Here is a 57671-nt window from a genome sequence, read left to right as displayed (position 1 = left end):
GTCGATTAAACGGTAATCAAACGCTTTAAGACGAATACGAATTTTTTGGTTTTGCATATTAATTCCAAAGAGCGGTGTGGTGCTGCCACGTTATACATCTAAAGAGCACGGTGACATCAGCAGCACTGATGTCACCGGTTAGCAAACCGCTAAATATTGTTACTAGTAATACCTACTTCTTAAGCCAAAATCTTTGCAACCACGCCGGCGCCAACAGTACGGCCACCTTCACGGATCGCAAAACGTAAACCTTCTTCCATCGCGATTGGGGCGATGAGTTTGACGGTAATGGTGACGTTATCACCAGGCATCACCATCTCTTTGTCTTTTGGCAACTCGATTGAACCTGTTACGTCCGTTGTACGGAAGTAGAACTGTGGACGATAGTTGTTAAAGAATGGAGTATGACGACCACCTTCATCTTTACCCAAGATGTAAACCTCAGCGGTAAAGTGAGTATGTGGAGTGATAGAACCTGGCTTAGCCAATACTTGGCCACGCTCAACTTCTTCACGTTTTGTGCCGCGCAACAAGATACCAACGTTGTCACCTGCTTGACCTTGGTCGAGCAATTTACGGAACATTTCAACACCAGTACAAGTGGTCTTGAGAGTTGGTTTGATACCAACGATTTCAATCTCTTCGCCAACCTTGATGATGCCGCGCTCAATACGACCGGTTACTACAGTACCGCGACCAGAGATTGAGAACACGTCTTCTACTGGCATCAAGAACGCACCGTCAACAGCACGCTCTGGAGTTGGGATGTATGTATCTAATGCTTCAGCCAATTTCATGATGGCTTCTTTACCCAATGGGCCTTCGTCGCCTTCTAATGCCAACTTAGCAGAACCACGGATGATTGGAGTGTCATCACCTGGGAAGTCATACTTAGACAGAAGTTCACGTACTTCCATTTCAACGAGCTCTAACAATTCAGCATCGTCAACCATGTCGCACTTGTTAAGGAACACCACGATGTATGGAACGCCAACCTGACGTGCCAAGAGGATGTGCTCACGAGTTTGTGGCATTGGGCCGTCTGCAGCAGAGCAAACCAAGATTGCGCCGTCCATCTGCGCAGCACCAGTAATCATGTTCTTAACGTAGTCAGCGTGTCCTGGGCAGTCAACGTGTGCATAGTGACGACCAGCAGTTTCATACTCAACGTGTGCTGTGTTAATCGTAATACCACGGGCTTTTTCTTCTGGAGCAGCATCGATCTGATCGTATGCTTTAGCTTCGCCACCGAATGCCTTTGAGAGCACGGTTGCGATTGCTGCTGTCAATGTGGTTTTACCGTGGTCAACGTGACCGATGGTGCCTACGTTTACGTGCGGTTTTGTCCGCTCGAACTTTTCTTTTGCCATTTTTGTCTGCCTTCTTAGCTAGTCAATATCAAAATTAATGTAAATAAATTACTTCGCTTTAGCAGCCATAACTGCTTCTGCTACGTTCTTAGGTGCTTCTGCGTAATGCTTAAATTCCATGGTGTAGGTTGCACGACCTTGCGTCAAAGAACGCAAGCCAGTGGAGTAACCAAACATCTCTGCGAGAGGAACTTCTGCACGAACAATCTTGCCGCCGCCAGGAATGTCATCCATACCTTGCATAATGCCGCGACGTGAAGAAAGGTCACCCATCACGTTACCCATGAAATCTTCTGGAGTTTCAACTTCAACTGCCATCATTGGCTCAAGCAATACTGGAGCTGCTTTACGCATACCATCCTTGAACGCCATAGAGCCCGCCATCTTAAATGCGTTTTCATTGGAGTCAACGTCATGGTATGAACCGAAGAACAGGGTTGCTTTGATGTCAACCACTGGATAGCCAGCCAATACACCAGAGTTCAATGTTTCAATAATGCCTTTTTCTACTGCAGGGATGTATTCACGAGGAACTACACCGCCCTTAATAGCGTCAACGAATTCGAAGCCTTTGCCTGGTTCTTGTGGCTCAAGCTTCAATACAACGTGACCGTACTGACCGCGACCACCAGACTGCTTAACGAACTTGCCTTCGATTTCGTCGCATGTCTTACGAATAGTTTCACGATATGCAACCTGTGGCTTACCAACAGTTGCCTCTACGCCGAACTCACGCTTCATACGATCTACCAAGATTTCCAAGTGGAGCTCGCCCATACCGGAAATAATTGTTTGACCTGATTCTTCGTCAGTCTTCACGCGGAATGAAGGATCTTCTTGAGCCAAGCGGTTCAATGCAAGACCCATTTTCTCTTGGTCTGCTTTTGTCTTAGGCTCAACTGCCTGAGAAATCACTGGCTCAGGGAACTCCATGCGCTCCAAGATCACGATGTTATCTGGGTCACACAATGTTTCGCCTGTTGTTGCATCTTTCAAACCAACCGCAGCGGCGATGTCACCTGCTCGAACTTCTTTAATCTCTTCACGCTGGTTAGCATGCATCTGCAACAAACGACCAATGCGTTCTTTCTTACCCTTAATTGGGTTATAGATTGTGTCGCCTGAATTGATCACACCTGAATACACGCGGAAGAAGATGAGCTGGCCAACGAATGGGTCAGTCATGATCTTGAATGCTAATGCTGAGAATTTCTCATTGTCATCAGCTTTACGCTCTGTCTCAGTGCCGTCTTCCAACTCGCCCTTAACTGGAGGAATATCTACTGGTGATGGCATGTAATCGATCACGGCATCCAACATCGCCTGAACACCTTTGTTCTTAAAGGCAGTTCCGCAAAGCATTGGCACGATTTCGCCAGCGATCGTACGAGTACGAAGCGCCTTCTTAATTTCTTCTTCGCTTAATTCTTCGCCACCGAGATACTTGTCCATCAGCTCTTCTGAACTTTCGGCAGCTGCTTCAACCATCTTCTCGCGCCATTCTTCAGCGCTGGCTTGCAATTCAGCAGGAATGTCTTCGTAAGTGAATTTAGTTCCTTGTGAAGCATCATCCCAAACGATTGCTTTCATCTTTACCAAATCTACAACGCCTTGGAAATTTTCTTCAGCACCAATTGGAATTTGGATCAAGATTGGATTCGCTTTCAAGCGAGCCTTCATCTGTTCATACACTTTGAAGAAGTTCGCGCCTGTACGGTCCATCTTGTTTACGAATGCTAAACGTGGAACACCATACTTATTTGCTTGACGCCAAACTGTTTCAGACTGTGGCTGAACTCCACCTACCGCGCAATACACCATGCAAGCGCCATCGAGAACACGCATGGAACGCTCAACCTCAATAGTGAAGTCTACGTGTCCTGGGGTATCAATAATGTTGATACGGTGCTCTTGATAATTACCTGCCATGCCTTTCCAGAAGGCTGTGGTTGCAGCAGAAGTAATCGTGATGCCACGCTCTTGCTCTTGCTCCATCCAGTCCATGGTAGCTGCGCCATCATGCACTTCACCAATCTTGTGATTAACACCGGTGTAGAACAGAACGCGTTCAGTAGTAGTTGTTTTACCTGCGTCAATGTGCGCAGAGATACCAATATTGCGATATCGATCAATGGGGGTTTTGCGTGCCACTGTTTATGCCTTTTCTTAACTATTCGATTAGAAGCGGAAATGTGAGAAAGCCTTGTTAGCTTCTGCCATACGGTGAACTTCTTCACGCTTCTTCATTGCGCCGCCACGACCTTCAGCAGCCTCTAATAATTCGTTGGCCAAACGTTGAGCCATCGATTTTTCGCCACGCTTCTTAGCGGCTTCACGCAACCAGCGCATTGCCAAAGCGGAACGACGTGATGGACGAACTTCAACAGGAACTTGATAGTTAGCACCACCAACGCGGCGGCTCTTCACCTCAACCATTGGCTTAACGTTGCCCATGGCTGTTGAAAAAATTTCGAGGGGTTCTTTGTTTGCTTTTTTCTCGATGTGATCAAAGGCACCGTAAACAATGCGCTCTGCAACCGATTTCTTGCCGTCCAACATGAGGACGTTCATGAATTTAGCTACTTCTACATTACCGAATTTTGGGTCCGGCAAAATTTCCCGTTTGGGAACTTCACGACGACGTGGCATAACTACTCCTTCAGTTCAGTTAGGGGCAGTTCACATGAACTACCCGCTCCGGCTGCTCTACTATTTAAGAAAATTCTTAAACGGAACAGCCACTTACTTGCCTTTTAAGTCTGACAAAAGTGACTTACTGCAACTACAACTGCTTAATTAAAAATTAAGCAGCTTTCTTAGCGCGCTTAGCACCGTATTTAGAACGTGCTTGCTTACGATCTTTAACACCTTGCAAGTCCAAAGAACCGCGAACGATGTGGTAACGCACACCTGGCAAGTCCTTTACACGACCACCACGGATCAACACTACAGAGTGTTCCTGGAGGTTGTGGCCTTCACCACCAATGTATGAAATCACTTCAAAACCATTGGTCAAGCGAACTTTGGCTACTTTACGAAGCGCAGAGTTAGGCTTTTTAGGAGTGGTTGTGTACACACGGGTACATACACCACGGCGCTGCGGGCTGTTTTGCAGCGCAGGGCTCTTGCTTTTAACGGTAAGCCTTGTTCTTGGCTTGCGTAATAGTTGATTAATTGTTGGCATAAAAATAGCTCGGTTAGTACTTCTTTGTTGCTTTCTTCAAGAAAATCAATGACTTAGAGAATTTCTAGGTCAAAAAGACCCTCTTCTGAATCAGTAGAACTCAGCATTCTAGCTTGGCCAGCCTTCCCCGTCAACCTAAATGGGGGAAAACTGGCCATTTGTGGCCAGAATTACCAAATTAGCTCGGATCAGCCTCCCCAGTAGGAGCGATGACTTCGGCCTCTATTTCCACAGGGGCGCTAGCCATTGCTTCTTCCTCGGCAGCAATCATTTGAGCGCGATCACGCTCGAATTGCTCTCTGACCTTGCGAGCGCGGCGATAAGACAAGCCGGTACCAGCAGGGATCAGACGACCAATAATGACGTTTTCCTTGAGGCCACGGAGTGTATCGGTCTTGCCCATAATTGCGGCTTCGGTCAATACGCGGGTGGTTTCTTGGAAAGAAGCCGCTGAAATGAAGCTGTCTGTCGACAACGATGCTTTAGTAATACCAAGCAATACGTTATCGAATGAAGCTGGGCGCTTACCTTCGGCGATGACGCGGTCATTCTCGTCATAGAGCTTAGAACGCTCTACTTGCTCACCTGGGATGAATGTGGTGTCGCCTGGATCAGTTACCTGAACACGACGCAACATCTGACGCACGATAACTTCAATGTGCTTGTCATTAATCTTCACGCCCTGGAGACGATAAACGTCCTGCACTTCATCAACGATGTAAATCGCCAACTCTTCAATACCTTTGAGAGTCAAGATGTCATGTGGATCGGCAGGGCCTTCCACAATCATCTCGCCCTTGTTCACCACTTGACCGTCGTGAACAAGAACTTGCTTCTCTTTTGGAATCAAGAATTCATTAGCTTCGCCATCCATATCGGTAATGACCAAACGTTGCTTACCTTTGGTTTCTTTACCGAAGGAAACAGTTCCAGTCACTTTTGCCAATACAGCAGCATCTTTTGGTGAACGCGCTTCAAAGAGTTCAGCAACGCGTGGCAAACCACCGGTAATGTCGCGAGTCTTCTGGGATTCGATTGGAATACGAGCCAATACTTCACCGACTTCAACCTTCTGACCATCTTTAACAGTAATCAAAGCGCCCACTTGGAGGCCAATGTTTACTGGGTGATCAGTACCAGCGATCATCACGTCATTGCCCTTGTCATCAACTAAGTTGATCACTGGGCGAACGCCTTTGCTTGCCGCAGAACGACGCTTACCGTCAATGACCACCAAAGTGGAAAGGCCAGTAACTTCGTCAACCTGCTTAGCAACAGTTACGCCTTCTTCAACGTTGTCAAAGCGTGCAATACCAGCATACTCAGAAATAATCGGACGTGTTAATGGATCCCAGGTCGCCAAGCTTGCGCCTGCCTTGACTGCTGCGCCTTCTTTTAACAAGAGAGTTGCACCGTAAGGCACTTTATGACGCTCGCGCTCACGACCGTTGTCATCAACGATCAAGGCTTCACCAGAACGTGAAATCACAATCTGCTCGCCCTTCGCATTCTTCACAACACGCATCGTGCCGGAGAACTTCAAGGAACCATTCGATTTAGCTTCAATATTGCTTGCAACTAAAGCACGTGATGCAGCACCACCGATGTGGAAGGTGCGCATGGTCAACTGTGTGCCTGGCTCTCCGATGGACTGAGCGGCAATCACACCAACTGCCTCGCCAACGTTGACCAAACCACCGCGACCTAAGTCACGTCCGTAGCACTTCGCGCACAAACCATAACGAGTTTGGCAAGAAAGAACTGTACGAACCTTAACTTCATCGATACCCAATGCAACGATTTGATCAACGTGATCTTCGTCAAGCAATGTGTCGTTAGGAACAATCACTTCTTGTGTATCAGGGTGAACGATGTCGCCAATGCATACGCGACCCAAAATACGATCACGCAATGCTTCAATGATTTCGCCGCCCTCAACAAGCGCCTTCATAGTTACACCAGTAGATGCGCCGCAATCTTCTTCGATTACCACGAGATCTTGGGTAACGTCACATAAACGACGTGTTAAGTAACCGGAGTTCGCTGTCTTCAACGCAGTATCAGCTAGACCTTTACGAGCACCGTGAGTTGAAATGAAGTACTGCAACACATTCAAACCTTCACGGAAGTTCGCAGTAATTGGGGTTTCAATAATGGAACCGTCTGGCTTAGCCATCAATCCACGCATACCAGCCAATTGACGAATCTGTGCAGCAGATCCACGCGCACCAGAGTCCGCCATCATGTAGATGGAGTTAAAGGATTCTTGGCGAGCAGTTTTACCGTTACGGTCGAGCACATCAACGTGTGAAAGCTCGTCCATCATGGCCTTACCAACTTGATCACCTGCAGCACCCCAAATATCAACCACGTTGTTATAACGCTCTTGATTGGTTACGAGGCCTGACATGAACTGCTTGTCGTATTCCTTAACCTTGGTAGACGCTTCAGTAATGATGCGCTCTTTAGAAGTTGGAATCAACATATCATCGATGGCAATCGAGATACCAGCTTTAGTAGCCAAGCGGAAACCGGACTGCAACAAACGGTCAGCAAAAATGACAGTCTCGCGCAGACCACACTTGCGGAATGAAGTGTTGATCAAGCGTGAGATTTCTTTTTTCTTCAAAGGCTTGTTGATTTCCTCAAAAGACATACCCTTAGGCAAAATCTCTGAGAGGATTGCACGGCCAACTGACGTTTGATAGATCTTGGTCTTCTCAGCAAAACGCGCATCGCCTTCTGCCTTCTTATCCACCACTTCATACTCAGTAATACGCACAGCAACACGAGAGGCCAATTCAACTTGACCTGCTTCGTATGCGCGTACTACTTCAGTAATGTTGGCAAAAACCATACCTTCGCCTTTGCCGTTGATCTTGTCTCGCGTAGCGTAGTACAGACCCAACACCACGTCCTGTGAAGGAACGATAGATGGCTCGCCGTTAGCTGGGAACAATACGTTGTTCGAAGCCAACATCAATGTACGTGCTTCCATTTGTGCTTCGAGCGACAAAGGAACGTGAACCGCCATTTGGTCACCGTCAAAGTCCGCGTTAAATGCCGCGCAGACTAATGGGTGCAATTGGATTGCCTTGCCTTCAATCAACATTGGCTCGAAAGCCTGAATGCCAAGACGGTGCAATGTAGGAGCACGGTTCAACATGATTGGATGTTCACGAATTACTTCTTCGAGAATGTCCCAAACGATTGGAGTTTGACTCTCAACTTCTTTCTTCGCAGCCTTAATCGTGGTTGCAATTCCCAAAGTCTCAAGCTTGTTGAAAATGAATGGCTTGAACAGCTCGAGCGCCATCAATTTTGGTAAGCCGCACTGATGCAATTTCAATGTAGGGCCAACCACGATCACTGAACGACCGGAGTAGTCAACACGTTTACCGAGCAAGTTTTGACGGAAACGACCGCTCTTACCTTTAATCATCTCAGCCAAGGACTTGAGAGGACGCTTGTTAGCGCCTGTCATAGCCTTACCGCGACGACCGTTGTCGAGCAATGAGTCAACGGCTTCTTGCAACATCCGTTTTTCGTTACGCACGATGATCTCTGGTGCGCGCAATTCCAACAAACGCTTCAAACGATTGTTACGGTTAATTACACGACGATAGAGGTCGTTCAAATCAGAAGTAGCAAAGCGACCGCCATCCAATGGCACCAATGGGCGCAATTCTGGCGGCAATACTGGCAATACTTCCATGATCATCCAGTCAGGCTTAATACCTGAGCTTTGGAACGCCTCAAGCACTTTTAAGCGCTTAGCGTATTTCTTGATCTTGGCATCGCTACCAGTTGCTTTTAATTCAGCACGAATCGTCTCTACTTCGCGATCGATATCAATCGAGCGCAAGAGTTCACGAATACCTTCCGCGCCCATGATGGCAGTAAACGCACCGTCACCATATTCTTCGGTCTTAGCAATGTACTCATCTTCAGACATGATCTGACCGCGCTTCATCGCGCCTTCAGGAGTCATGCCAGGATCTACCACTACATATGCTTCAAAGTAAAGAACACGCTCAATATCACGCAATGTCATATCGAGAACCATGCCCAAACGGGATGGCAGGGACTTTAAGAACCAAATATGCGCGACAGGGGCTGCCAACTCAATGTGGCCCATGCGCTCACGACGCACCTTAGCGAGAGTAACTTCAACACCACACTTCTCACAGATAACGCCACGGAACTTTAAGCGCTTGTACTTACCGCATAAGCACTCGTAGTCTTTAGTTGGTCCAAAAATCTTGGCGCAGAACAAACCATCACGCTCGGGCTTAAAAGTCCGGTAGTTGATGGTTTCTGGTTTGCGTACTTCACCAAAAGACCATGAGCGAATCTTCTCAGGGGATGCGAGGCCAATCTTGATGACATCAAACTGCTCATCACCCTGCGTTTGCTTAAATAAATCGAGCAATGCTTTCATATCAGTTGCGCTCCATGTCAATGTCAATACCTAACGAACGGATCTCTTTCACGAGAACGTTGAAGGATTCGGGCATGCCAGCATCAATCGTGTGCTCGCCCTTGACGATGTTTTCATAAACCTTGGTTCGGCCTGTGACGTCATCGGACTTCACTGTCAGCATTTCTTGCAAGACATATGAAGCACCGTATGCTTCGAGGGCCCAGACTTCCATCTCACCAAAGCGCTGACCACCAAACTGAGCTTTACCGCCCAATGGCTGCTGCGTTACTAAGGAGTAAGGTCCGGTTGAACGTGCATGCATCTTGTCATCTACCAAGTGGTGGAGTTTCAAGACGTGCATTACGCCAACAGTTACAGGACGCTCAAACTGATCACCAGTACGGCCATCAAACAGAACCATTTGCTGGCGTGATGGAGTCATCTGCAATGACTTAGCAACCTCTTCTGGGTATGCCAATTCAAGCATGCGACCAATTTCAGCCTCAGTAGCACCGTCAAACACTGGAGTTGCAAATGGCAAGCCTTGGCGTAAGTTCTCAGCCAATGCGTTGATTTGCTCATCAGTGAAATTGTCGATGTCTTCTTGACGACCAGTTTCGTTGTAAAGCTGCTTGAAGAACTTACGCAGTTCAGCTTGCTTAGCTTGTTGACGAACCATTTCATCGATACGTTTACCAATACCTTGGGCAGCCCAACCTAAGTGGGTTTCCAAAATCTGGCCAACGTTCATACGGGAAGGAACACCTAATGGGTTCAAGACGATATCAACAGGGCGTCCGTCGGCCATAAATGGCATGTCTTCCGCAGGGGCAATCTTAGAGACCACACCTTTGTTACCGTGACGACCGGCCATCTTGTCACCAGGCTGTAAGCGACGCTTAACGGCCAAGTAAACCTTAACCATCTTCGTTACGCCAGGCTGTAAATCATCGCCCTGGGTAAGCTTGGTGCGCTTCTCTTCGAACGCCTCATCAAACTGCTTACGTTTCGCTTCGATAGAAGACTTGATCGCTTCAACTTGTGAAGCAACTTCATCATCTGCTGGACGAATATCAAACCAATGGTATTTATCCAAATCAGCAAGGTAATCCTTGTCGATCTTGGTGCCTTTAGCTAATTTCTTAGGGCCGCCGTTAGCAACTTTGCCAACCAACAGCTTTTCTAGACGCATAAAGGCATCGCCTTCAACAATACGCAACTGGTCATTCAAGTCCAAACGATAACGTTGCAGTTCTTCTTGAATGATCGACTGCGCACGAGCATCGCGCTCAATACCTTCACGGGTGAAGACTTGAACATCGATAACGGTACCAACCATTCCGGAAGGAACGCGCAAAGAAGTATCTTTAACATCAGATGCTTTTTCGCCGAAGATCGCACGCAGTAACTTCTCTTCAGGAGTGAGAGTAGTCTCGCCCTTTGGAGTGACCTTACCAACAAGTACGTCACCAGCTTCTACTTCAGCACCGATGTACACAATACCGCTCTCATCCAAACGGGAGAGCTGTGACTCTGCCAAATTGGAGATATCGCGTGTAATTTCTTCTGAACCTAACTTGGTGTCACGAGCAACTACTGACAACTCTTCAATATGAATAGAGGTATAGCGATCATCAGCAACAACCTTCTCAGAGATCAAGATCGAATCTTCGAAGTTGTAACCATTCCATGGCATAAATGCCACAGTCATGTTTTGACCCAAAGCCAATTCGCCCAAATCGGTAGATGCACCGTCAGCAACCACGTCACCGCGGGCTACACGATCACCAACCTGAACGATTGGACGCTGGTTGATATTGGTATTTTGGTTTGAACGGGTGTACTTGATGAGGTTATAAATATCCACACCAACTTCACCAGCAGCGGTTTCATCATCGTTCACACGAATCACAACACGGTTCGCATCAACATAATCCACAATACCGCCACGCGCCGCCAACACAACCGTGCCGGAGTCAACCGCAACAATACGCTCCAAACCTGTACCAACCAATGGCTTATCTGGACGCAAGCAAGGAACCGCTTGACGTTGCATGTTCGCACCCATCAACGCACGGTTCGCATCATCGTGCTCTAAGAATGGAACAAGTGAAGCCGCAGCAGAAACGATCTGGCTAGGAGCAACGTCGATGAAATCGATGCGCTCTGGGCTAACCATCATGGTTTCACCAGCTTGACGAGCAGAAACTAATTCGTCAGCCAACTTACCGTTTTTGTCGATCGTCGCATTTGCCTGAGCAATCACATACTTTGCTTCTTCAATCGCAGAGAGGTAAACCACTTCATCGCTTACCTTGCTATTGGAAACCTTGCGGTATGGAGTCTCGAGGAAGCCATGCTCATTCAAACGCGCAAATAACGCGAGTGAGTTGATCAAACCAATGTTTGGTCCTTCTGGAGTTTCAATTGGGCAAACACGTCCGTAGTGGGTTGGATGCACGTCGCGCACTTCGAAACCAGCGCGCTCGCGTGTCAAACCACCAGGTCCCAATGCAGAAATACGACGCTTGTGCGTGATCTCTGAGAGTGGGTTGGTTTGGTCCATAAACTGGGACAACTGTGAAGAACCGAAGAATTCACGAATCGCGGAAGAGATTGGCTTGCTGTTAATCAAGTCATGCGGCATGAGGTTTTCTGTTTCGGCCTGACCGAGACGTTCTTTAACCGCACGCTCAACACGTGATAAACCAGCACGGAATTGGTTTTCAGCCAACTCGCCAACGCAACGTACACGACGATTACCTAAGTGATCGATATCGTCGACTTCGCCTTTACCGTTACGCAAATCTACGAGGGACTTAATGGTGTCGAGAATATCTTCATTCGACAAGACCATTGGGCCTTCCATCTCAGCACGGCCAAGACGGCTATTGACCTTCATGCGGCCAACACGAGATAAATCGTAAGTGTCTTCGCTGTAGAACAAGCGCTGGAACAAGGCTTCAACAGCATCTTCTGTTGGAGGCTCACCAGGACGCATCATGCGGTAGATAGCGATACGCGCTGCTGTTTGATCAGCAGTTTCATCAGTACGCAATGTCTGAGAAATGTACGCACCAGAATCCAAATCGTTGGTGTAGATGGTTTCCAATTGCTTGATGCCAGCATCGCGCAATGTTGCCAACAACTCTTCAGTGATTTCATCGTTAGCGTAAGCCAAGATTTCACCAGAATCTGGATCAACGATATTCCGCGCAACTACACGACCTACTAAGTAATCATCTGGAACCGCAATCGTTTTTGTCTTGGCAGCCTCGAGTTCACGTATGTGTTTTGCGTTGATACGCTTGTCTTTTTGAATGACTACAACGCCATTCTTATCAACCACATCAAAGCTAGCCAGCTGGCCACGCAAACGCTCTGGAACAAATTCCATTGATGCGCCATTGGCAGTCAATGAGAAATGATCGAAGTTGAAGAAGTTTGCAAGAATCTGCTCGTTGTTTAAGCCAATTGCCTTGAGCAAAATGGTGACAGGCATCTTACGACGACGGTCAACACGGAAATACAGAATATCTTTTGGATCAAACTCGAAATCGAGCCATGAACCACGGTAAGGAATGATACGTGCTGAGAACAGTAGCTTACCTGAGCTATGAGTTTTGCCCTTATCGTGCTCAAAGAACACGCCTGGGGAACGGTGCAACTGAGAAACGATTACGCGCTCAGTGCCGTTAATCACGAAAGAGCCGTTTTCTGTCATGAGTGGAATTTCACCCATGTAGACTTCACTCTCTTTTACTTCTTTCACCTTAGTAGGCGCTTCGCGATCATAAATAATCAAGCGAACTTTTGCGCGCAAGGCTGAGTGATATGTGTAACCACGTTGTTGGCATTCTTTAACGTCAAACGGTGGCTGTGACAACTGATATGACACGTATTCCATACGCGCATAACCGTTGTTGGACACAATTGGGAATGCTGATGTAAACGCAGCTTGTAATCCCTCGTTAATACGAGAAGTAGCCGGCTTATCAGCCTGTAAAAATTTAGCGTAGGACTCCAGCTGCGTTGCGATCAGGTAAGGAACCTGATGGTTATTTACTCGCTTAGCAAAGCTTTTACGGACTCGCTTGCGTTCGGTGAAGCTATAGTTCATTTCATCTCCGAATTCAGCGACTGTACAAAGATTTGGCGATTGGCCACTACCAATCACTGGCGGACAACACTACATCGCTTGGATCCAGTGTCCGACCAAACTTGCATTCTGCAGTCGTATCAGAAGGCAAACCCGATTTCAATCAGAAATGAAATCGGGTTTGACCTCTAAAGGTCAAACCCAACATGGCTAACGCCCCTTTGTGAGAGGCGCCAGCTGAGTTTGTATTACTTGAGTTCTGCCTTAGCGCCAGCTTCTTCAAGCTTCTTCTTGGCTTCTTCAGCAGTCTTCTTATCAACGCCTTCTTTGATTGGCTTAGGTGCACCGTCAACCAAATCTTTAGCTTCTTTCAAACCGAGACCAGTAATTTCGCGAACTGCTTTAATTACTGAAACTTTGTTTGCGCCAGCTTCAACGAGGTTTACTGTGAATTCAGTTTGCTCTGCACCACCAGCATCACCACCGCCAGCGCCTGCAGGACCAGCAACAGCCATCGCTGCAGCTGAAACACCAAATTTCTCTTCGAACGCCTTAACCAAGTCGTTCAAATCCATAACGGACATGCTACCTACTGCTTCAATGATTTCTTCTTTAGTAATCGCCATTTTTAGCTCCTAATACTTAAATAGTTAATTTGTCGCTTATTCAGCGGCAGGGGTTTCGTTTGTTGCTGTAGCTTCTGGGGCTGCTGGTTCAGCTGCAGGTTCTGCGGCTGGCGCAGCTTCTGCTACTGGGGCTACCTCTACAGGGGCTGCCGCTTCTGCTACTGGAGCAGGCGCTCCAGCTGCTTTTTGCGCAGCCACTGCGCCCAATACACGAGCCATCGCAGATACTGGGGCCAACATCACACCCAACAACGTTGATAACAACTCTTCACGGCTTGGAATTGTTGCGAGGGCTTTAACGCCTGCAACGTCCAACAACTTACCGTTGTATAGGCCAGCTTTAATCACTAGCAAATCTTGAGTCTTAGCAAAGTTCTGCAATACTTTTGCCGAAGCAATCGGATCAGCAGAAATGCCGTAGATCAAGGGGCCAACCATCGAATCAGCAAGAGGCTCAAACTGGGTGCCTTGCGCAGCACGACGTGCCAATGTGTTCTTCAAAACACGAAGATATACACCTTGGTCACGTGCGTTAGCACGTAGCTTTGTCAATTGCTCAACTGGAATACCACGGTATTCAGCGAGAACGACAGTTTGGGCTCCAGCCAATTGAGCGCCGACATCAGCAACAATCGCTTTTTTGTCTTGTACATTCAAAGGCACGGTTTAACTCCATAAAAACCAACTGTTTCCAGTTGGGGTTACACACCAGCGTCTGATCATTTGTTCACAAAGGTTCTTGTGAAAATCTTTTCAGGGTCGCCATCTGCGCTGGTCGCCACTTTCGTAACAATTAAGAATTAACTCTTTATTAGCAACTAATTCACCAACGGTCTTTGATGTTCGACTCTCACTTAAAAAGTGGGAGTCGACCCAAAGTTCTTTTTTGTTACAGGCTAATTAAGCTGCCGCCTGTAACGATGCTTGGTCTACACGCACGCCTGCACCCATGGTGCTGCTTACGGCAACCTTCTTTAAATAAATTCCCTTAGATGCAGGAGGTTTTGCTTTATTCAAAGCCTCAAGCAATGCGAGCAAGTTCGATTTCAATGCAGCTGGCTCGAATGAACGACGGCCAATGCTTGCATGCACGATACCGGCTTTGTCAACGCGGAACTGTACTTGACCAGCTTTTGCATTTTTCACTGCAGTTGCAACGTCAGGTGTAACTGTTCCAACTTTTGGATTTGGCATCAAACCACGTGGGCCCAATACTTGACCTAAAGTACCAACAATTTTCATTGTGTCTGGGGATGCGATCAACACATCAAAATCAATTTTGCCGCCTTTAATTTGTTCAGCCAAATCTTCCATGCCAACGATTTCTGCACCGGCAGCTTTAGCCTGTTCAGCCTTCTCGCCTTGTGCAAAAACAGCAACACGAACATGCTTACCTGTACCGGCTGGGAGCACAACCGCGCCACGCACAACTTGGTCAGATTTCTTGGCATCAATACCCAACTGAACAGCAACGTCGATAGACTCATCGAATTTAGCAGTTGCACACTCTTTAACGAGGTTCAACGCATCTTCTAATGGGTAAAACTTATTGCGATCTACTTTGGACTGAATTGCTTTTACGCGCTTAGATAATTTAGTCATGATTAGACTCCTTCCACAGTGATGCCCATGGAACGGGCGCTACCAGCGATTGTGCGAACTGCTGCATCCATATCAGCCGCTGTCAAATCTGGCATTTTTGCTTTAGCGATTTCTTCCGCTTGAGCACGAGTAATTTTTCCTACCTTATCGGTATGAGGACGTGGTGATCCTTTTTCGATCTTCGCAGCCTTCTTAATCATGATGGTTGCTGGAGGAGTCTTCATGATGAATGTGAAGCTCTTATCAGCGAACGCTGTAATCACAACTGGAATTGGCAGGCCAGGTTCCATGCTCTGAGTTTGAGCATTAAACGCCTTACAGAATTCCATAATGTTGAGGCCGCGTTGACCCAATGCTGGACCTACGGGTGGTGATGGGTTTGCTTTACCTGCAGGAATCTGCAGCTTAATAAAGCCAACAATCTTCTTTGCCATGTGTTGCTCCTTAAAGCGCGCCTATCCTCATTAGGAGAGACCGCTGTTGAGTTAACGCTTCGCTAGTTTTTGGCTTTCTAGCTCTGCTCCTCGGTTAATTACAAAATCTAAATAACCACTTAAAACGACTTGTACTACTTTTGCTGCACTGCAAAACAGGACTAAGTCCTTGTTTTTACATCTTTTCTACTTGGCCGAACTCCAGCTCAACTGGGGTACCGCGGCCAAAAATTGTAACAGAAACGCGCAATCTTGACTTCTCATAGTTCACTTCTTCAACGTTGCCATTAAAGTCTGTAAACGGACCTTCTTTAACGCGAACCATCTCACCCACCTCAAATAGAGTCTTAGGCTTAGGTTTATCCACCCCAGCCTGCATCTGATCCATGATTTTGGTGACTTCTGCGTTTGAAATCGGGCTTGGGCGGTTACGTACACCACCCACGAAACCGGTCACTTTTGGCGTGTTTTTCACCAAATGCCAGCTTTCGTCGGTCATTTCCATCTCAATTAAGACGTAGCCGGGGAAGAAGCGGCGCTCAGTAACAGACTTAGAGCCAGACTTCACCTCAACCACCTCTTCTGATGGGACCAAAATACGGCCAAATTTCTCAGGCATACCTGAACGAGCAATACGCTCCTCAAGGCCTTTTTTAACGCTTTTTTCCATGCCGGAATAGGCATGAATGACATACCAACGCTTATTACCAGCAGCTTGAGAATTTGCGACTACTTCTGAATCAGTCATTTTGCTTACTCACTTCCAGCCCAAAAGGACTGAAAAAACTAGCCATTCAATTAATTTGTCTGCAATCCACAAAAACAAGGACATGATCAGAACAAAGCCAAATACGACTAGAGTCATTTGAGTCGTCTCTTTACGAGTCGGCCAAACAACCTTTTTCACTTCATACCAAGAATCTTTTGCATAGGCGATAAAACGACGCCCATCAGGAGAAATTGCCACGATCATGACTGCAGCAGCAATGCCACCAAACAATACAGCCAAGCGCACCAACAAAGACTGGTCGATAAGCGTGTAGTAAAGCACTAACGCGGCAACGACGATTAAAGCAGCGAGGCCTGAGACCCAGCTGCTTTTTTCTTCAGAATGACTTGCAGTTTGTTGAGACATATTGCTTTCAGTTCAAATCGTGGCAGGGGCGGAGGGCATCGAACCCCCAACCTTTGGTTTTGGAGACCAACGCTCTGCCAATTGAGCTACACCCCTTTATTTCTAAAAACTTCTTAAGCCAAAATCTTTGCAACCACGCCGGCGCCAACAGTACGGCCACCTTCACGGATCGCAAAACGTAAACCTTCTTCCATCGCGATTGGGGCGATGAGTTTGACGGTAATGGTGACGTTATCACCAGGCATCACCATCTCTTTGTCTTTTGGCAACTCGATTGAACCTGTTACGTCCGTTGTACGGAAGTAGAACTGTGGACGATAGTTGTTAAAGAATGGAGTATGACGACCACCTTCATCTTTACCCAAGATGTAAACCTCAGCGGTAAAGTGAGTATGTGGAGTGATAGAACCTGGCTTAGCCAATACTTGGCCACGCTCAACTTCTTCACGTTTTGTGCCGCGCAACAAGATACCAACGTTGTCACCTGCTTGACCTTGGTCGAGCAATTTACGGAACATTTCAACACCAGTACAAGTGGTCTTGAGAGTTGGTTTGATACCAACGATTTCAATCTCTTCGCCAACCTTGATGATGCCGCGCTCAATACGACCGGTTACTACAGTACCGCGACCAGAGATTGAGAACACGTCTTCTACTGGCATCAAGAACGCACCGTCAACAGCACGCTCTGGAGTTGGGATGTATGTATCTAATGCTTCAGCCAATTTCATGATGGCTTCTTTACCCAATGGGCCTTCGTCGCCTTCTAATGCCAACTTAGCAGAACCACGGATGATTGGAGTGTCATCACCTGGGAAGTCATACTTAGACAGAAGTTCACGTACTTCCATTTCAACGAGCTCTAACAATTCAGCATCGTCAACCATGTCGCACTTGTTAAGGAACACCACGATGTATGGAACGCCAACCTGACGTGCCAAGAGGATGTGCTCACGAGTTTGTGGCATTGGGCCGTCTGCAGCAGAGCAAACCAAGATTGCGCCGTCCATCTGCGCAGCACCAGTAATCATGTTCTTAACGTAGTCAGCGTGTCCTGGGCAGTCAACGTGTGCATAGTGACGACCAGCAGTTTCATACTCAACGTGTGCTGTGTTAATCGTAATACCACGGGCTTTTTCTTCTGGAGCAGCATCGATCTGATCGTATGCTTTAGCTTCGCCACCGAATGCCTTTGAGAGCACGGTTGCGATTGCTGCTGTCAATGTGGTTTTACCGTGGTCAACGTGACCGATGGTGCCTACGTTTACGTGCGGTTTTGTCCGCTCGAACTTTTCTTTTGCCATTTTTGTCTGCCTTTAGTTAACTCTTAAAAACCAAAACACGAAATACACAATTAATAAAAACTAAGCCTGGTGCCCATGGGCAGGATCGAACTGCCGACCTCTCCCTTACCAAGGGAGTGCTCTACCACTGAGCCACATGGGCCTTTCTTTTTGCTACTAATACTGGAGCGGGATAAGAGAATCGAACTCTTGACCGAAGATTGGAAATCTGCTGTTTTACCATTAAACTAATCCCGCACATCTGGTGGAGGGGGTAGGATTCGAACCTACGTAGGCGTAGCCAACAGATTTACAGTCTGCCTCCTTTAGCCGCTCGGACACCCCTCCGCGAACCCAATATTCTGACTCCAAATGGAGTTTCTGTCAATCTCTCTAAACGCTTTGCACAAGTAAAAACGCCCAGACCTAAAGGGGTCTGGGCGTCGCTTTGGTGCCCGGCAGTTACCTACTTTCACACGGGTAATCCGCACTATCATCGGCGTAGAATCGTTTCACTGTCCTGTTCGAGATGGGAAGGAGTGGTTCCAATTCGCTATGGTCACCGGGCGTAGAGGGTTGAGTTGCTGATAAATCAACAACTCCATTTGAGTAAGCATGTAGTAAGGATGCAGATTAAATCTGGCAAACATCCAACACAATAGTGCTGGTTATAGGATCAAGCCTAACGGGCAATTAGTATCGGTTAGCTTAACGCATTACTGCGCTTCCACACCCGACCTATCAACGTTGTGGTCTTCAACGACCCTTTATGTAGGTTAAACCTACGGGAGATCTCATCTTCAGGCAAGTTTCCCGCTTAGATGCTTTCAGCGGTTATCTCTTCCGTACATAGCTACCCTGCGATGCTTCTGGCGAAACAACAGGTACACCAGCGGTACGTCCACTCCGGTCCTCTCGTACTAGGAGCAGCCCCCGTCAAATCTCCAACGCCCATGGCAGATAGGGACCAAACTGTCTCACGACGTTTTAAACCCAGCTCACGTACCTCTTTAAATGGCGAACAGCCATACCCTTGGGACCGGCTACAGCCCCAGGATGAGATGAGCCGACATCGAGGTGCCAAACACCGCCGTCGATATGAACTCTTGGGCGGTATCAGCCTGTTATCCCCAGAGTACCTTTTATCCGTTGAGCGATGGCCCTTCCATACAGAACCACCGGATCACTATGACCTGCTTTCGCACCTGCTCGACTTGTCGGTCTCGCAGTTAAGCACGCTTTTGCCATTGCACTTTAGGTACGATGTCCGACCGTACCAAGCGTACCTTCGTACTCCTCCGTTACACTTTGGGAGGAGACCGCCCCAGTCAAACTGCCTACCATGCACTGTTCCCGACCCGGATAACGGGCCAAGGTTAGAACCTCAAACAAATCAGGGTGGTATTTCAAGGACGGCTCCATCAGAACTAGCATCCTGATATCAACGCCTCCCACCTATCCTACACAGACCGGTTCAAAGTCCAATGCAAAGCTACAGTAAAGGTTCATGGGGTCTTTCCGTCTAGCCACGGGTAGATTGCATCATCACAAACATTTCAACTTCGCTGAGTCTCAGGAGGAGACAGTGTGGCCATCGTTACGCCATTCGTGCAGGTCGGAACTTACCCGACAAGGAATTTCGCTACCTTAGGACCGTTATAGTTACGGCCGCCGTTTACTGGGACTTCAATCAAGAGCTTGCACCCCATCATTTAATCTTCCAGCACCGGGCAGGCGTCACACCCTATACGTCCACTTTCGTGTTTGCAGAGTGCTGTGTTTTTATTAAACAGTCGCAGCCACCTTTTTATTGCAACCCTTTCGTCCTCCCCTTGTACAGGTTCAAACTACCAGGGCGTACCTTATCCCGAAGTTACGGTACAAATTTGCCGAGTTCCTTCTCCTGAGTTCTCTCAAGCGCCTTAGAATACTCATCTCGCCCACCTGTGTCGGTTTGCGGTACGGTCTTGTTAGACTGAAGCTTAGAGGCTTTTCTTGGAACCACTTCCAATTGCTTCGCGAATAAATTCGCTCGTCTCACGCCCTTGAATTACGCTACCGGATTTACCTAATAGCCATCTCCAACGCAAGAACCGGGACATCCAACACCCGGACAACTTTCCGCGATCCGTCCCCCCATCGCATCTAACAATGGTCAAGGAATATTAACCTTGTTCCCATCAGCTACGCATCTCTGCCTCGCCTTAGGGGCCGACTCACCCTGTTCCGATGAACGTTGAACAGGAAACCTTGGGCTTACGGCGAGGGGGCTTTTCACCCCCTTTATCGCTACTCATGTCAGCATTCGCACTTCTGATACCTCCAGCATCCTTTACAAGACACCTTCACAGGCTTACAGAACGCTCTCCTACCATCACATTGCTGTGATCCGCAGCTTCGGTTATATGCTTAGCCCCGTTACATCTTCCGCGCAGGACGACTCGATCAGTGAGCTATTACGCTTTCTTTAAAGGATGGCTGCTTCTAAGCCAACCTCCTGACTGTTTTAGCCTTCCCACTTCGTTTCCCACTTAGCATATATTAGGGACCTTAGCTGGCGGTCTGGGTTGTTTCCCTCTTGACACCGGACGTTAGCACCCGATGTCTGTCTCCCGTGCTCGCACTCGTAGGTATTCGGAGTTTGCTATGGCGCAGTAATCCGCAATGGACCCCACTACCATGACAGTGCTCTACCCCCTACGGTGATACACGAGGCACTACCTAAATAGTTTTCGGAGAGAACCAGCTATTTCCAGTTTTGTTTAGCCTTTCACCCCTATCCACAGCTCATCCCCTAACTTTTCAACGTTAGTGGGTTCGGTCCTCCAGTACGTGTTACCGCACCTTCAACCTGGCCATGGATAGATCAACTGGTTTCGGGTCTACACCCAGCAACTAGCGCCCTATTCGGACTCGCTTTCGCTACGCCTTCCCTATTCGGTTAAGCTTGCTACTGAATGTAAGTCGCTGACCCATTATACAAAAGGTACGCAGTCACCCCTTACGAGGCTCCTACTGTTTGTATGCACACAATTTCAGGATCTATTTCACTCCCCTCCCGGGGTTCTTTTCGCCTTTCCCTCACGGTACTTGTTCACTATCGGTCGATTACGAGTATTTAGCCTTGGAGGATGGTCCCCCCATATTCAGACAGGATTTCACGTGTCCCGCCCTACTTGTCTCTAGCCTAGTACCACTCAATAATTTTCACATACGGGACTATCACCCTTTATTGTTGGACTTTCCATTCCATTCTGTTAATTACTGAGCTATCACTAGAAGGCTCTTCCCATTTCGCTCGCCACTACTTTGGGAATCTCGGTTGATGTCTTTTCCTCTCGCTACTTAGATGTTTCAGTTCACGAGGTTCGCTTCACACACCCTATGTATTCAGGTGTGGATACCACAAAAGTGGTGGGTTTCCCCATTCAGAGATCCCCGGATCAAAGCTTATTTACCAGCTCCCCGGGGCTTATCGCAGGTTATAACGTCTTTCGTCGCCTGTAATCGCCAAGGCATCCATCATGTGCACTTATTCACTTGATCCTATAACGAGCACCATTGCTAGCACCTGTTACAGGTTTTACTTCTACTTCTGACATGTTTGCCGTAATCCAAACTGTAAGTACTTGTTAAGAACTTTGTAAAACTCGTTTGATATTACTGATTGATGATTCAATCTTTACCCTTATTACATTGTCAAACGCACTCTCAAAGATACGTTTGACACTTTGCTTACTCAAATTTTTAAAGAACAGCCATAAATGGCAAAACTAAACAATTTACTAATTGCTTAGTTTTGACATTTAAGAGTTGGTGGAGGATGACGGGATCGAACCGACGACCCCCTGCTTGCAAAGCAGGTGCTCTCCCAGCTGAGCTAATCCCCCAACGTCCACTAAGACCATATCACTACTGATTGGTGGGTCTGGTAGGACTTGAACCTACGACCCCTGCGTTATCAACACAGTGCTCTAACCAGCTGAGCTACAGACCCGTGGCTATTATTGTCAACCGATAAGTGTGGGCACTATAGCTCCAGCATCTTTTCTCTAGAAAGGAGGTGATCCAGCCGCACCTTCCGATACGGCTACCTTGTTACGACTTTACCCCAGTCATGAACCCTGCCGTGGCAGTCGCCCTCCTTGCGGTTAGGCTAACGGCTTCTGGCAAAACCCACTCCCATGGTATGACGGGCGGTGTGTACAAGACCCGGGAACGTATTCACCGCGACATTCTGATCCGCGATTACTAGCGATTCCAGCTTCACGTAGTCGAGTTGCAGACTACGATCCGGACTACGATGCATTTTCTGAGATTAGCTCCCCCTCGCGGGTTGGCAACCCTCTGTATGCACCATTGTATGACGTGTGAAGCCCTACCCATAAGGGCCATGAGGACTTGACGTCATCCCCACCTTCCTCCGGTTTGTCACCGGCAGTCTCTTTAGAGTGCTCTTGCGTAGCAACTAAAGACAAGGGTTGCGCTCGTTGCGGGACTTAACCCAACATCTCACGACACGAGCTGACGACAGCCATGCAGCACCTGTGTTCACTTTCTCTTACGAGCACCTAATGTATCTCTACTTCGTTAGTGACATGTCAAGGGTAGGTAAGGTTTTTCGCGTTGCATCGAATTAATCCACATCATCCACCGCTTGTGCGGGTCCCCGTCAATTCCTTTGAGTTTTAATCTTGCGACCGTACTCCCCAGGCGGCTGACTTCACGCGTTAGCTACGTTACTCAGGATGTAAATCCCGAACAACTAGTCAGCATCGTTTAGGGCGTGGACTACCAGGGTATCTAATCCTGTTTGCTCCCCACGCTTTCGTGCATGAGCGTCAGTGTTATCCCAGGGGGCTGCCTTCGCCATTGGTATTCCTCCACATATCTACGCATTTCACTGCTACACGTGGAATTCTACCCCCCTCTGACACACTCTAGCTATACAGTCACAGGCGCCATTCCCAGGTTAAGCCCGGGGATTTCACGCCTGTCTTGTATAACCGCCTGCGCACGCTTTACGCCCAGTAATTCCGATTAACGCTCGCACCCTACGTATTACCGCGGCTGCTGGCACGTAGTTAGCCGGTGCTTATTCTTCAGGTACCGTCATTCCCGGACTGTGTTAGAGCCGGTGTTTCTTCCCTGACAAAAGAGCTTTACAACCCGAAGGCCTTCTTCACTCACGCGGCATTGCTGGATCAGGGTTGCCCCCATTGTCCAAAATTCCCCACTGCTGCCTCCCGTAGGAGTCTGGGCCGTGTCTCAGTCCCAGTGTGGCTGATCGTCCTCTCAGACCAGCTACTGATCGTCGCCTTGGTGGGCTTTTACCCCACCAACTAGCTAATCAGGCATCGGCCGCTCTAATCGCGCGAGGTCTTGCGATCCCCCGCTTTCCCCCTCAGGGCGTATGCGGTATTAGCACAGCTTTCGCTGCGTTATCCCCCACGATAAGGTACGTTCCGATGTATTACTCACCCGTTCGCCACTCGCCACCAGGTGCAAGCACCCGTGCTGCCGTTCGACTTGCATGTGTAAGGCATGCCGCCAGCGTTCAATCTGAGCCAGGATCAAACTCTTCAGTTCAATTCCTGTGATCCTTGCGGATCGTCGCACTCATTCAAGAAATCGACTTGGTAAAAAACCAAATCTTACTGTCTATGAGTACTATTTATTTACATCTGTCCCGAAGGACTGGATGCTTTCACTTAGTACCCACAATTATCGGTTGACTAATTTTTAAAGAGGGCTGAATCGTTTTTTGAAAAACATTCAGCGAAGAAGCGAGACTATGACATACCCGAATAGGGTTGTCAACACCTTTTGCACTCTTTTTCTTAAAAAAAGCGAAGATTTTTCTTACTTTCTAAAAAACCTCAATAAAATCAGTCACATAAAACACGAAAAAAATTTCAATCTTTTTTGAGATTTTCTGCATTTTTAGCCTGTTTTTTGAAGTCTCAGGCGATTGAGTAGCGCTTCAAAAACCGCATTTGCGTGTAAGCCACACGCTAAGGGAAAACCCTGAAATTTTCCTTGATTAGTGCTAATATGTTGCTATGCACAATAAATTAGCGAACGATCACTCACCTTCCAACCCTTTTATGGTGGGGCAGGTGGTTCCTGTACGCGAATTACATGCAGGTCACAGGGACGCAATTCTCACTCATCTGCTCAAGCTTGGCGATGAAGACCGTCGCTTACGTTTTGGCACACAGACTCCCGACGAAGTCATTCATCACTACGTTGAACACCTAGATTTCAACCAAGATGCGGTTTTTGGTGTATTCAATGCTGATCTGGAGCTGATTGGTATGGCACACTTGGCCTATCTCCCAGAGATTAAAGGCCAAGCGCGTGCCGCTGAATTTGGAGTTTCTGTGCTGCCAGAGGGCAGAGCACAAGGGCTTGGCACTGCATTGCTCAATCGCTCTGCGGTGCACTCACGTAATAGCAATATACAAACGCTTTACGTTCACTGTCTTGCAAACAACAAAGCCATGATGCATTTAGCTCAAAAGGCTGGCATGAAAGTTGAGTATTCATACGGCGATGCTGATGCTTACCTCACGCTGCCACCAGCCAATCCAGGCACGATTGTTGAAGAAGCTGCAAATGAACAGTGGGCAGACTTTGATTACGCCTTAAAAGAAAATTTAAAACTTGCCAATCAAGCATGGTGGTGGTTTTTAGGAAAACCAAAACACGCGCGTTAATAAATAACGCAAAGGTTAGTTTGGTGCGCCACGCAAAATCCAACCCACCAATAAAGACAAATCAGCATCACTTAGCTTCGCGTTTGCAGGCATGGGTACTACGCCCCATGAGCCTGCACCGCCTTTAGTAATTTTGTTTTTTAAAAACGTTGTCGCGTTTTGATCATGTTGATATTTTTGTGCGACCGCTTGAAAACTAGGCCCAACAATTTTTTTGTCAACCGCATGACAACCTAAGCAAGCATTTTGTTTTGCAAGCGCAAATGCTTTTTGATCATCACTATTGCTATATGCTTTTGTTGCAAAGAAAAAAAGCGCCGTAAAAATAAAAACTATTTTTACGGGCGCATATTTTTGCAACATCACAGGACTGCTAAAGATTTATTGGAACTTTGGCGGACTGCTTGGTTGTGATTCATCAGCCTTGCCTTGTTTCTCTAGGCGATTTTTTTCTGCGTCAGAAATGATGTCAAAGTAAACATAAACATCTTTCACGCCATTGGTATTGCTGGCCACTTTCTTCGCAAGATCCGCCTCATTTTGAGTCAAGATTCCCATCAGATATACGCTTGTTCCTTCGGCCACTATAGACATAGAGTTTGATGGAAGCTTATCTGTAAAGATCATTTGCGTTTTTATTTTTGATTCGAGATAAGAATCATTGGCGCGAGCAGTGTATGTGCTGTTAGGGCCAATAACAATTTCGTTAAACACTGTGCGAGCATTCTTCATTGCTTTTATGTAAGCATCGGCCTCACCTTTGATGTCCGCATCTTTTGCCTCGCCAGTTAACAATACCTTCTGATTAAATGAAGTCACGTTAATGTGCGCGTTATCTCCAAATTTTTTCGACAGCGCTGCATTTGCTTGCATCTCAATTCCATTATCAATCGCTTGTACGCCTGGCGTACGACGATCAGCCATGACGCTGGCTCCAGCTGCAACCCCACCAACCACCAATACTCCACATGCGGAAAGTTGGGTAATAAGCAAAGCCGCAATCAAAGATTTGCTAATAAATTGTGTTTGCATAAAGGTACTTTGTATCGATGTAAAAAAATTAATCTAACAACACGTGATCAACGCCATCACATAAACCATGCAGCAGGACTAAATGAGTCTCCTGAATGCGAGCCGTACGCGTTGAAGGAGCGCATAAATGTATGTCATCTTTATCCAAAAGAGTCGCAATCTTTCCACCACCGTTTCCAGTAAGCGCGATAATTTTGATGCCAATCTTTTTCGCTGCTTCAATTGCCTTGACAACGTTCTTAGAGTTTCCAGAAGTAGAAATAGCCAACAAAACATCGCCTTTCTTGCCAAGACCTCGCACTTGTTTGCTAAATACTTCGTCGTAACTGTAGTCATTACCAACTGCAGTCAGAATTGAGCTGTCAGTGGTTAAAGCAATCGCGGCCAATTCTTGGCGCTCACGCTCAAATCGACCAATCAGCTCTGCAGCAAAATGCTGGGCATCAGCAGCTGAGCCGCCATTGCCACAAGCCATCACTTTGCCGCCCGACTGCAAACACTGCGCCATGGCCAGTACACCTTGAGCAACTGCATCTGGAAGTGTTTTTTCCGCCTCTTGCTTGACAGCAATGCTATCTAAAAAATGCTGGGATGCGCGCTGGCGCAAACGTTCAATCGTATCTTTGTTCATAGCAATATTATGCGCCAAGGTAACGCTCAATTTAGATGTCATCAGCTTAACTCAAAACAACGTATTCTCTTGTTATTGATCCATCTTCGGCAGACAATAAATCCATGGAATTTGCCTCATTCGATTTTTTAAAACAACAAGACTTGCCATCTGGGGCTTTGTACATGGTTGCAACACCCATAGGGAATATGGGTGATATCACGTTGCGCGCCCTACATATTCTCAATTCTGTTGATGGGATCGCTTGCGAAGATACGAGGCATAGCGCAGCTCTTTTGCGCCAGTTTGGCATTCATAAAAAGTGCATTGCACTTCATGATCACAACGAGCTTAGTGGTGCTCAAACTGTTATTCAGCATCTTTCAAATCATGAACGCTGGGCTTACATCTCTGATGCTGGCACCCCCGGAATCTCTGACCCAGGAGCTCGCTTAGTGGAGCAAGTTCAGATTGCTGGCTACCGTGTTATTCCGGTTCCTGGTGTAAGTTCAGTATCTTGCGCAATATCAGCATCGGGTTCAGTCATGCTGAACTCGGAAGGGCGCTTTCAATTCTTGGGTTTTTGGCCACATAAAACCAAAGATCGTGAAGCCTGTCTGCAAGACATCATCAATAGTAAAAAAGTGAGCATTTTTTTCGAATCGCCACACCATATTCGAGAAACGCTACTCTTGCTTGCAAAGTCCTTGGAAAAAGATCGGTCTCTTCTGATCTGCCGAGAGCTCACAAAAAAATTTGAGCAACTTGTTTCAATGCAAGCACAAGAACTTCCAGAATGGCTTGAAGATGCCGAGCATCTAAAAGGCGAATTTGTCATTCTTGTTGCAGGCCGCAAAGGCAATCCTGATGAGGCTCCAGACATTGATTCTCTTAATCGTTGGGCGCGTGCATTAACCCCATATCTGGGCAGCAAAGAAATTGCTACCGTGCTGTCGCAAACCTTAGGCCTTAACAAAAAAGATGCTTATCAAGTTGCCCTAGATGCAAAGGCAGAAGAGCACGAAAAATAAAAGCTGGCATATAGCCAGCTTTTAAAAATACAGATCTAAGAAATTATTTCGTAAATTACTTAGCCGCAGGTGCCTTTGGTTCTGGCAATTTTCCACCAGATGCATTGGCCATATAAACAACTGCGCGACCTAACTCATAATCGCTAACGTCGGCAGGACTTGATCCGCCACGTGCTGGCATTGCGCCCTTGCCTTTAAGTACAGAAGTCATCAATGAATCATAGCCCTTTGCAATACGTGGTGCCCAAGCTCCAGCGTCGCCAAATTTTGGAGCGCCGGCAGCGCCGGTTGCATGGCACGAAGAGCAAACCGCTTTGTAAACTTGCTCGCCAGTTTGCAATTCTTTAGGGCCGCTAGCATCTTTGAAATTGAGTTGAGCTACTGGCTTAATCAATTGCTCGGTCGTCGCTGTAGACTCGCCGCGCTTGCCGTTGTTAACGAACACCATCAACAACAAAATAATGATCAAGGGCACAAAAAAGCTTGCAAACACCATGATGATGAGTTGTTTTGGGGACTTAATCAGATTTCCGTGCTCGTTGCTCATAAGAATTTATCGTTTGACGGGTTTAGGGTTGTTTTGCGGTGATTATAACTAGAGAGTAGGGGTATAGGCACTTACAATAACGGGGTATCCAGTTTTTATGGGCGCCCGTAGCTCAGTGGATAGAGTATTGGCCTCCGAAGCCAAGGGTCGCAGGTTCGATTCCTGCCGGGCGCGCCAAAACACAAGGGGTTTTTGACTTACATCATGCGTAAAATCATGAAAACCGCTAAAATTTGGGTCTAACTTATTGATTCTTATCGTGTCTACACATTTAAATTCAGCCCTTTCAGAGCCATCCCTGACAAATCCCTTGCCACCTGAGGCGCCATTGCCGCACCGCAAAATTATTCGGAGCTGGCTTATCCCAATGGCCCAAGGTGAAACAGCCCGCGCAATTATGTTGCTGCTGATTGATTCACTCTTGTGGCTCGGCTGCATTGCCGGAACCGTATTTATTGAAAACGTTTTACTAAAAATTGTCTTTGGATTAATAGCTGGTTTTGTAACTGGCCGCATTTTTATTTTGGGTCATGATGCATGTCATCAAAGCTTCACCCCAAACCGCGAGCTAAACAAAGTGCTTGGACGTATTGCATTCTTGCCTTCACTCACACCCTACAGCCTGTGGGATGTTGGTCACAATGTTGTGCATCACGGACAAACTAATTTAAAGGGCTTTGACTTTGTTTGGGCTCCGCTTTCAAAAGAAGAATATGACGCCTTGCCCACATGGCGTAAGGCTCTAGAGCGCCTTTACCGTAGTGGCTGGGGTCCTGTTTTTTATTACTTAATTGAAATTTGGTGGAGACGCGAGTACTTCCCAAATGCAAAAAACAAACCTGGTGATCGCCCTATTTTCTTAAAAGACAATTTGCTCGTGACTGCGTTTGCAATTGTTTGGATTGGTTGTTTGATTGCTGGTGCGATCGCCACTAACCAATCAATTTGGATTGGCCTTCTTACCGGTTTTGCTATCCCATTTTTATTTTGGAACGGCATGATTGGGTTTGTGGTCTACGTTCACCATACCCACCCATCAGTTTCTTGGTATGACAAAAAATCGGAATGGTTGCGCGCCCAACCTTTTGTTTCAACTACTGTGCATTTAACTTTTAGCTGGATTTGGGGCTCTTTAATGCACCACATCATGGAGCACACCGCCCATCACGTGGATATGAGCGTGCCCCTATACCGCCTCCCAGAGGCTCAAAAAACCCTCGAAACCATCCTTCCAGAGCGTATTTTTATCCAAAAGTTCTCTTGGGAATGGTATTTCGATACTGCGCGCAAGTGCAAGCTTTACGATTTCCAAAACAAGGCTTGGTTGGATTTTGATGGGAACAAGACGGCGGACTCCGTCAGAGTGGTTCTATCCCCAGTACCAGCGGGACAAAACGGGTAAAATAGCTCTTTGTATAAAGATTTGCCTTACCCGGATTGCCCATGACTACATCGACTCCAGCTGCCGCACAAGATTCTTCACAGAGCCTGAAATTTTGCTCTTCTTGCAGTCGCGAAAAACGTCTTGAAGGTGGAACATGGATTCCTACTAGCAATCGCAAGCAACGTTGGATTTGCGCTAGCTGCTTATACAACCGCACGCACCGCACTGGTTCAGCAAAAACCTAATTAGCCGTAGCGGTACCTGCAATCATCGTGATTGCTAAGCCTTATCGCCCACATAAGGATTTGTTTTGCGCTCGTTGCCAAACGTCGACATAGGTCCATGTCCCGGCACAAACTGCACATCATCGCCCAAGGGCCACAATTTTGTTTTAATCGCATGAATTAAATCCGCATGGTTACCCCGCGGAAAATCTGTTCTACCAATAGAGCCTGCGAATAACACATCGCCAACAATTGCCAGGCGATCTTCTTTGTCATAAAAAATCACGTGTCCCGGTGTATGCCCAGGGCAATGAAATACTTCAAGATCTACATTGCCGACTTGCACATGATCGCCATCATTAAGCCAACGATTTGGTTCAAATACTTTGGCATGTCCAAATCCAAAACGAACGGTTTGCTCGGGCAACTGATCAATCCAAAAACGCTCGTCCTCTTGTGGCCCCTCAATAGGCACCCCAAGCTGATCTGATAAGTCTTTGGCGGCAGCGCAATGATCTAGGTGGCCATGCGTCAGCAAAATCTTTTTTACCTTGCCGCCCATTTGTTTTACGCCATCCAATATCTTTTCAATATCTCCGCCTGGATCCACTACAGCGGCATCACCTGTTTCCTGACAAACCAAAATCGAGCAATTTTGCTCAAAAGGGGTAACGGGTACTATTCCTAATTTAATTGGCATATTTAAAAGGCGGAAAAATGAATAACTTGTTAGCCCATAGTTTATGGGACTGCGAATAAAATGGATCTAAAGGATAAACAATGAATACCGAAGATACATTTAAATTCGCTGAAACTCATGAGTGGGCTGATCCAGAGGATGATGGCTTGGTGTGGGTCGGAATTAGCAACCACGCTCAAGAAGCGTTAGGCGACGTAATGTTTTTTCAGGCGCCCAAGCTTGGCCAGCAAGTAACGCAGGGTGAAGCCATCGCCGTTATTGAATCTGTAAAAGCGGCGAGCGACATTCACGCACCAGTAAGCGGTGAAATCGCGGCATTAAATGAAAGCGTAGATGCCAGCCCAGAATTGGTAAACCAAAGTCCATATGCTATTTGGTTATTCAAAATCAAACCAAGCTCTGAAGACACTTTGTCTTCAGATTTAAACCGGCTGATGAGCTTAGATCAATACAACTCTTCTGCCGGAGCGTAGGCTTGGCCTAAATAGATACCGGATCGCGCTCAATGAGCCAACGAATGCGATCTTCCTTGCTAATGCGACCCTGAGATCGGGATCGCAAATCCCCATCGACAACCTCTAAAACTGTTTGTAATCGCTTTCGATCAATAGACTCAATTAGCAGTTGAGCGCGCTCAACCCCGGCCACACGCATCATGCTTCTCGGAACTGGGTCATAAGCCTTTAAGCCAGAGCCTATCAGGCTCTGATCCTGCAATCGACCCTTGAGCTTGCTTAAAAAGCGTATTGCCTTATCAAGACTCTTGGCTTCTGCATGAACCAAAGCCTGATAACAGAAGGGGGGCAATTTTGCCTCTTCTCTTTCTGCGGCCAAATGGGCCAAAAATCCATCGACGTCGTGTCTCAATAAATACTGATAGACCGCTGCTTCAGGAAACTGAGTTTCGATATAAATATCGCCACTACGCTCGCCATCCTTATTTGCTCTTCCTGCACGACCCGCAACCTGAACAAGTTGGGCAAACAATCTCTCGGCCGCCCGAAAATCTTGCGAGAACAATCGACCATCAGCATCTAAGACAGCCACTAAACCGACATGTTGATAGTCGTGTCCCTTAGCAATCATTTGAGTGCCAACCACGATGTCGACATTGCCTTCGTGTATTTCTTGAAACAATTCTTCAGCGCCTTTGCTTTTGCGACTAGAGTCAGTATCCACACGCAATACCCTCGCATTTGGCCACCACTCTTCGATCGCATCTTCCAGCTTTTGGGTGCCCTGCCCCAAGGTTTTTAGATCAGCGTTGCCGCAATCAGGGCAGTGGCTAGGAATGCTTTTTACTAGGCCGCAATGATGACAACTTAAAACTGGTTTGCCGCCCAAAGCACCTGCTTTATGCATCACCATATAAGAGCTGCATTGATGACACTTAGATAACCATGAGCAAGCACTGCAACTCAGTACTGGTGCATAACCCCTTCGATTTATTAGAACGAGGCTTTGCTTACTTTCATCCAAATTTTTTTGTATCGCTGCAACAACCGGCTTACTTAAGGAAATGTTTAATCCTGGCTCCACTTTGTCGCACGGGCTAAGTTGATTTTGCGGATCCCGCAAATTAAGCAAATGCACACTTGGCAATGCCGCACCTTGAGCTCTTTGATCCAGCCGTAGGTGCTGATAACGACCAGCTTTGGCAGCCATCCATGTTTCTAGAGAAGGCGTTGCCGAAGATAGCACTATAGGAATTTTTAAATCGTGTGCACGCCATATGGCGAGATCTCTTGCGGAGTAACGTATGCCATCTTGCTGCTTATATGATGGATCATGCTCTTCATCCACCACAATAGCGCTCAGGTTCGGCAAGGGGGTCAATGCAGCTAACCTGGTGCCCAAAATAATTTGTGCTTCACCGGTAATCGCTTCATACCAAGCGGTGCCACGTTTTTTTTCAGAAACACCGCTATGCAACACTGCCATTTTCTTTTCTGGGAAATATGCTCGCACACGTCGCTCTAATTGGGGCGTTAAATTGATCTCTGGAACCAATATCAATGCCTGCGTCTTACTGTCGCCTAGAAGAGTATTCAACCAATGTAAAAAAACTGCGGTCTTACCGCTACCCGTTTGACCCTGTAGCAAAGCAGCATGAAATTTTTCATGCCCGCAAGAATCTTTTAACTGCGTCAAGGCAGATTTCTGGGCTTCATTCAACTCAGACTCCGCCACATATCCTTCAGCAATTCTTTTTTCAGACTCTTTTTTCTTTGGCTTTTTATTCTCATTAGCCAAGAGTGAACTCGATAGCTTTTCCCAAGAAGAAGGCTTTTTCCACATCTGCGGAATTGCTGGGATGATGGTTTCCCCAAGCCCGTGGATGTAATACTGGCTTGCAAAATTCATGAGACGTAAGGCTGCTGGATCCATTGGTGGCAATGGTGCTACCTGAGTAACAGCCTTTAATTTTTCTATTTCATAGTCAGAGTGAGTGCTTACTTTAATTACCACACCGACCAAAGAAGACCTACCAAATGGCACCTCAACCACATGCCCGATTTGTGGATCTAGCGCCAGACTTGTTTTGTCCCATAAGTAATCAAACCCTTGGGCAAGGGGCTTGTCTACAACAACTTGGACCACAATAGGTGAGGGCATCAGGTACTTCGTTTTATCTATTTTGCTTGTGGATAAGTCTGTGGATATCATCCAAAAACTTTGATTTATAAGCTAATTTACCAGCAAACTTTAAATGCTTCCCTTTTGATTAAATTAGCAAATTTTCTTTAATAATCAGTAATTTGCATTACTTTCCGAAAGCTTCTGTTTATCTTTTAACGCAATCTCACTGAATTTTCATTTTTAGATGTTGCTGTGCATAACTTTTATCGAAGATCCCTCCAAGAAAGTTAGCAATTACTCAGTATTATTGCTTTGTCCTTAAAGCCCTTGAGTGCTTAATCACGGTTTCCGCCAAAACAGAAACACTCTCCGGGGGAGTGAATTGGGAAATCCCATGGCCCAAGTTAAATACGTGACCATCCAAAGAATGTAAGCCGGATTTAAGTGGCGGGGCGCCTGCCAAATCATCCAAAATTGCACTGGCCTGTTTTGCGATTTGCTCTGGCTCAGAGAACAATATCAGTGGATCTAAATTGCCTTGCATGGCCAATGGTTTATCTAAGGCAACTAACTGCTTACGCGCCCGACTAAGTGAGATAGTCCAATCGAGTGCAATAACGTCTGCGCCAACCTGAGCCATATCGTTTAGCCAAATGGCACCACCCTTAGTAAACATAATGACTGGGACTTTTCTGCCATCGTGCTCTCTTGGTAATGCAGCAATCACTTTTTGCATCGATGCCAAAGACATTCTTTGATACCAACCATCTGGCAGCATCCCGCCCCAGGTATCAAAAATCATCAGCGCTTGTGCGCCCGCTTTCACTTGCTCAGTTAAGTACGTAGCCACTGATTGTGCATTGATATCCAAGATATGTTGCAACAAATCCGGGCGACTAAACATCATGGTTTTGGCATGACGAAAATCGTCTGAACTCGAGCCATCAATCATGTAGCAAGCCAAGGTCCAAGGGCTTCCCGAGAAGCCGATCAAAGGTACACGCTGCTTACCATCCTGCATTAATGCTTTACGAATTTCCGAAACAGCATCAAACACATATTTGAGCTCGCCCATATCGGCAGCACGTAGCTTCTTAACGGCCGCCTCATCACGCAAAGGATGATCAAAGCTGGGGCCTTCGCCCGCAGTAAATTTCAAGCCCAATCCCATGGCATCAGGAATGGTCAAAATATCAGAAAACAAAATTGCTGCATCCAATGGATATCGATCCAGGGGCTGAAGCGTTACTTCAGTGGCATATGCAGGATTTTTTGCGAGGCCAAGAAAGCTTCCAGCTCTTGCGCGAGTTGCGTTGTACTCAGGAAGATATCGGCCGGCTTGGCGCATGAGCCAAAGCGGTGTTTGATCTACCGCTTCGCCCAGGCAAGCCCTTAAAAACCGATCGTTTAACAGCAAGGAATAACCGGTTTTTATTTTTTACGACGGAAACGCGCAATTGCTGCCAGCTGTGCAGCAGCCATTGCGAATTCAGATTGGGCTAATGCCAAATCGAACTCTGTACCACGATTTTGCATGGCTTCTTCAGCGCGTTTCTTAGCTTCTAATGCTTTTGCTTCATCCAGATCATGACCGCGAATAGCGGTGTCTGCTAATACAGTTACATGATCAGGCTGAACTTCTAAATAGCCACCTGCTACAAAGACAAACTCTTCGTCGCCATCAGCTTTTTCAATACGAACTGAGCCTGGACGAATGCGTGTCATTAATGGAGTGTGGCCGCGCAAAATACCAAGCTCGCCACTCTCACCAGGAAGCGCTACAAACTTCGCTTCACCGCTGAAAATAGATTGCTCAGCACTTACTACATCGACGCGTATGGTTGACATAATTTCCCTAGATGAGTTCGATTAAAGCTTCTTCGCTTTCTCGATGGCTTCATCAATTGAACCCACCATGTAGAACGCTTGCTCAGGCAAGTGATCCAATTCACCACTAACGATCATCTTGAAACCACGGATGGTTTCTTTCAATGGAACGTATTTACCTGGTGAACCAGTGAACACCTCAGCAACGTGGAAAGGCTGGGACAAGAAACGTTGAATCTTACGAGCACGAGCCACAGCCAATTTGTCTTCTGGAGACAATTCGTCCATACCCAAAATCGCAATAATGTCACGCAATTCTTTGTAGCGCTGCAAAGTCATCTGTACTGAACGAGCCACTTCATAGTGCTCTTGACCAACCACTTGTGGGTCAAGCTGACGGCTGGTGGAATCCAATGGATCAACCGCTGGGTAAATACCCAAAGCAGCAATATCACGTGACAACACAACCGTGGAGTCTAAGTGCAAGAAGGTTGTAGCAGGTGATGGATCGGTCAAGTCATCCGCAGGAACGTAAACGGCCTGAATAGATGTCACAGAACCGGTCTTAGTAGAGGTAATACGCTCTTGCAACTTACCCATTTCTTCAGCCAATGTAGGTTGGTAACCCACAGCAGAAGGCATACGACCTAGCAACGCAGAAACTTCGGTACCGGCCAAGGTATAACGGTAAATATTGTCAACGAAGAACAAAATGTCACGACCTTCGTCACGGAACGCTTCAGCCATAGTCAAACCAGTCAACGCAACGCGCAAACGGTTGCCAGGAGGCTCGTTCATCTGACCGAACACCATCGCCACTTTGTCGATAACGTTAGATTCTTTCATCTCGTGGTAGAAGTCGTTACCTTCACGAGTACGCTCACCAACACCTGCGAACACTGACAAACCTGAGTGCTGCTTAGCGATGTTGTTAATCAATTCCATCATGTTCACGGTCTTACCAACACCCGCACCACCGAACAGGCCGACCTTACCACCCTTAGCAAATGGGCAAACCAAGTCAATAACCTTAATACCGGTTTCCAAGAGGTCTACAGAAGGAGAGAGCTCATCGAATTTTGGGGCTGGCTGGTGAATTGCGCGACGCTCTTCAGTTGCAATCGGGCCTGCATCATCAATTGGGCGACCCAAAACGTCCATAATGCGACCCAATGTTGCTGGGCCAACAGGAACAGAAATTGGCTTACCGGTAGACTTCACTTCCATGCCACGACGCAAGCCATCGCTTGCGCCCATCGCAATCGCGCGAACTACGCCATCACCGATTTGTTGCTGAACTTCAAAGGTCAAACCTTTTTCAGCAAATGATTTTTCGCCGCTTTCAACTAATGTCAACGCATCATAAATGTTTGGCATTTTGTCGCGTGGGAACTGAATGTCCACCACTGGACCGATACATTGCACGATATTTCCGTTACTCATCGCTTTCTCCGCTTTTAATTCCTGAATTCTTTCGTATTCCTAAATGCTGACCGCTTAAACCGCAGCCGCTCCACCAACAATTTCTGACAACTCCTTGGTAATAGCAGCTTGTCGTGTTTTGTTGTAATCCAATTGCAATTCACCGATCACGTTCTTCGCGTTATCAGATGCGGCTTTCATGGAAACCATGCGAGCAGATTGCTCAGATGCCATATTTTCAGCAACCGCTTGATAAATCATCGCTTCTACGTAACGCTTTAATAAGCCATTCAAAATAGACTCAGCATCGGGCTCATAAATGTAGTCCCAAGATGGTCCTGACTTATCTTCAGAGCTCAAAACTGCCGGCTCTAAGGGTAAAAGCTTTTCTAGAACGGGCTCTTGTTTCATAGCATTCACAAAGCGTGTGTATGCCAAATACACTGCATCAATCTCACCCCTCTCAAACGCTTCCAACTGGGCAGTGATTGCGCCAATCAAAACGTCCAAATGTGGCGTGTCGCCAATTTGAACAGTTTGAGAAATGAGTTTTGCTTTTGAACGATTCAAAAATTGAAGGCCTTTTGAACCAATCGCTGTGTACTCAATTTCAACATTTTTTGCTTGCAAATCGCGCACTTGGTTAGCAATCAAACGCAATACGTTGGTATTTAAACCGCCGCATAAACCTTTGTCTGTTGTAACCAAAATCGTGCCAACTTTCTTCACTTCGCGAGTTGCCATATAAGCAGGGCGGTACTCGGGATTTGCTTTGGAAAGATTGGCCACCATTTCACGAATTTTTTCAGCATATGGACGCGCATTACGCATGCGCTCCTGGGCGCGACGCATCTTCGATGCGGCGACCATTTCCATCGCTTTCGTGATCTTGCGCGTGTTTTGCACGCTCTTGATCTTGGATCGTATCTCTTTTGTGCCGGCCATGATTTACGCGTCCTTAGAAGGCTGCAGAACGCTTGTAGTCCTCAATCGCAGCGCGTAAAGCAGCTTCGTCTTCTTTGCTCAAATCTTTGGTCTCTTCAACGCGAGCAACTAAGTCAGCGTATTTTGATTTCAAGTGATCTTGCAAGCCTTTTTCGAAAGCCAATACATCTTTCACTTCGAGATCATCAAAATAACCGTTATTTACTGCGTAGAGTGAAGCGGCCATTTCCCAAACCTGGAGTGGCTTGTACTGAGCTTGTTTACACAATTCAGTAACACGACGACCACGCTCGAGCTGTTTGCGGGTTGCTTCGTCAAGGTCAGACGCGAACTGAGCAAAAGCTGCCAATTCACGATACTGCGCCAAGTCAGTACGAATACCGCCAGACAATTTCTTAATAACTTTAGTTTGTGCTGCACCACCAACGCGAGAAACAGAAATACCAGCGTTAATTGCAGGACGCACACCAGCGTTGAACAAATCAGTTTCCAAGAAGATCTGACCGTCAGTAATCGAAATCACGTTAGTTGGAACGAACGCAGAAACGTCACCAGCTTGAGTTTCAATAATTGGCAATGCTGTCAAAGAACCCGTTTTGCCTTTTACCGCGCCGTTGGTGAACTTCTCAACGTAATCAGCATTTACACGAGCAGCGCGCTCGAGCAAGCGTGAGTGAAGGTAGAACACGTCACCAGGATAAGCTTCGCGGCCTGGTGGGCGGCGGAGCAATAAAGAGATTTGACGATAAGCAACCGCTTGCTTGGTCAAGTCATCATAAACAATCAAAGCGTCTTCACCGCGATCGCGGAAGTATTCGCCCATTGTGCAACCAGCGTATGCAGAAAGGTACTGCATAGCTGCAGACTCAGATGCGCTTGCTGCAACAACAATGGTGTAATCCATTGCGCCGTTTTCTGTAAGCTTACGAACAACGTTTGCAATAGTAGAAGCTTTTTGACCAATCGCTACGTAAACGCAATATACGCCTTTACCTTTTTGGTTAATGATCGCGTCAACCGCAACTGCTGTCTTACCAGTTTGACGGTCGCCAATGATCAACTCACGCTGACCACGACCAATAGGAACCATCGCATCAATCGCCTTCAAGCCAGTTTGAACTGGCTGGCTAACAGATTGACGGGCGATAACACCAGGAGCAACTTTTTCAATAAAGTCAGTTAATTTGGTATTGATTGGGCCTTTGCCATCGATCGGCTGACCAAGCGCATTCACTACGCGACCGAGCAACTCCGGGCCAACAGGGACTTCCAAAATACGGCCGGTACATTTAACAGGGTCGCCTTCTTTAACGTGGGTGTACTCACCCAACACCACAGCACCAACAGAGTCACGCTCAAGGTTCAAAGCGAGACCGATTGTGTTGTTAGGGAACTCCAACATTTCGCCTTGCATTACGCCAGACAAACCATGTACACGGCAAATACCGTCGGTCACTGAAATTACAGTGCCTTCGTTGCGAACTTGGGAGTCAACGCCCAATTCGCTAATTCGGCTTTTGATCAGTTCGCTGATCTCGGAAGGATTGAGTTGCATTACTTACTCCTGGGTCTTATTTCGTATGTTCTTAATAGGGATAACTTATGCGCCAAGACTTGCTTGCATTTGAGCTAACTGTGCCTTGACAGAACTATCCATCACCTCGTCACCAACTTGAATGCGAACTCCGCCAATCAATGCTGGATCAACCTGAATAGTTGGGCGCAATTCTTTACCCCCAAAGCGCTTCTTCAAACTTGACAACAAATCATTTAGCGCAGAACCCTCTAAAGGGAATGCGCTGGTAATCATTACTTCTGCAGCACCTTCGCTCTTGTTCTTCATCGCCTCAAACTGATGGGCAATTTCTGGAACAGCTGCTAAGCGGTGGTTTTGATTCACAAGATTTAAAAAGCTAGCAACCTTAGGATCTAATTTGGTTTTCACCATGCCAGAAAGTAACTTGCTCAAATCATCAGCGGAGACTTTTGGGTTGTTTGATAAAGCAGCAACTTCAGGCAAAGCAGCAAGCTGTGCCAACTCGTTTAACTGCTCTAAGCAACCAGCGAGCTCCGCTGGCTTTGCGCTTTGAAAAAGCGCTTCAGCGTAAGGACGTGCAATAGTGGCTAAATCAGCCATATCAAAGTTCTGCCTTTAGTTGGTCAAGCAATTGGCCATGCGCTTTTGCATCAACTTCACGACGCAAAATTTGCTCAGCACCTTTAACAGCAAGAACAGCAACTTCAGCGCGCAACAATTCGCGTGCGCGTGTGACTTGTTGATCCGCATCTTGCTTTGCTTGAGAAATGATTCGAGCAGCTTCGGCTTGTGCGTTTGCACGAATTTCTTCGGCAGACATTTGTGCACGTTTTTCAGCTTCGGCAACGCGTTGAACGCCTTCTTGGCGTGCTTTGTTTAGTTCTAGCTCGGCTTCATTGCTTGCCAATGCTAGCGCTTCTTTGCCGCGCTCGGCAGCAGCTAAACCATCGGCAATTTTGCTTGAACGCTCATCTAACGCCTTAACTAGTGGTGGCCACACGAAGCGTGCAACAACCCACCATAAGACGAAGAAAACGATCATTTGCGCGAATAGGGTCGCGTTCAGATTCACGATATTCCTTTCAGTATTGTTGAGAACAGTTGGATGACCCCTTGGTCATCCATGCCAAAACAATTACTTGATAACTGCGAGCAGTGGGTTTGCGAAAGCAAACAACATTGCAACACCAACGCCGATCAAGAACGCAGCGTCGATCAAACCAGCCAAAAGGAACATCTTAGTTTGGAGTGGCTCCATCAATTCTGGTTGACGTGCACAAGCTTCGATGTACTTGCCACCCATCAATGCGATACCCAAACAAGCACCGATCGCGCCGAGGCCGATGATGATGCCGATACAAATCGCTGTGAAACCTTGAATGTTTGCGAGAAATTGTTGCATGTTGCTGACTCCTGAAGTTAAAAGAGGTAGGTTAAAAATAAAATCTTAGTGATGGCTATGCGCTTGCCCGATGTAAACCAAAGTCAACATCATAAAAATAAAGGCTTGCAACAAAATAACCAAAATGTGGAAGATGGCCCAAGCTGATCCTGCAATAACATGACCCACCAATCCGAACAGGGATAAATCTAAATTAAATGTCCATACGCTTCCGAGCAATGCGATCAATAAGAACACCAACTCACCAGCGTACATATTTCCGAAAAGTCGCATTCCCAACGAAACGCCTTTCGCCAAATATTCAATAATGTTCAACGCAAGGTTGAATGGGGCCAAATACCACTTCGCACCAAAGGGAGCAGAAACCAGCTCATGCAAGAAGCCGCCAACACCTTTTACTTTGAAGCTATAAAAGAACACCAAAACCAACACTGAGAGTGACATGCCCATAGTGGCATTCAAGTCTGTTGTTGGAACCAATCTGTGATGAGGCACGTGAACACCGAAGCTCTCGATGAAATGATTGACACCTAACACCCAATCCACAGGGATTAAGTCAAGAGTGTTTAAGAGAATGATCCAGAAAAATACGAAGAGAGCGAGTGGTGCAATAAAAGTGCGGTTGCCATGAACAATGCTCTTCGCTTGAGTGTCAACCATTTCTACAATCATTTCTACCAAGCACTGGAAGCGACCAGGTACACCAGGGGTTGCGCGACGCGCTGCGATTAACAAAATAAATACCGCCAAGAAGCCCATCAACGAGGCCCAAAAAATAGTATCTAAATTAATTACGCTGAAATCAATAATGGAATGCTGAGGCTCGCCAATATTGGTGAGATTATGTAAATGCTCAGAAATGTACGCTGTTGGCGTCATTTTTTCCGCTGCCTCATGGGCCTGAAGTACTTCGCTAGACATCTCTTAACTAGTCCTTTGTTAATCTCAATTGTCACTACTTAGCGCCACAACCACGCAAGCCACACACACTTCAAGGCAAGCAGGTAAGTCACCAAAAGGGGGACCCAAAGCACGCCGGGGACGAGGTATGCAATCCCCACAAACATCATTAATGTCACGGCAATTTTTATAAATTCGCCAGAAACTAATGCTGCTAAAAAACTTCCTGGATTCAATCTTTGCGATTTTTTTGCCATCTCTAATCTTGTTAAAAACAAGGCTGAAGGCAAGACGCTAATTAAACCACCTAAAAAGGCCGACTGAGTATAAAGGCTTACCCCTACCGGCTCCCCAAAAATTGACCAAAACACCATACTGATTACAGTAATAAGCACTTGGGCCAATAAAACCTTCCAAGGTGAAAGAATTCGGTACTTTGCCGCATTACTTTGCTGCAACGCAACAATCTCATCCTTGCTGTAGACCCGAATGTCCTCTTCTTCGAGGTCATCCCAATCATCTACCTTGGAAAATTGATTTTTTTGAGGAATCAATTTAGCCCCGAAAGTTTAATGTGTGCAGTGCAATATGTCAAAGGATTTGGGGACATTTTTGGCATTGTTTACGCCTCTATGCCCAACTTTCTTAACAAAGAATCTAGCTCGTCGAATTGACTAAATTGAATTCTGAGCTCTCCGCCTTTGCCTTTGAACTTAAATTCTGCATTTAGCCCTATTAAATCGGCGATTTCTTGGGTTAAGCGACGCATATCGGGATCTTGACTTGGGGTCATGGAGCCGGGCTTGGTCTTAGCTTTTTTATCCCCAATTTGTCCGCCAGCGACCACCAGCGCTGCGGCCATTCTCTCAGCCTCACGCACAGATAAGCCTTGGGCTGCAATTTTTTGTGCCAAAGCAACCTGACTTGCACCCGGCAAAGGCAAGAGAGCACGGGCGTGGCCCATATCAACATCTCCAGCCAAAAGCATTGCCTGCACAGGCTTTGCTAGCTGTGACAACCTTAATAAGTTACTGATAGCACTGCGAGACTTACCAACTGCTTTCGCGGCTTGCTCATGTGTAAAGCCAAACTCTTCAATCAGGCGTGCCAACCCCTGAGACTCTTCCAGAGGATTTAAGTCTTCGCGCTGCATGTTTTCGACCAAAGCCATCGCCGCAGCGGCTTGATCATCAGCGCCAGAAACGAGCACGGGCACTTCTTTTAAACCCGCAATTGTTGCCGCTCGAAAACGTCTTTCACCAGCAATGATTTCGTATTTGCCCGCACCAACTAAACGCACCAACAAGGGCTGCATTACACCTTGCTCACGAATACTTTCTGCCAACTCTTGCAACGCACCCGCCTCCATTTTTTGACGGGGCTGATACTTGCCAGCCTGTAAAGCAGTTAGGGGCAGACGGTTGATGTCTGTTGATGGCTTTGGCGCTTGATTTTTTTCGCCCAACAAAGCCTCTAAACCCCTACCTAAACCTTTTTTCTTTATTGCAACCATAGTGATTTGTTTTCTAAAAAATTACATGTGTTTAATGCGTTCGATCATTTCGGCGCCAAAATCTAAATAGGCTTTTGCGCCGCGAGATGATTTGTCAAAGGCCACGCCAGGAAGTCCGTAAGAAGGCGCCTCTGCCAATCGAACATTGCGCGGAATAATCGTCTTAAATACCTTGTCGCCAAAGTGCTCTAACAACTGCTCTGAGACTTGTTGTTGAAGGGTCATGCGAGCATCAAACATGACGCGCAACAAACCAATAATCACCAGATCAGGATTTAAATTTGCGTGCACTTGTTTGATCGTATTTACCAAATCAGACAGACCCTCTAATGCAAAGTACTCACACTGCATTGGAACGATGACACCATTAGCGGCACACAATCCATTCAGGGTTAATAATGAAAGAGCGGGGGGGCAATCAATCAATACAAAATCGTAATCATTTGCCACGGATGACAGCGCATCTTTTAAGCGAGATTCGCGCTCATCAAGATCCACCAACTCAATTTCGGCACCAGCTAAATCACGATTTGCAGGTAATACATCGTAAGCAGAACTCTCGCAACGTTGTGCGCATTCTTTAACGGATGCCATACCAATTAGAACTTGATAAACGCTTAAATCTAAATCTGCTTTTTCAACTCCCGACCCCATAGTCGCATTACCTTGAGGATCCAAGTCAACAAGCAACACACGCTGTCCATGACCAGCCAATCCCGCGGCTAAATTAACAGCAGTAGTGGTCTTACCAACTCCGCCTTTTTGATTTGCAATACAGAATATTTTTGCCATGGGTATGTTTAAGCTGCAGATGAAATGGTGGGGGTAAATTTTCTCACGGGGGAGAGCACTAAAAGACGGCGCTCTACAGGCAAATTGGGTATGAAGAGCGCTTCGTCAGCCAACAATTGCCAATCATCTTTGCATACTGCTGACAACTCTTCGTCCGCGCGCTTGGCTTTCATTGCAAACACAAGCCCATTGGGATTGAGAAGGGGCAGCGATAACTCCAGAAATCGCGATAAATTGGTAAACGCTCTTGAAATAACAGCATCAAATTGGCCAAATTGTTGCAATGCAACATTTTCCACTCGCTCACTGAGTACATCAATGTTTTTTAACTTCAATTTGCCACGCACATGCTGCAAGAAAGCCGTCTTTTTTCGAATCGCCTCAATCAGACTCAAACGCCAATCTGGTTGAATAATCGCAATCGGAATGGCGGGCAACCCACCGCCAGAACCAAGGTCGGCAATCTTGGGATTGCTCATTTGTAAAAAACGTCGCATTACTGGCAAAACAGCAATGGAATCAATAAGATGTAAGCGAACCGAATCTTGCTCGCCCTCGATCGCAGTAAGATTATGAACCTGGTTCCAGCGACCCATTTCTTGCAAAAAAAGCTCTAAATCAGCAATATTGTTATCACTTAAATTCAGACCAAGTTCCCCAATTCCCAGCTCAAGAAGATCTTCGGTCATGTGGTTTCTTGGGTGCGGCCCAAACCTTTTTTAAGGTGCACCAAAAGCAGGGATAGAGCAGCTGGCGTTACCCCAGAAATCCTGCCCGCCTGCCCCAATGTTGCCGGCTTGTGCAGATTGAGTTTTTGTTGCACCTCTTTTGACAAACCAAGGACCTGGGAATAGTCCAAAGACTCCGGCAGGGGATAGGTCTCGTTATGCTCTTGTCGTGCAATTTCCATTGCCTGACGATCAATATAGCCCTGATATTTAACCGAAATTTCTACCTGATCGCTAATTTGCGCAGCCAGGCCAAGATCTTCGTCTAGAACCCCTGGAGACCAAATACCTTCTCCTAGGGCTGTAATTGCCTCATATGTAACTCCAGGCCTTCTCAAAAGATCCGCCAAATTACATTCATGCGACAAATCCTGACCAAGCAATTCTGCAACCAATGGTGCCACTTCATGCTTCGGACCTACCCAAATTTCCTGCAAACGAGATGTTTCACGTGAAACAGCCTCTTGTTTTCTACAGAAAACATCCCAACGATGGTCATCCACCAAGCCGAGCTCACGTCCGATAGCAGTGAGGCGCATATCCGCATTGTCTTCACGCAAACTCAAACGATACTCAGCGCGGCTGGTAAACATGCGATAAGGCTCTTGAACTCCGCGAGTAATCAAGTCATCGACCAATACACCAATGTAGGACTCGCTACGCTTTGGCAACCAAGGCTCCTTACCTTTGGCAGCCAAACCAGCGTTAATGCCAGCCAACATGCCCTGTGCAGCAGCTTCCTCATAGCCAGTTGTTCCGTTAATTTGCCCCGCAAAATATAAGCCGCCAATTACCTTGGTTTCTAGGCTATGCCTTAATTGACGCGGGTCATAGAAGTCATACTCAATCGCATAGCCAGGGCGCACAATCACTGCGGACTCTAAGCCGCGAATACTACGAACCAAATCCCACTGCACATCGAAGGGGAGACTGGTTGAAATTCCATTGGGGTAAAACTCATTCGTAGTTAAGCCCTCTGGCTCCAAGAATATTTGATGGCTATTTCTAGATGCAAAACGATGGATCTTGTCCTCAATGGAGGGGCAATAACGTGGTCCAACCCCTTCGATTACCCCGGTATACATTGGGGAGCGGTCTAAACCACCACGAATAATGTCATGGGTCTTCTCATTTGTATGTGAAATCCAGCAAGGAACCTGTTTGGGGTGTTGCTCTGGACGCCCTAAAAATGAAAATACAGGTACTGGATCCAAGTCCCCAGGCTGCTCCAGCATGACGGAAAAATCAATTGTTCGGCCATCAATGCGGGGTGGGGTGCCTGTCTTTAGCCGGCCCTGAGGAAGCTTTAACTCTTTAAGTCGAGCAGATAAAGAAACTGCTGCGGGATCTCCAGCTCTTCCGCCGGCATAGTTATTCAGGCCAACGTGGATCTTTCCATCCAAGAATGTTCCTGCCGTAAGCACAACTTTTTTGGCCATAAATTCCAGGCCCATTTGAGTAACAATACCCTGGACTTCATCGCCCTTTACCAAAAGGTCATCAACGGCTGCCTGAAATAAACTTAAATTTGGTTGATTTTCCAAACGACGGCGAATGGCCGCCTTATACAAAACTCGATCGCCTTGGGCTCGTGTGGCTCTAACGGCCGGTCCCTTGCTAGAGTTGAGAATTCGAAACTGAATTCCAGCCTCATCAGTGGCTGCGGCCATAGCCCCACCCATGGCATCGATTTCTTTAACTAGGTGGCCTTTGCCAATTCCCCCAATCGAGGGGTTGCAACTCATCGCACCTAAATTTTCAATGCTATGGGTAATTAAAAGCGTGTCACATCCCATGCGCGCCGAAGCTAGCGCAGCCTCTGTCCCGGCATGACCGCCGCCCACAACAATGACATCGAAACTTTTGGAATAACGCATGATTTGCCTTAGATAGGGCGATGATCATAGCATTTTGTTTGTTTCACGTGAAACAAAACATGTGGAATTCTTTAGAAATTAAACGGCTAAATTCTAAGTACTTGATTTAATTAATGAAATATGCGTTCCATGCAGACTTCAGGATTAATACACTAACAATAAGCAAAAAAGCTTTTCTGACAAAGGCGCTTCCATGTTTGATTGCTAGACGACTGCCAAACTGGCTGCCTGCAATATTGGCCACCATCATGGCGAATCCAAGAGTCCAATTAATTTGACCAAAGCTTGCCAGCAGCAATATGGCGGCAAGATTGGTGGCTACGTTAACTAACTTGGTTGCGGCAGAAGCATGCAAAAAGTCAAAGCCAAAAAAGCGCACAAATCCAAATAGCAAAAAGCTACCGGTTCCGGGACCAAAAAAGCCATCATAAAAACCAATAGTTAATCCCAGCAAAACACCCTTTAATTGTTGAAATCGATTTATGCCTTTGGGCGCATGAATCTCTCCAAGTGATGGCTGAAACCAGGTGTACAACAACAAAAGCAATAAAACAAAAGGCAAAGCTTTGCGCAATGGCTCTGCTGGAAAGTTGCTTACGGCATTCGCACCCAATAGAGAACCAACAAATCCAGCAACAATTGCCGGGCCAACCACCGCCCATGGAAGCGACACGTGTCGCAAATATCTACGAGCAGCATTCATGGTTCCGCCTACCGCAGAAACCTTATTGGTAGAGAGCAGAGTGGCTGGAGGGGCGTCTGGATATGCGGTAAAAAGCGCCGGCACCTGAATCAAACCGCCGCCGCCAGCAACAGCGTCTACTAGGCCAGCAAAAAAAGCCATCGCCAATAGCAGAGGCCAAATGTAAATGGAAAATTCGATGGGAGTCTCTTCGTTTTCTTTTTATTCAAATGAGTGTGGCGCTAAACGCGCCACACTAAAAACTAAATAATAAGAGGAAAACAAAAATAAAGTTTTTGTTTCTTAGTTTTTATTTTTGAGATGCGCAACAATTTCACCAACAACACCACGACGAAACGCCAACACACAAATTACGAAAATAAATCCTGTTGCGATAGTGCTCCAAGATCCAATATTGGCGAGATAGTTTTGCAAACCAACAACAATGCCCGCACCAACTACAGGGCCCAAAATTGTTCCCATGCCGCCAAGCAAAGTCATCAACACCACTTCACCAGACATATGCCAATGAACATCGGTCAAAGTTGCCAACTGGAACACTAAAGACTTCATTGAGCCAGCCAAGCCTGCAAGCGTTGCGGAGATAACAAAAGACATTAATTTGAAACGGTCAACATCGTAACCTAAAGAAATCGCGCGCGGCTCATTCTCGCGAATGGCTTTTAAGACCTGACCAAAGGGGGAGTGAACCGCTCTCATGATGAGCGCAAATCCAAACAAGAAAACGGCCAAGACAAAGTAATACATGGCAACGTCATCTTTGAGATCAATCAAACCAAATAGCATTCCGCGAGGCACACCCTGAATACCATCTTCGCCGCCTGTATAAGGAAGCTGCACGGCCAAGAAATAAACCATTTGAGAAAGGGCCAAAGTAACCATCGCAAAATAAATACCCTGACGACGAATTGCGAGAGATCCAATCAGGAAGCCGAGCACGCCCGATCCAACTACACCCAAGAGAATGCCGAGCTCTGGCGAAAACCCAGCCTCTTTACAGAAATAAGCTGTAATGTATGCAGCGGTTCCAAAAAATGCTGCATGCCCAAAAGACAAAAGACCAGTAAAGCCAAGCAACAAATTAAATGCGCAAGCAAAAAGAGCGAAGCACAAAACCTTCATTGCAAAAACAAGATAGATGAAATCTTGAAAAGGCAAGATCAGTGCAATTAAAACCAAAATAGCGTAAAGCAGTTTTGTTTTGGAGTTCATAATTATTTCTCCCGCCCAAAAAGTCCGGCAGGACGAATCAAGAGAACAATTGCCATGATCACAAAAATAACAACTCCTGAAGCCTCGGGATAGAAGACCTTAGTAAGACCCTCAACCAAGCCCAAGCCCAAGCCAGTCAAAATCGCACCCATGATTGAGCCCATACCGCCAATCACCACCACCGCAAAAACAACGATGATGAGATTTGATCCCATCAATGGATTTACTTGGAAAATCGGGGCCGCTAATACGCCAGCAAAACCGGCCAAACCAACGCCATAGGCGTAAGCCAAAGAAATCATCAACGGCACATTAATACCAAACGCTTGAAGCAATTTTGGATTTTCAGTGCCTGCGCGTAAATATGCGCCTAACTTTGTTCTCTCGATTACATACCAAGTAGAGAAACAAACAGCCAAAGAAATCACAACAACCCACAAGCGATACTTGGGCAAAATAATGCCAATCGACTCTAGCGGGATCGCTCCTTGTAAGAGCTCTGGAGCCGGATAGCTTTCACCGGAAATTCCATACCAATGGCGGAACATTCCCTCAATGATTAAAGCCAGTCCAAAAGTAAGCAATAAGCCGTATAAATGGTCTAAGTGATAAAGCCGACGCAACATGGTCCGCTCAAGAATCAAACCAAAACCTGCCAATACGAGCGGAACAATAATTAAAGCAAACCAATAATTGATAGATAGCTCAGGAAAGCCCAGCCATTGGCTAATTTGGGTCAAACCAATCCAAGCAATAAATGCACCCATGGTGTACTGCGCACCATGGGCGAAATTAATAATGTTCAGGAGGCCAAAAATAATAGCCAACCCCAAACTCAAAATGGCATAAAAAGAGCCATTAATCAAACCCACTAAGAGCTGGGCAACCAGCCCTTGTGGGGTAATTCCGAGAAGTTCAAACATTCTAGATAGCTTACTTATTAACTAATTTGCACTTCGATTGGGAAAGCGGCAAAGTCGCTTCAGCCGCAGGAATCGTGGCGCGAACATAGTAGTAATCCCATGGGCTCTTAGAGTCTGAAGGCTTCTTCACCTCTAGGAGATACATATCATGCTCAAACTTACCGTCGGCACGAATCTTGCCTTTAAATAGGCCGTCATCAATATTGGTTGATTTGAGCGCCTTCATAACCGCTTGAGTATCGTCAGTTCCAGCCTTTTGAACTGCATTTAAATAAGCCAGTACGGAGGAATAAACGCCGGCTTGAACCATGGTTGGCATACGCTTGTGTTGCAAGATGAAGCGTTTGGAGAAAGCGCGGGTCTTCTCGTCTTTATCCCAATAAAAACCTTCTGTGAGGTACATGCCTTGAGCAGCATTCAAGCCCAAAGAGTGAACGTCGGAAATAAACATTAGCAAAGGCACAACTGTTTGCTTCTTGTTAATTCCAAACTCCGAGGCTTGCTTAACAGTATTAATGGTGTCTTGACCAGCATTTGCCAATGCCACAACATCAGCGCCACTAGCTTGAGCCTTTAAAAGATAAGAAGAGAAATCGCTATTTGGGAATGGGTGCTTGCTAGTGCCCAACACCTTGCCGCCATTGGCATTTACAACTGCGGTTGCGTCTTTTTCCAATGCAGCACCAAATGCATAGTCAGCAGTAATAAAGTACCAGTTCTTTTTACCCTGCTTTACAACCGCCTTACCCGTGCCATTTGATAGCGCATATGTGTCATATGCCCAATGAACGTTATTGGCAGTACATTTTTCATTGGTAATCGGCAAAGATCCCGCACCAGAAACTAAAGTAATTTTGTTCTTTTGTTCGGCCACTTCCATTACAGCCAAAGCAACGTTGGTCGAAACCAACTCCACAATCACATCAACACCATCTTTGTCATACCATTCGCGAGCCTTATTGGCTGCGATGTCCGCTTTGTTTTGGTGGTCTGCACTAACTAGCTCAATCTTTTTGCCAATAACAGTGCCGTCTTTAGAAAAATCAGCAATGGCCATTTTGGCGGCAATCACCGCGCCTGGACCAGCCAAATCAGAATATGTTGAAGAAAGGTCGGTTAATACGCCAATCTTGACAACATCACCACTAACTTTGGCCCCACTTTGTGCAAAAACTGGGTTCGAAGCGAACATGGTCGCTGCAACCAGACTTGCGGTAATTTGCTTTAACTTCATACCCATCTCCTATAAAAACTACTAAACACCAAGATACTCGTTTAATAAGGCCGCTTTTTCAGCCAACTCGTTTTGCTGCACAACTTCAACAACATGTCCATGCTCAACAACATAGTGTCGGTCCGCCAAAGGCGCAGCAAAACGGAAGTTTTGTTCAACCAACACAATCGTGAATCCTTTGTTGCGCAAACTGGTCACAACCTCACCCAGCTTTTGCACAATGACCGGAGCCAGGCCCTCAGTAATCTCATCAAGCAAAAGTAGTTTGGCGCCAGTTCTCAAAATGCGAGCCATAGCCAACATCTGTTGTTCGCCACCGGATAGGCGTGTGCCTGGGCTGTTGCGACGCTCGTACAGATTTGGGAACATTTCATAGATTTCATCTAAGCCCATTCCGCCTGGCGCAACTTCGGGCAACAAAAGTAAATTTTCCTCAGTGCTTAGACTAGCAAAAATGCCTCGCTCTTCAGGACAAAAACCAACCCCGAGGCGCGCAATTTTGTATGTCGGCATCGCAACAGTTTCTGCACCATAGACCTGAACAGAACCCGTTCTTTTGCTTGTTAAACCCAAAATCGATTTCAGAATAGTGCTTCGACCTGCGCCGTTTCTACCCAACAAGGTAACAACCTCGCCGTCCCGCACAGCGAAATTCACGCCATGCAAAATATGCGACTCGCCGTACCAAGACTCTAAATTTTTAACCTCGAGCGCCATGGTCATAGAGCATCTCCCCCATGACTACCCATATAAGCCTCAACCACCAAAGGATTGTTAGAGACTTCGTGATAAGAGCCTTCAGCCAACACGGAGCCGCGTTGCAATACGGTAATACGATCGGCGATGGAAGAAACCACCTTCATATTGTGCTCAACCATCAAAATGGTTCGCCCTTTAGATACGCGATCAATGAGCTCAGTAACTCGCTCGACATCCTCGTGACCCATACCCTGGGTGGGCTCATCTAACAACATCAATTCTGGTTCCATGGCCAATGTAGTGGCAATTTCTAGCGCCCTCTTGCGGCCATAAGCCAAATTCATAGTTTCTTCATCTGCGAATTTTTCTAAGCCAACTTCACGCAAAAGCTCTAAAGCCCTCTCGTTTAGGACATCAAGAGAGCTTCCGGGTTTCCAAAAGTGAAATTCGGTTCCCAATCCTCGCTGCAGTGCAACACGAACATTTTCCAACACTGTTAAGTGGGGGAAAACTGCGGAAATTTGAAATGATCGAATCACGCCCCGACGAGCAATCTGTGATGGAGCCTCGTTGGTGATGTCAAAACCATTAAATAAGATTTGGCCGCTAGTCGGTTCCAGAAATTTTGTAAGCAAATTGAAACAGGTTGTTTTTCCAGCCCCATTTGGCCCAATTAGGGCGTGGATGGTTCCTCTAGTCACGTCCAGGTTAACGTCGCTTACAGCCGAAAACCCTTTGAAGGATTTTCCTAGACCAATTGTTTTTAAGATTGTTTCTTGCAAGTTCATACCCTCTACCCCTCGCTGGGGCAAGACTTTGAGGATAACCTAGAACAGCCCAGCTATATATAGCAATTACCCTAAAAGAAAAGGGCTAAAGGATTATTACTTTTGAGTATCTTTAATAAATTTTTGGATCGCGCTTCTTGCCGTTTCATCCAAGACATCAATTGGCGCCCGTTGAGCACCTTGAATAATCATGAGTGCATAAGCCTTTGCAAGCGCGGAAGCCTCAGCACATAAACTTAATTCATCGCCCCTTGCAGGCGAGAGATTTCGCCAGTAATTAATGGCGCTCTCAAGCTCTTGAATGGAGATGTACAACATGCAAATTGTTTGGTTTATTTACCATCAAGGGAAAGCATAGTTCCGCGGCACTTTTTGGCACCACAACGACATTCATACTCTTTTTTCAACTTCTTGGTGATTGGCCCCTCAATATCGAGGGAGTAGTCATAAAACAACTCTTCGCCAACCTTAAGCGCTCGTTTGGCATAAACAAACACTCGAGCTTTACCATTGAATTCATTCTCACGAGTTTCGCAACTAGGCTTACAAGAGTGATTTATCCATCGCGCAGCATTACCGCCGTACTTTGCATCGATAACGCGACCATCTTCTAGAGAGAAATAAAAGGTGTGGTTCGGGTCTTTTGGGTCGTGGGGATGCCGCTTTTCTGCAAGCTTCCAACTAATACGCTCACCTTTGTATTCAATAATCGCTTGGCCTTTTTTGATAGGCTTAGCCACAAAGACGCCCTTGCCATGTATTGGTGAAGATTTAACAACGATAGAAGACCGATCCACCTTTGGTGGTTTTAATTTCTTAGATGCCATGTTTATACGTCTAGGTTGCGTGCGATTAGCGCATTTTTTTCAATGAATGCACGACGTGGCTCAACCTCATCACCCATAAGGGTTGTAAACACTTGGTCGGCCGCAATTGCATCTTCGATTTTTACTTGGAGCAAGGTTCGTGAATCCGCATCCATGGTTGTCTCCCATAGTTGCGATGGGTTCATCTCACCAAGACCCTTGTAGCGTTGACGACTTAGCACCCGCTCAGCCTCAGACAATAACCAAGAAAACGCTCCCCTGAAATCATGGATGGTTTGCTCTTTAAGATTCTTGTCGGGGTCCCCGCGTCGCACTTTGGTGCCGGCCAACACCTTTCCAGACAATACTGCAGCCGCATTGGATAGTGCTTGATAGTCATCGCCATGAACAAAATCAGAGTTGATGGTTGAAAGCTTTAGGTTGCCATGAATGCGGCGCGACAACAACAAGCGGAACCGCTCTGTGCGATCTTCTTTTTGCACAATAATTTCCGGTGGCAGCGCCAATGGATTTAAAGGGTCCGCAAGCGCAAGCCTTAGCCGATCAGCAGATTCATTTGCAGCTTTTTCGGTATCTAGATTTAACTGGGTTCCAGAGGCAATTGCACGCAAAGCATCTTCATCAATCGTGCGAGATAGACGATCAACTATAGACTGGATAACTTGATAGTGTTTAGCTAACTCGTTTAGCGCCTCACCTTCAATCACCTCGCCACTTGGAGTTTGCAGAGATGCGGATTCCATGGCGATTTTTAATAAAAGCTGATTCAGCTCGGTATCGTCTTTGATGTACTGCTCGCTCTTACCAAACTTCACCTTATAAAGCGGTGGTTGAGCAATGTAAATGTGACCACGCTCAATTAACTCTGGCATCTGTCTATAGAAGAAAGTTAAAAGCAATGTGCGGATGTGGCTGCCATCAACGTCCGCGTCGGTCATGATGATGATGCGGTGATAACGCAATTTATCGGCTTTATATTCTTCAACACCAATACCAGTACCTAAAACTGTAATCAATGTCACCACCTCTTGGCTGGTGAGCATCTTGTCAAAGCGCGCCTTCTCTACGTTCAGAATCTTTCCTTTTAAAGGAAGAATTGCCTGAAAGCGACGATCGCGACCCTGCTTGGCAGAGCCCCCCGCGGAGTCGCCCTCGACAATAAATAATTCTGATTTCGCAGGATCTTTTTCTTGGCAATCGGCAAGCTTGCCTGGCAAACCTAAGCCATCTAAAGCACCCTTGCGTCGCGTCATGTCTCGAGCTTTACGCGCAGCCTCGCGAGCGCGAGCGGCATCTACAATTTTTCCGCAAAGAATTTTTGCGTCTGCGGGACGTTCTTGCAAATAAGCGCTTAACGCTTCCGCAACAATTTCTTCAACTGGGCCACGAACTTCGCTTGATACTAATTTATCTTTTGTTTGGCTTGAGAATTTTGGTTCTGGTACCTTTACCGATAATACGCAAGCCAAACCTTCACGCATATCATCACCAGAAATTTCTACTTTTGCTTTTTTCGCGATCTCGTTTTCATCAATGTACTTATTGATGACGCGCGTCATAGCGGCGCGCAAACCAGTTAAGTGGGTACCGCCATCACGCTGAGGAATGTTATTGGTAAAACACAAAACTTGTTCACTAAAACTATCGTTCCACTGCATCGATACTTCAGCAGTAATTTGACCACCCAAGTCAGAAGGACGAACACCTTCAGCATAGAAAATATTTGGATGCAACACGTTTTTGGTTTGATTGATATATTCAACAAACCCGCGAACACCACCTGAAAACGCAAAGTCCTCCTCTTGACCAGTACGCTGATCAATCAACTTAATGTGCACGCCATTATTTAGGAATGACAGTTCACGGATACGCTTTACTAAAACCTCGTAATGAAATTCAATGTTTCCAAAAATTTCTTCGTCGGCTAAAAAATGTACTTCAGTACCCGATAACTCAGTATCACCTGTTACCGTAATTGGAGAAATGGCAACGCCATTCTCTTCTTGAATATTGCGGTTTTGAATTACACCGCGAGCAAATTCCATGTAATGGGTTTTGCCATCACGACGAATAGTCAACTTCAACCACTTCGAGAGCGCGTTTACACAACTAACACCAACACCATGTAAACCACCAGAAACTTTATAGCTGTTTTGGTCGAATTTACCGCCAGCATGCAGCTCAGTCATCACAATTTCAGCAGCACTTCTTTTTGGTTCGTGCTTATCATCGTACTTAATACCTGTTGGAACGCCACGACCGTTATCAACAATCGAAATGGAGTTATCAGTTTGAATAACAACTGTAATTTCCGAACAGTAGCCTGCTAATGCTTCGTCAATAGAGTTATCCAAAACCTCAAAAACGAGATGGTGCAAACCTGTTCCATCGGACGTATCTCCAATGTACATACCAGGACGTTTACGAACAGCTTCAAGACCCTCTAAGATTTGAATCGATGCTGCACCATACTGCTCTACTACTTTTTTTTCTTCAGTCATTTTTTTCTACATTAAATGCGCATTGGCATTACTACATACTTAAAGTCTTCTGATCCTGGCAAAGTGATTACCGCACTACTGTTGGCATCACCCAAACTAATTTGAATCTTTTCATTCTTCAGGTTTGCCAATACATCCAGTAAGTAACTCACATTAAAACCAATTTCGACGGCATCACCGCTGTACTCGGTTTCAATCTCTTCCTGCGCCTCTTCTTGTTCGGCATTCGTAGACTGAACAGTGATCTTGTTTGGCGACAAGGAAAAACGAACGCCCTTAAACTTGTCTGTAGTTAAAATGGCGGCGCGTTGCAAGGCTGCCTGCAACACATCACGACCAACCACCAAAGAATTTTTATGTCCCTTAGGGATTACTCTTTGGAAGTCTGGAAACTTACCCTCAACCAATTTAGAGATAAGTTCAATGTCACCGAAAGTAAATTTAACTTGATTAGCGGTCAAACTAATCTCTAGTGAATCATCTGAGTCTTCAAGCAAGTGTTGGCACTCAAGTATGGTTTTGCGAGGAATAATAATTTCTTGGCGTTGACCAGACCCCGATGGAGCTTCGGTAAGCTGAACTTGAGAAAAAGCCAAACGATGTCCATCGGTTGCAACCGCAACAACCTCTTTCCCCTCTATAACCAACAACATTCCGTTTAAGTAATAACGGATATCTTGTTGCGCCATAGAAAAGTGCACCTGGCTGATTAACTGACGAAAACTTTTCTGAGACATCTTCCATGCGGCTGTAACCTCACCCACGCTTTGCATGATTGGGAATTCAGTTGCAGACAATGTTTGTAGAGAAAAACGGCTCTTACCACTCTGCACCACCATACGATTGTCTTTGAGGTTTAAAGAGACAGGGCCCTCCGGCAGAGCACGCAAGATATCTAATAACTTTCTTGCAGCAACAGTTGTGGTGACATCTTCAGAGCCAACACCAAAATTAGCATTGGTTGTGATTTGTATTTCAATGTCCGTTGAAACAAAAGAAACCTTTTCACCACTCTTTTTAAATAAGAGATTCGCCAAAATTGGCAAAGTGTGTCTACGCTCAACAATCCCACTCACCACCTGTAGTGGCTTTAACAAACTATCACGCGAGGTGTTAACAAGTTGCATTGCTTTTAAATCCTTGTATATATCTAAATAGTAATAGTAATAAAGGTCGACTTTTCCGTGGATAAGTCAAAAACCTCAAACAAAACAACACATTAAACGCTTAAAAACCTGTGGAAAACTTCTGTATAAGCACTGCATAAAAACGGGATAACTTTTCTTCAACACCCTATTTTTGCATGAAGCGGGATCTTTCCACAATTTATCCACAAGCAATCCCCAAACTTATCCCTTGGGTTATTCACACGTTTATCCACAAACAAAAATTACGATTTCAGGGTTTGCTCTATAACGTGAATCTCGTGGTTTAGTTGACTATCGTGAGCGCGTTCATCTGCGATCTTACGAACAGCATGCAAAACAGTGGTGTGATCACGACCACCAAACAACTCCCCAATCTCTGGCAGGCTTTTTTGGGTTAATTCTTTAGCCATAAACATGGCGATTTGTCTTGGTCGGGCAATATTCGCGGGGCGCTTCTTTGAATACATATCCGCAACCTTAATGCTGTAGAAGTCCGCTACCGCTTTTTGAATGTTTTCGACTGAAATTTGGCGATTTTGAATTGATAGCAAATCCTTCAGGGCGGTTCTGGCTACCTCAATAGTGACCTCGCGACCATGAAAGCGAACAAAAGCCAGAATCTTCCTTAAGGCCCCTTCAAGTTCTCGCACATTAGAGCGGAGGTGTTTGGCTACAAAAAATGCCACATCCTCGCTCATTGGGATCCCCTCGTTGGCAGCCTTCTTCATTAGGATGGCTACGCGCATTTCTAACTCAGGGGGTTCAATAGCTACAGTTAGGCCAGAATCAAAGCGTGATATCAGGCGATCATCGATCCCAGCCATTTCTTTCGGATAGGTATCGCTGGTAATAATGACTTGAGATTTATTGCTTAAAAGCGCCTCAAAGGCGTAAAAGAACTCTTCTTGGGTTCGTGATTTGCCACTAAAAAATTGGATATCGTCAATCAACAACAAATCAAGTGAGTGGTAATAGCGCTTAAAGCGATCAAAAGCTTTTTGTTGATAGGCTCGAACCACATCAGATACATATTGCTCGGCGTGTATGTAACGAATCCGAGCGTTTGGTTTCTCTTTAAGAAGATGGTTACCAATCGCATGAATTAAGTGGGTTTTTCCAAGACCCACACCACCATATAAGAACATGGGGTTATATGAGGTTCCTGGGTTATGGGCAACCTGAATTGAGGCCGCTCTCGCCAGTTGGTTTGCTTTTCCGGTTACAAAAGTCTCAAAAGTAAGATTTGGGTTGAGTTTTGAATGATCCTCAATTTCGAAGGATTGTTCCTCAACCGAAATGCTTGGGACGACATTTGTTTGTGCTTCGACGTTTGTGGGTAAATCGGAAACTTCATTGGCGCCAATCGGTTTTGTGGCCACAGCACCCTCAACCGCCAATGCAAAATGAACATTAATTGGTCCGCCAAAGTAGTCCGCGGCCATTTCTTGGAAGCGTTCTGCAAAAGTTTTTTTGATCCAATCCAGCTTAAAGCGATTTGGAGCGCCAATTGTTAGTAAGCGGTCACTCTCATCAAAAGATAGTAAAACTAATGGCTGTATCCAGGTTTTAAACTGTTGCGGTGAAAGTTCACGTGAGAGGGTGCCAACGGCGCCATCCCAAAAACCAAAAGGACTGATTGAATTCAAGGCGGGAGGATTTTGTAAGTTGCTCATATTTTTGGAGGATCCATTGTAGCTATCCCGCAAAGTT

Annotated in this window: 49 protein-coding genes, 7 tRNA genes, 3 rRNA genes and 1 pseudogene (1 of these 60 running past the window's edge); 6 read left to right on the top strand and 54 right to left on the bottom strand. The window is 46.4% G+C overall.

Annotated features, from left to right (window positions below):
- From rpsJ to ICV39_RS00190, 23 genes and pseudogenes are all read right to left on the bottom strand, one after another.
- Positions 1–57, bottom strand: partial view of a 30S ribosomal protein S10 gene (gene rpsJ / locus ICV39_RS00300; RefSeq protein WP_011901899.1) — the start only. It extends 255 nt beyond the left edge of the window; only the first 57 of its 312 coding nucleotides appear in the window; its start codon is at positions 55–57; its stop codon lies beyond the left edge, outside the window.
- A 122-nt stretch (positions 58–179) separates the two neighbouring features.
- Positions 180–1370: an elongation factor Tu gene (gene tuf, locus ICV39_RS00295; protein ID WP_173954841.1), complete on the bottom strand. Its 1191-nt coding sequence runs from the start codon at positions 1368–1370 to the stop codon at positions 180–182.
- Between the two features lie 48 nt (positions 1371–1418).
- Positions 1419–3521, bottom strand: a complete 2103-nt coding sequence (fusA, locus tag ICV39_RS00290; protein ID WP_215389959.1) for an elongation factor G — start codon at positions 3519–3521, stop codon at positions 1419–1421.
- A gap of 27 nt (positions 3522–3548) precedes the next feature.
- Complete coding sequence (gene rpsG / locus ICV39_RS00285) at positions 3549–4019, bottom strand: 30S ribosomal protein S7 (protein ID WP_068320103.1); 471 nt, start codon at positions 4017–4019, stop codon at positions 3549–3551.
- 154 nt (positions 4020–4173) lie between these two features.
- Complete coding sequence (gene rpsL, locus ICV39_RS00280) at positions 4174–4554, bottom strand: 30S ribosomal protein S12 (RefSeq protein ID WP_068947691.1); 381 nt, start codon at positions 4552–4554, stop codon at positions 4174–4176.
- Positions 4555–4732: 178 nt separating this feature from the next.
- Positions 4733–8995 carry a DNA-directed RNA polymerase subunit beta' gene (gene rpoC / locus ICV39_RS00275; RefSeq protein WP_215389958.1) on the bottom strand — a complete coding sequence of 1421 codons (4263 nt, stop codon included), beginning with the start codon at positions 8993–8995 and terminating at the stop codon, positions 4733–4735.
- Position 8996: 1 nt separating this feature from the next.
- Positions 8997–13097, bottom strand: coding sequence for a DNA-directed RNA polymerase subunit beta (rpoB, locus tag ICV39_RS00270; RefSeq protein ID WP_215389957.1), 4101 nt, complete (start codon positions 13095–13097; stop codon positions 8997–8999).
- A gap of 227 nt (positions 13098–13324) precedes the next feature.
- A complete protein-coding gene (gene rplL / locus ICV39_RS00265; RefSeq protein WP_173954847.1) occupies positions 13325–13702 on the bottom strand; it encodes a 50S ribosomal protein L7/L12 in 378 nt (125 codons plus the stop codon).
- A 144-nt stretch (positions 13703–13846) separates the two neighbouring features.
- Positions 13847–14365: pseudogene (gene rplJ / locus ICV39_RS00260) on the bottom strand (50S ribosomal protein L10); the annotation flags it as partial.
- 237 nt (positions 14366–14602) lie between these two features.
- Positions 14603–15304, bottom strand: a complete 702-nt coding sequence (gene rplA, locus ICV39_RS00255) for a 50S ribosomal protein L1 (protein ID WP_215389955.1) — start codon at positions 15302–15304, stop codon at positions 14603–14605.
- Positions 15305–15306: 2 nt separating this feature from the next.
- Positions 15307–15738: a 50S ribosomal protein L11 gene (gene rplK, locus ICV39_RS00250; protein ID WP_173954844.1), complete on the bottom strand. Its 432-nt coding sequence runs from the start codon at positions 15736–15738 to the stop codon at positions 15307–15309.
- A 175-nt stretch (positions 15739–15913) separates the two neighbouring features.
- Entirely contained in the window at positions 15914–16486 is a 573-nt protein-coding gene (nusG, locus tag ICV39_RS00245) for a transcription termination/antitermination protein NusG (protein WP_215389954.1), read from the bottom strand.
- 9 nt (positions 16487–16495) lie between these two features.
- On the bottom strand, positions 16496–16873 hold the full coding sequence (gene secE, locus ICV39_RS00240) for a preprotein translocase subunit SecE (RefSeq protein WP_215389953.1): 378 nt from the start codon (positions 16871–16873) through the stop codon (positions 16496–16498).
- Between the two features lie 20 nt (positions 16874–16893).
- Positions 16894–16969: transfer RNA gene (locus ICV39_RS00235), tRNA-Trp, on the bottom strand.
- 17 nt (positions 16970–16986) lie between these two features.
- Positions 16987–18177 (bottom strand): elongation factor Tu, encoded by a 1191-nt coding sequence (gene tuf, locus ICV39_RS00230; protein ID WP_173954841.1) that lies wholly within the window; start codon positions 18175–18177, stop codon positions 16987–16989.
- 67 nt (positions 18178–18244) lie between these two features.
- Positions 18245–18319: transfer RNA gene (locus ICV39_RS00225), tRNA-Thr, on the bottom strand.
- Positions 18320–18340: 21 nt separating this feature from the next.
- Positions 18341–18414, bottom strand: a tRNA-Gly gene (locus ICV39_RS00220).
- 5 nt (positions 18415–18419) lie between these two features.
- Positions 18420–18504 (bottom strand) — tRNA-Tyr (locus ICV39_RS00215).
- A gap of 105 nt (positions 18505–18609) precedes the next feature.
- Positions 18610–18723 (bottom strand): 5S ribosomal RNA (gene rrf / locus ICV39_RS00210).
- Positions 18724–18828: 105 nt separating this feature from the next.
- Positions 18829–21702, bottom strand: a 23S ribosomal RNA gene (locus ICV39_RS00205).
- A gap of 268 nt (positions 21703–21970) precedes the next feature.
- Positions 21971–22046, bottom strand: a tRNA-Ala gene (locus ICV39_RS00200).
- 30 nt (positions 22047–22076) lie between these two features.
- A tRNA-Ile gene (locus ICV39_RS00195) sits at positions 22077–22153 on the bottom strand.
- 59 nt (positions 22154–22212) lie between these two features.
- Positions 22213–23745, bottom strand: a 16S ribosomal RNA gene (locus tag ICV39_RS00190).
- The 16S, 23S and 5S rRNA genes sit together here with 5 tRNA genes alongside, the layout of an rRNA operon.
- A 473-nt stretch (positions 23746–24218) precedes the next feature.
- On the opposite strand from ICV39_RS00190, the gene ICV39_RS00185 reads away from it, so the two are divergent.
- On the top strand, positions 24219–24875 hold the full coding sequence (locus tag ICV39_RS00185; protein WP_215389952.1) for a GNAT family N-acetyltransferase: 657 nt from the start codon (positions 24219–24221) through the stop codon (positions 24873–24875).
- 15 nt (positions 24876–24890) lie between these two features.
- On the opposite strand, the gene ICV39_RS00180 is transcribed toward ICV39_RS00185, so the two are convergent.
- From ICV39_RS00180 to ICV39_RS00170, 3 genes are read right to left on the bottom strand one after another with little or no spacing between them, the layout of a single operon-like run.
- Positions 24891–25238 (bottom strand): c-type cytochrome, encoded by a 348-nt coding sequence (locus tag ICV39_RS00180; protein WP_215389950.1) that lies wholly within the window; start codon positions 25236–25238, stop codon positions 24891–24893.
- Between the two features lie 18 nt (positions 25239–25256).
- Positions 25257–25907, bottom strand: coding sequence for a BON domain-containing protein (locus ICV39_RS00175; protein WP_215389949.1), 651 nt, complete (start codon positions 25905–25907; stop codon positions 25257–25259).
- Positions 25908–25935: 28 nt separating this feature from the next.
- Positions 25936–26538, bottom strand: coding sequence for a phosphoheptose isomerase (locus ICV39_RS00170; protein WP_215390808.1), 603 nt, complete (start codon positions 26536–26538; stop codon positions 25936–25938).
- Between the two features lie 104 nt (positions 26539–26642).
- On the opposite strand from ICV39_RS00170, the gene rsmI reads away from it, so the two are divergent.
- On the top strand, positions 26643–27548 hold the full coding sequence (rsmI, locus tag ICV39_RS00165) for a 16S rRNA (cytidine(1402)-2'-O)-methyltransferase (protein WP_215389948.1): 906 nt from the start codon (positions 26643–26645) through the stop codon (positions 27546–27548).
- A gap of 55 nt (positions 27549–27603) precedes the next feature.
- Here the strand turns inward: rsmI and ICV39_RS00160 are convergent, their stop codons facing one another.
- Positions 27604–28095, bottom strand: coding sequence for a cytochrome c5 family protein (locus ICV39_RS00160; protein ID WP_215389947.1), 492 nt, complete (start codon positions 28093–28095; stop codon positions 27604–27606).
- Between the two features lie 101 nt (positions 28096–28196).
- Here ICV39_RS00160 and ICV39_RS00155 point away from each other — a divergent pair.
- From ICV39_RS00155 to ICV39_RS00145, 3 genes are all read left to right on the top strand, one after another.
- A tRNA-Arg gene (locus tag ICV39_RS00155) sits at positions 28197–28272 on the top strand.
- A 190-nt stretch (positions 28273–28462) separates the two neighbouring features.
- Positions 28463–29497 (top strand): fatty acid desaturase, encoded by a 1035-nt coding sequence (locus tag ICV39_RS00150; protein WP_215390807.1) that lies wholly within the window; start codon positions 28463–28465, stop codon positions 29495–29497.
- A gap of 41 nt (positions 29498–29538) precedes the next feature.
- Positions 29539–29724 carry a hypothetical protein gene (locus tag ICV39_RS00145; protein ID WP_173954835.1) on the top strand — a complete coding sequence of 62 codons (186 nt, stop codon included), beginning with the start codon at positions 29539–29541 and terminating at the stop codon, positions 29722–29724.
- Between the two features lie 34 nt (positions 29725–29758).
- Here the strand turns inward: ICV39_RS00145 and ICV39_RS00140 are convergent, their stop codons facing one another.
- On the bottom strand, positions 29759–30403 hold the full coding sequence (locus tag ICV39_RS00140) for an MBL fold metallo-hydrolase (RefSeq protein WP_305848928.1): 645 nt from the start codon (positions 30401–30403) through the stop codon (positions 29759–29761).
- Between the two features lie 80 nt (positions 30404–30483).
- On the opposite strand from ICV39_RS00140, the gene gcvH reads away from it, so the two are divergent.
- Complete coding sequence (gene gcvH, locus ICV39_RS00135) at positions 30484–30876, top strand: glycine cleavage system protein GcvH (RefSeq protein ID WP_215389946.1); 393 nt, start codon at positions 30484–30486, stop codon at positions 30874–30876.
- Positions 30877–30883: 7 nt separating this feature from the next.
- Here the strand turns inward: gcvH and priA are convergent, their stop codons facing one another.
- The 26 genes from priA to dnaA form a co-directional block, all read right to left on the bottom strand.
- A complete protein-coding gene (gene priA / locus ICV39_RS00130) occupies positions 30884–33019 on the bottom strand; it encodes a primosomal protein N' (RefSeq protein WP_215389945.1) in 2136 nt (711 codons plus the stop codon).
- A gap of 268 nt (positions 33020–33287) precedes the next feature.
- Positions 33288–34400, bottom strand: a complete 1113-nt coding sequence (hemE, locus tag ICV39_RS00125) for a uroporphyrinogen decarboxylase (protein ID WP_215389944.1) — start codon at positions 34398–34400, stop codon at positions 33288–33290.
- A 14-nt stretch (positions 34401–34414) separates the two neighbouring features.
- The gene (locus tag ICV39_RS00120) at positions 34415–34831 is read right to left on the bottom strand and encodes a F0F1 ATP synthase subunit epsilon (RefSeq protein WP_215316641.1); all 417 of its coding nucleotides are present in this window, start codon (positions 34829–34831) and stop codon (positions 34415–34417) included.
- Between the two features lie 21 nt (positions 34832–34852).
- On the bottom strand, positions 34853–36253 hold the full coding sequence (atpD, locus tag ICV39_RS00115) for a F0F1 ATP synthase subunit beta (protein ID WP_112202554.1): 1401 nt from the start codon (positions 36251–36253) through the stop codon (positions 34853–34855).
- A 54-nt stretch (positions 36254–36307) separates the two neighbouring features.
- Positions 36308–37177 carry a F0F1 ATP synthase subunit gamma gene (atpG, locus tag ICV39_RS00110; protein WP_215389943.1) on the bottom strand — a complete coding sequence of 290 codons (870 nt, stop codon included), beginning with the start codon at positions 37175–37177 and terminating at the stop codon, positions 36308–36310.
- A gap of 13 nt (positions 37178–37190) precedes the next feature.
- Positions 37191–38732 (bottom strand): F0F1 ATP synthase subunit alpha, encoded by a 1542-nt coding sequence (gene atpA / locus ICV39_RS00105; RefSeq protein ID WP_215389942.1) that lies wholly within the window; start codon positions 38730–38732, stop codon positions 37191–37193.
- Positions 38733–38777: 45 nt separating this feature from the next.
- Positions 38778–39314, bottom strand: coding sequence for a F0F1 ATP synthase subunit delta (locus tag ICV39_RS00100; protein WP_173954828.1), 537 nt, complete (start codon positions 39312–39314; stop codon positions 38778–38780).
- A 1-nt stretch (position 39315) separates the two neighbouring features.
- Positions 39316–39786, bottom strand: a complete 471-nt coding sequence (locus ICV39_RS00095; RefSeq protein ID WP_173954827.1) for a F0F1 ATP synthase subunit B — start codon at positions 39784–39786, stop codon at positions 39316–39318.
- 63 nt (positions 39787–39849) lie between these two features.
- Positions 39850–40116, bottom strand: a complete 267-nt coding sequence (gene atpE / locus ICV39_RS00090) for a F0F1 ATP synthase subunit C (RefSeq protein WP_114639407.1) — start codon at positions 40114–40116, stop codon at positions 39850–39852.
- 45 nt (positions 40117–40161) lie between these two features.
- On the bottom strand, positions 40162–41037 hold the full coding sequence (gene atpB / locus ICV39_RS00085; protein ID WP_215316632.1) for a F0F1 ATP synthase subunit A: 876 nt from the start codon (positions 41035–41037) through the stop codon (positions 40162–40164).
- Between the two features lie 38 nt (positions 41038–41075).
- On the bottom strand, positions 41076–41570 hold the full coding sequence (locus ICV39_RS00080; protein ID WP_215389941.1) for an ATP synthase subunit I: 495 nt from the start codon (positions 41568–41570) through the stop codon (positions 41076–41078).
- 68 nt (positions 41571–41638) lie between these two features.
- Positions 41639–42529 carry a ParB/RepB/Spo0J family partition protein gene (locus ICV39_RS00075; protein ID WP_215389940.1) on the bottom strand — a complete coding sequence of 297 codons (891 nt, stop codon included), beginning with the start codon at positions 42527–42529 and terminating at the stop codon, positions 41639–41641.
- Positions 42530–42550: 21 nt separating this feature from the next.
- Positions 42551–43321, bottom strand: coding sequence for a ParA family protein (locus tag ICV39_RS00070; RefSeq protein WP_215389939.1), 771 nt, complete (start codon positions 43319–43321; stop codon positions 42551–42553).
- A gap of 8 nt (positions 43322–43329) precedes the next feature.
- Positions 43330–44010: a 16S rRNA (guanine(527)-N(7))-methyltransferase RsmG gene (rsmG, locus tag ICV39_RS00065; protein WP_215389938.1), complete on the bottom strand. Its 681-nt coding sequence runs from the start codon at positions 44008–44010 to the stop codon at positions 43330–43332.
- Complete coding sequence (mnmG, locus tag ICV39_RS00060; protein ID WP_215389937.1) at positions 44007–45926, bottom strand: tRNA uridine-5-carboxymethylaminomethyl(34) synthesis enzyme MnmG; 1920 nt, start codon at positions 45924–45926, stop codon at positions 44007–44009. The genes rsmG and mnmG overlap by 4 nt, the downstream gene beginning before the upstream one ends.
- A 106-nt stretch (positions 45927–46032) precedes the next feature.
- Positions 46033–46770, bottom strand: coding sequence for a TSUP family transporter (locus ICV39_RS00055; protein WP_215389936.1), 738 nt, complete (start codon positions 46768–46770; stop codon positions 46033–46035).
- A 141-nt stretch (positions 46771–46911) separates the two neighbouring features.
- Positions 46912–47841, bottom strand: coding sequence for a branched-chain amino acid ABC transporter permease (locus tag ICV39_RS00050; RefSeq protein ID WP_215389935.1), 930 nt, complete (start codon positions 47839–47841; stop codon positions 46912–46914).
- Positions 47842–47843: 2 nt separating this feature from the next.
- Positions 47844–48764 (bottom strand): branched-chain amino acid ABC transporter permease, encoded by a 921-nt coding sequence (locus ICV39_RS00045; RefSeq protein WP_215389934.1) that lies wholly within the window; start codon positions 48762–48764, stop codon positions 47844–47846.
- Between the two features lie 10 nt (positions 48765–48774).
- Positions 48775–49998 (bottom strand): ABC transporter substrate-binding protein, encoded by a 1224-nt coding sequence (locus tag ICV39_RS00040; RefSeq protein ID WP_215389933.1) that lies wholly within the window; start codon positions 49996–49998, stop codon positions 48775–48777.
- Positions 49999–50019: 21 nt separating this feature from the next.
- The gene (locus ICV39_RS00035; RefSeq protein WP_215389932.1) at positions 50020–50721 is read right to left on the bottom strand and encodes an ABC transporter ATP-binding protein; all 702 of its coding nucleotides are present in this window, start codon (positions 50719–50721) and stop codon (positions 50020–50022) included.
- On the bottom strand, positions 50718–51485 hold the full coding sequence (locus ICV39_RS00030) for an ABC transporter ATP-binding protein (RefSeq protein ID WP_215389931.1): 768 nt from the start codon (positions 51483–51485) through the stop codon (positions 50718–50720). Before ICV39_RS00030 ends, ICV39_RS00035 begins: the two co-directional genes overlap by 4 nt.
- Positions 51486–51581: 96 nt before the next feature.
- Positions 51582–51803: a DUF3717 domain-containing protein gene (locus ICV39_RS00025; RefSeq protein ID WP_215389930.1), complete on the bottom strand. Its 222-nt coding sequence runs from the start codon at positions 51801–51803 to the stop codon at positions 51582–51584.
- 14 nt (positions 51804–51817) lie between these two features.
- Complete coding sequence (locus ICV39_RS00020) at positions 51818–52312, bottom strand: SET domain-containing protein (protein WP_215389929.1); 495 nt, start codon at positions 52310–52312, stop codon at positions 51818–51820.
- Between the two features lie 2 nt (positions 52313–52314).
- Complete coding sequence (gyrB, locus tag ICV39_RS00015) at positions 52315–54813, bottom strand: DNA topoisomerase (ATP-hydrolyzing) subunit B (protein WP_215389928.1); 2499 nt, start codon at positions 54811–54813, stop codon at positions 52315–52317.
- Between the two features lie 11 nt (positions 54814–54824).
- Complete coding sequence (dnaN, locus tag ICV39_RS00010) at positions 54825–55940, bottom strand: DNA polymerase III subunit beta (protein ID WP_215389927.1); 1116 nt, start codon at positions 55938–55940, stop codon at positions 54825–54827.
- Positions 55941–56203: 263 nt separating this feature from the next.
- Positions 56204–57634, bottom strand: coding sequence for a chromosomal replication initiator protein DnaA (gene dnaA / locus ICV39_RS00005; protein WP_251372681.1), 1431 nt, complete (start codon positions 57632–57634; stop codon positions 56204–56206).
- Positions 57635–57671: the final 37 nt, after the last annotated feature.

The sequence above is a fragment of the Polynucleobacter sp. MWH-UH25E genome (genome assembly GCF_018687095.1).
Taxonomy (GTDB): domain Bacteria; phylum Pseudomonadota; class Gammaproteobacteria; order Burkholderiales; family Burkholderiaceae; genus Polynucleobacter.
The sequence above is the reverse complement of the archived record's forward strand: the minus strand, read 5'-3'. Positions and strand labels throughout refer to the sequence as shown.

Excerpts from the sequence above, each read along its gene's own strand:
- ICV39_RS00180 (WP_215389950.1), bottom strand. The coding sequence starts at position 25,238 with ATGTTGCAAAAATATGCGCCCGTAAAAATAGTTTTTATTTTTACGGCG.
- ICV39_RS00030 (WP_215389931.1), bottom strand. The coding sequence starts at position 51,485 with ATGAACTTGCAAGAAACAATCTTAAAAACAATTGGTCTAGGAAAATCC.
- ICV39_RS00035 (WP_215389932.1), bottom strand. The coding sequence starts at position 50,721 with ATGACCATGGCGCTCGAGGTTAAAAATTTAGAGTCTTGGTACGGCGAG.
- ICV39_RS00070 (WP_215389939.1), bottom strand. The coding sequence starts at position 43,321 with ATGGCAAAAATATTCTGTATTGCAAATCAAAAAGGCGGAGTTGGTAAG.
- dnaA (WP_251372681.1), bottom strand. The coding sequence starts at position 57,634 with ATGAGCAACTTACAAAATCCTCCCGCCTTGAATTCAATCAGTCCTTTT.
- gyrB (WP_215389928.1), bottom strand. The coding sequence starts at position 54,813 with ATGACTGAAGAAAAAAAAGTAGTAGAGCAGTATGGTGCAGCATCGATT.
- atpB (WP_215316632.1), bottom strand. The coding sequence starts at position 41,037 with ATGTCTAGCGAAGTACTTCAGGCCCATGAGGCAGCGGAAAAAATGACG.
- ICV39_RS00045 (WP_215389934.1), bottom strand. The coding sequence starts at position 48,764 with ATGTTTGAACTTCTCGGAATTACCCCACAAGGGCTGGTTGCCCAGCTC.
- atpA (WP_215389942.1), bottom strand. The coding sequence starts at position 38,732 with ATGCAACTCAATCCTTCCGAGATCAGCGAACTGATCAAAAGCCGAATT.
- rsmI (WP_215389948.1), top strand. The coding sequence starts at position 26,643 with ATGGAATTTGCCTCATTCGATTTTTTAAAACAACAAGACTTGCCATCT.
- priA (WP_215389945.1), bottom strand. The coding sequence starts at position 33,019 with ATGCCCTCACCTATTGTGGTCCAAGTTGTTGTAGACAAGCCCCTTGCC.
- rpoB (WP_215389957.1), bottom strand. The coding sequence starts at position 13,097 with ATGAACTATAGCTTCACCGAACGCAAGCGAGTCCGTAAAAGCTTTGCT.
- ICV39_RS00170 (WP_215390808.1), bottom strand. The coding sequence starts at position 26,538 with ATGAACAAAGATACGATTGAACGTTTGCGCCAGCGCGCATCCCAGCAT.
- atpG (WP_215389943.1), bottom strand. The coding sequence starts at position 37,177 with ATGGCCGGCACAAAAGAGATACGATCCAAGATCAAGAGCGTGCAAAAC.
- dnaN (WP_215389927.1), bottom strand. The coding sequence starts at position 55,940 with ATGCAACTTGTTAACACCTCGCGTGATAGTTTGTTAAAGCCACTACAG.
- rpoC (WP_215389958.1), bottom strand. The coding sequence starts at position 8,995 with ATGAAAGCATTGCTCGATTTATTTAAGCAAACGCAGGGTGATGAGCAG.
- gcvH (WP_215389946.1), top strand. The coding sequence starts at position 30,484 with ATGAATACCGAAGATACATTTAAATTCGCTGAAACTCATGAGTGGGCT.
- ICV39_RS00075 (WP_215389940.1), bottom strand. The coding sequence starts at position 42,529 with ATGGTTGCAATAAAGAAAAAAGGTTTAGGTAGGGGTTTAGAGGCTTTG.
- rpsG (WP_068320103.1), bottom strand. The coding sequence starts at position 4,019 with ATGCCACGTCGTCGTGAAGTTCCCAAACGGGAAATTTTGCCGGACCCA.
- rplA (WP_215389955.1), bottom strand. The coding sequence starts at position 15,304 with ATGACTAAATTATCTAAGCGCGTAAAAGCAATTCAGTCCAAAGTAGAT.
- ICV39_RS00120 (WP_215316641.1), bottom strand. The coding sequence starts at position 34,831 with ATGTCAACCATACGCGTCGATGTAGTAAGTGCTGAGCAATCTATTTTC.
- nusG (WP_215389954.1), bottom strand. The coding sequence starts at position 16,486 with ATGACTGATTCAGAAGTAGTCGCAAATTCTCAAGCTGCTGGTAATAAG.
- rpsL (WP_068947691.1), bottom strand. The coding sequence starts at position 4,554 with ATGCCAACAATTAATCAACTATTACGCAAGCCAAGAACAAGGCTTACC.
- ICV39_RS00185 (WP_215389952.1), top strand. The coding sequence starts at position 24,219 with ATGCACAATAAATTAGCGAACGATCACTCACCTTCCAACCCTTTTATG.
- ICV39_RS00175 (WP_215389949.1), bottom strand. The coding sequence starts at position 25,907 with ATGCAAACACAATTTATTAGCAAATCTTTGATTGCGGCTTTGCTTATT.
- tuf (WP_173954841.1), bottom strand. The coding sequence starts at position 1,370 with ATGGCAAAAGAAAAGTTCGAGCGGACAAAACCGCACGTAAACGTAGGC.
- atpD (WP_112202554.1), bottom strand. The coding sequence starts at position 36,253 with ATGAGTAACGGAAATATCGTGCAATGTATCGGTCCAGTGGTGGACATT.
- ICV39_RS00150 (WP_215390807.1), top strand. The coding sequence starts at position 28,463 with ATGGCCCAAGGTGAAACAGCCCGCGCAATTATGTTGCTGCTGATTGAT.
- ICV39_RS00055 (WP_215389936.1), bottom strand. The coding sequence starts at position 46,770 with ATGGCTTTTTTTGCTGGCCTAGTAGACGCTGTTGCTGGCGGCGGCGGT.
- rsmG (WP_215389938.1), bottom strand. The coding sequence starts at position 44,010 with ATGACCGAAGATCTTCTTGAGCTGGGAATTGGGGAACTTGGTCTGAAT.
- ICV39_RS00025 (WP_215389930.1), bottom strand. The coding sequence starts at position 51,803 with ATGTTGTACATCTCCATTCAAGAGCTTGAGAGCGCCATTAATTACTGG.
- ICV39_RS00040 (WP_215389933.1), bottom strand. The coding sequence starts at position 49,998 with ATGAAGTTAAAGCAAATTACCGCAAGTCTGGTTGCAGCGACCATGTTC.
- rplL (WP_173954847.1), bottom strand. The coding sequence starts at position 13,702 with ATGGCGATTACTAAAGAAGAAATCATTGAAGCAGTAGGTAGCATGTCC.
- ICV39_RS00145 (WP_173954835.1), top strand. The coding sequence starts at position 29,539 with ATGACTACATCGACTCCAGCTGCCGCACAAGATTCTTCACAGAGCCTG.
- ICV39_RS00100 (WP_173954828.1), bottom strand. The coding sequence starts at position 39,314 with ATGGCTGATTTAGCCACTATTGCACGTCCTTACGCTGAAGCGCTTTTT.
- secE (WP_215389953.1), bottom strand. The coding sequence starts at position 16,873 with ATGTCTCAACAAACTGCAAGTCATTCTGAAGAAAAAAGCAGCTGGGTC.
- ICV39_RS00160 (WP_215389947.1), bottom strand. The coding sequence starts at position 28,095 with ATGAGCAACGAGCACGGAAATCTGATTAAGTCCCCAAAACAACTCATC.
- ICV39_RS00050 (WP_215389935.1), bottom strand. The coding sequence starts at position 47,841 with ATGAACTCCAAAACAAAACTGCTTTACGCTATTTTGGTTTTAATTGCA.
- mnmG (WP_215389937.1), bottom strand. The coding sequence starts at position 45,926 with ATGCGTTATTCCAAAAGTTTCGATGTCATTGTTGTGGGCGGCGGTCAT.
- atpE (WP_114639407.1), bottom strand. The coding sequence starts at position 40,116 with ATGCAACAATTTCTCGCAAACATTCAAGGTTTCACAGCGATTTGTATC.
- tuf (WP_173954841.1), bottom strand. The coding sequence starts at position 18,177 with ATGGCAAAAGAAAAGTTCGAGCGGACAAAACCGCACGTAAACGTAGGC.
- rplK (WP_173954844.1), bottom strand. The coding sequence starts at position 15,738 with ATGGCAAAGAAGATTGTTGGCTTTATTAAGCTGCAGATTCCTGCAGGT.
- ICV39_RS00140 (WP_305848928.1), bottom strand. The coding sequence starts at position 30,403 with ATGCCAATTAAATTAGGAATAGTACCCGTTACCCCTTTTGAGCAAAAT.
- ICV39_RS00020 (WP_215389929.1), bottom strand. The coding sequence starts at position 52,312 with ATGGCATCTAAGAAATTAAAACCACCAAAGGTGGATCGGTCTTCTATC.